Raw genomic sequence first — 56114 nt, forward strand, 5'->3', positions numbered from 1 at the left:
TCATCGACCGGCAGGGCAAGCAGGTGCCGCTCACCCAGCAGGCCTGCGAGCAGGTGGTCGAGCCCGGGCTGGCGAACACCCTGGCCAACGCCATGAGCAAGGACGACACCGAGGGCACCGCCGCCGGTTCGGCACGGGCGACCGGGTGGAACGCGCCCGCCTCCGGCAAGACCGGCACCACCGAGAGCCACCGCTCCTCCGGCTTCCTCGGCTTCACCAACTCGCTGGCCGCCGCGGTCTACGTCTACGGCGACAGCCCGACCCCCGGCGAGATCTGCTCCTTCCCGCTGCGCAACTGCGGCAGCGGCGATCTCTTCGGCGGCAACGAGCCGGCGCGCACCTGGTTCAACGCCATCAAGCCGGTGCTCGGGCAGTACCCGCCGCCCGCGCTGCCGCCGCTGGACGACAAGTACGTGCGCGGGTCGAACCAGGCGCAGGTGCCGGACGTCAGCAATATGTCCCAGGGTGATGCCACCTCGGCGCTCACCAGGGCCGGGTTCCAGGTGACCGCGGTGACGCAGGGTGGGGCCGCCCCGAAGGGGACGGTCATGGGCACGGCGCCGAACGGGTCGGCGATTCCCGGGTCGGTGATCACGATCTACGTCAGTGACGGGACGCAGCGCCAGGCGCCGAGCCCCACCCCGGGGCCCGCCCCCGTCCCGGTAGCCCCCGGATTGCCGCCCCTGCGCTTGCCCCCGATTCCAATTCCCATCCCGATCCCCCGCTGACGCGAATTCGCTCCCGGCCTTGCAGGCCGGGGGCGATTTCGTTGGTGGGCAGCGAGCGAGGCTCGGTGCCCCGAGCGCTCAGCCGAAGGCGGCGGCCGGGACCGTGCGGCTCAGAGGCGGGCTTTGACCGCGGCCGAGATGCGGGAGCCGTCGGCCTTGCCCGCGGCGAGCGCGGTCGCGATCTTCATGACCTGACCCATCTGCCGCATGCCCGGCCGCTCCCCGAGATCCTCGGCGACCTGCGCGATGGCGGTATCGGCGAGATCCGCCACCTCCGCCTCGGTGAGCTGCGTCGGCAGGTACTCATCGATGATCCTGGCCTCGGCGTGCTCGTTGGCGGCGAGCTCACCGCGCCCGTTCTGGGCGTACACCTCCGCCGCCTCGCCGCGCTTCTTCGCCTCCTTCTGCAGCACGGAGACCACTTCGGCGTCGGAGAGTTCGCGCGCCTCGGATCCGGCCGTCTCGGCGGTCTGGATCGCGGCGAGCAGCATCCGGACGGTGCCGAGACGCAGGGTGTCCTTGGCTTTCAGCGCGGTGGTGAGATCCGCCCGCAGCTGCGACTTCAGTTCCGACATACCCCCACGCTAGCCCGTCCCGCCCGTACCTCCCAGCGCATTTGCGCTCGTGGCACCCGCTGTGCGAGAACACACGGGGCAGGACCGGCCGGGCTCACCTATGCTGGGCAAATGCCCGTCATCACGACCTCCGCCGTCGGACGCGCCGCAACGGTGGCCGCGGGAGCCGCGGTCGCCGGAATCGGTTACGCCTCCCTCGTCGAGCGCAATGCCTTCGTGCTCAGGGAGACGACCATGCCGGTGCTGCAGCCCGGGTCGTCGTCGCTGCGGGTGCTGCACATCAGCGACCTGCACATGACGCCGAACCAGAAGCTCAAGCAGCAGTGGCTGCGCGACCTGGACCGGCTGGAGCCGGACCTGGTGGTGAACACCGGCGACAACCTGTCGCACCAGAAGGCGGTGCCCGCCGTCGTGCAGTCGCTCGGCAGCCTGCTCTCCCGCCCCGGGCTCTTCGTCTTCGGCAGCAACGACTACTTCGCGCCGGTGCCGAAGAACCCGCTCAAGTACTTCAAGAAGGACCACCGCCGCACCTACGGCGCCCCGCTGCCCTGGCAGGACCTGCGCGCGGCGTTCAATGAGCGCGGCTGGCTGGACCTCACGCACGTGCGCCGCGATCTCGAGGTCGGCGGCATCCGGATCGGCACCGCCGGGGTCGACGACCCGCACCTGCAGCGCGATCGCTACGACACCATCGCCGGCCCGCCGAACCCGCTGGCGGACCTGCGGATCGGGCTCACGCACTCGCCGGAGCCCCGGGTCCTCGACCGCTTCGCCGCCGACGGCTACGACCTGGTGCTGGCCGGGCACACGCACGGCGGCCAGCTCTGCGTGCCGGGTTTCGGTGCGCTGGTGACCAATTGCGGGATCGACCGGGCCAGGGTGAAGGGGCCGTCCAGCTGGGGCGAGCACACCAAGCTGCACGTCTCGGCGGGCATCGGCACCTCGCCGTGGGCGCCGTACCGCTTCTGCTGCCGCCCGGAGGCCACGCTGCTGACCCTGGTCGCCGCGCCGCCCAAGCAGCCGTCGACCGAAACCGGCCGAGGCCGTTCGGCTTCGGAGGCCATCGCCCGCTAAGGTCGCGTCCCGAGGCCGTACGTCAGGCAGGGGGACGGGACAGTGGCAGCAGGCGATGTGCAGGGAGCATCGGGGGCGCAGCCGGAATCCGGTGCGGTGAACCGGCTTTCACCGGGCGGTGGACCGACCTTTTCGGACGGATCCGGTTCCCGGTACGGCGGTACCGCCGTCCGGGAGCGTGATCCGGAGCGGCCCGCGGTGCCGCCGCCACACGATTTCGACGCCTTCCTCGCGACGTACCGGGCCCGGCCGAGCACCCCGAACCGGACCCTGCCCGCCGCGGGCGCCGCGGTGCTCGCCTTCGCGGCCGCCGCCACCGCCGTCGCCGTCGCCCGCGGCTCGGATGACCCGGAGGGCGGGGCTCCCCCGCTGGTCAGCGCGCTCACCAGCGACGCACCGGCCAGTATCGCGGTGCCGTCGCCGGTGCTCCCCGGCTACCGGGTGGTGGCCGCGCCGGACCGGGACGCCGCCTACGACGTCCCCGCGGGCTGGCACGTCGCCCCCGCCGACACCGTGGCCGGATTCGGCCGCGCCCCGGACGCGCTCACCGGCAAGGGCTACGCCACCGACGGCCGCGACTACTGCCCGGGCTCCACCCGCACCGTCGCCTTCCTCACCGCCGCCGACGAGCAGGACCCCGCCGCCGCGGCCACCGCCATCGGCGCCAAGGCGGCCCGCCTCGCCTACGCCGACCCCGGCGCCGCCGCCCCCGCCGAGCCGCTGCGCTCCCTGGACGGCGGCCAGCAGGGCATGTTCGTGGAGACCAGGGGCCGGATCGCGCGGCCCGCCCCCGGCTGCGCCGCCGAGTACTCCGTGTACACCTGGGCCGCGCCGAGCACCAACGGCAGCTTCGTCATGGTGATCGCCGCCGACACCGGCGTCCCGCAGGCGCTCGACGCCGCGGGCGCCAAGCGCGTCTTCAGCAGCATCCGACCCTACGAACCCTGACTGACCTGGCAATTTAACGTCCGGAGGTCCCCTGTTGTAAGCTACTTCAGGTTCTCCTCCCCGGGGTGTGGCGCAGCTTGGTAGCGTGCTTCGTTCGGGACGAAGAGGTCGCAGGTTCAAATCCTGTCACCCCGACTCGTGTGGTTGAGACACGAAGGGCCCTGATCTGTTTAGGCAGATCAGGGCCTTTTTTGCGTCCGGCTTGACCTTCGAGCCACTCGAAGCCCGAGGATGGCGGCATGCCGGACGAACTCATGCCGATCGGGGAATTCGCGCGCCGCAGTGGGCTCACCGCCAGCGCGCTGCGGTTCTACGCCGATACCGGGGTGCTGCTGCCCGCCGAGGTGGATGCGGTGACCGGGTACCGGTACTACGCCGCGGAGCAGGTGGAGCGGGCCGGGGTGCTGCGCAGGCTGCGGGAGATGGGGATGCCGCTGGGGCCGGTGCTGCGGGTGCTCGACGGGGCTCCGGAGCAGGCCGTGCGGCTGGTCCGGGAGCATGCGGCCGCGGTCGCCGCCGAGGCGGTGCTGGCGCAGCGCACCGCCGCCGAGCTCGAGGCGGCGCTCGGGGGTGCGCCGGAGGTGGTCGTCGGGGCGGTCAGGGGGCCCGTGCTGGCGGCCGCGATCGAGCAGGTGCTGGCCGCCACCGGTGTGGACCCGGCGCTGCCGGTGCTGGCCGGGGTGTGCCTGGAGGCGCTGCCGGATGCCGTGATCCTCACCGCCACCGACCGGTACCGGCTCTCCACCCGGACCATCGCCCCGGTCGAGGCGCCCGCCGCGGTGTGGGCGGGGACGATCGCGGGGGCCGAGCTGCGCGCGGCGGTGCCGGAGATCCGGCGCACCCCGGTGGTCGCGCTGCGCGCCACCGCGCACCGCCTGGAGCTGGGTGCGCGGAGCTGCCGCATCCTGCCGGAGGAGTTCCCGGACTACCGCGGCATGCTCGCCACGCTCTCCGCCGTCGTCACCCGGGTGACCGTGGCCAGGGACCCGCTGCTGCGCGCGCTCGAGGAGCACCCGGGCGGCGATATCGAACTGCGCGCGACCGTCGGCGGCGAAGTCCGCGTCGGCAGCGCCACCCTCCGGGCGACCGTCACCGGCACCCCCTCGACCCTGCACTTCGACCCCGCCGTCCTGCACCCGGCCATCGCCACCGCGATCGGCCCGGAGCTCCTGCTCGACCTGCGCGGCCCGGCCCAGCCGATCACCCTGCGCTCGGCCGACCGCGGCGACCTCACCACCCTCGCCATGCCCATCCACCCCCCGAACGGAACCCCATGACCGACCCCACCATGACCGCCATCCTCGACGCCGTCGGCACCGGCCGCGGGGGCGACACCGGCACCGCCCGCACCGCCCTGCTCGAGCTCTGGGCCGCGCTCGGCCCCGCGGGTGACCCGCTGCACCGCTGCACCCTCGCGCACTACCTCGCCGACCTCTACGACGACCCCGCCGAGGCCCTGGCCTGGAACATCCGCGCCCTCGATGCCGCCGACACCGTCACCGACGACCGGGTGCGGGACGTGCATAACAGCCTGACCATCGCCGGCTTCTACCCCTCCCTGCACCTGAACCTCGCCGACGACTACCGCCGCCTCGGCTCCTTCGCCCCCGCCGCCGCACACCTCGCCCTGGCCAGGCAGCACGCCCCCGCGCTCGGCCCGGACCCGTACGGCGACCTCATCCGCGGTGCCATCGACGGCGTCGGCGCGGCCATCGAGCGGCGGGACACCAGCAAGCGCTGACCGCTACGCGAAGGTGCCCCGCATAATCGTCCGGACATTCTGCGCATCGCTCTTCTCTCGATCCTGGGCAGCCGACGTGCGTAAGCGGGCCAGATAGGAATCGCGAGTCGATCGATGCGAACCCGCGCCCACCCGACCGGCCGGGTTCGCGTCGGCGAATTCGATGCGGGGCCCGCCCGCCAGGCGGGTGATCTCGGCTTCCGCGCCGGCTTTGACCGATTCCGAGTATTCGTGAATCGTCTTGGCCGCGATCATGAGATCAGCGATGAACTCGTGCTCGAGACCGTTATCGGATATTTCGTAGCGCCTGGTGACCACGTCGGCGTCGATACCCCGGATCACCGCCAGAATGGCGCCGCGATTCTTCAGCTTTCCGCGAACGGCTTCCAGCATTCCACGATCGTAGGGAGCCTCGTAAACCCTCTGCGATTCCCCGTCGGTGAGGTAGACGAAAAGATGGTAGGAGGATTCCGCATCGGGCTGGTCGAAAACCCAGTTGAGCAAGGCGCCTCGCCTCAACTTCGCCATAGCGGACAGGCCGTTCAGCGGAACCACGGTGAGCTCTTCACCGAACTCTCCGATTTCGATACTCCGCATCCAGGCGAAAGGAGCACGACGCTTCAAGCGAAACATGCTAAACCTCCGGACCGGCTGTCAACTCCGACAGTTTGACACGATCTGACCTATCCCACCAGGCTCTATGCTCGTCGACACAGTCACCGCGCACCGGTGCCGAGACCCGGCCGTGCCGCGGATTACGGCGAGTCGGCCACTCGTAGACCCAGTACCCGCTGTCCTGCAATCTGCCGACCACGAAGTACCGAACGATATCCCCCGGCAGGTACGACCGGCCGAAAGCAGCGTACACCGCTTTCTGGACATCCAGCTTTCCGCCGACCACCGAGAGGGCAAATTCGCCCCGCTGCCATCGTGGCGCGGCCGGGTATCTGTTGGGTTCCTTGCCGCAGTGCGTGACACAAGCCCCCCTTGCGTATTGTCTGGGCTGATCGGCCTCCTGCTCCCACCAACCCTTTCCCCACCTTTTCATCACCCCACAGGGTATGGCGAAATATGCAGTGCGCGAACATGTCTCATGGTGGACTGCGCTCAAATACGAACCGCTCGGTTCTAATCAGCGACGTTACGCCCTCGATTACGGCTCGCCACCGCGAGGTAGCGGCGATATCGGCGGCCGGAGGACTGCGCGGCTATGGCGTAAACCCGGCTATACACCGGTGCACCCGAACTGGGGATTGCCGTCGGAATCTTTCAGCACCGCGGTGATCAGACCGGGATCCGCGCGCTCTCCAGGAACGGGACGACGAAGGCGCGCAGCAGCTCCCGCTCCTCGTCCGGCTCGGCGGGCATGGTGAGCAGCGAGACCACGCTGCGCACCAGCCAGCGGCCGAGGCGGCGGGCGGCGGCGGGATCCAGGTCGGGGCGCAGGCTCGCGACGAAGGTGCGGGCGAGCACCTCGACGGCGTCCGAGGAGTCGGCGAGCTGGGCGACGACCCCCGCGTTCACCGGTTCGAACCAGACGGCCAGGTACTCGGTGCCGCGCACGGCGGTGAGCACCGCGATCAGGGTGTCGAGCAGCGCGGCGGCGGGGTCGGCGACGGGGCCGCGCTCGCGCCAGACCCGGGCCACCACGCGCTGCGCCTCCCGGTCGGCGAAGGCGACGAAGAGCGCCTGCCGGTTCGGGAAGTAGCGGTACAGGGTGGCGCGGGAGCAGCCCGCCGCCGCGGCCACCTCGGCCATCCCGACCCCGGAGACCCCGGTCAGGCCGCGCGCCCGGAAGAGGCTGCGCACCCCGTCCAGGATGCGGTCGGCGGCGAGCTCGGTGCGCGGGCCCGCCAGCCAGTCGCTCACGCGGCGCTCCGGAAGGGGACCCGGGTGGGGCGCCGCACGTACTGGCCGTCGGCGTACTCGACGTCGCCGAGGTCGACGGCGAAGCCGGGGTGCCGGGCGAGCAGCTCCTCCAGCGCGATCCGCGCCTGCATGCGCGCGGCGGCGGCGCCGAGGCAGTGGTGCGGGCCCTGGCTGAAGGTCATCAGCCGCTGCGGGTTGCGGTGGATGTCGAGGTCGGCGGCGTCCGGGCCGTACACCCGTTCGTCGCGATTGGCGGAGCCGTACACCAGCAGCACCTTACGGCCCGCCGGAATGGTCACGCCCGCGATCTCGACGTCCCCGGTGGTGGTGCGGGCCAGCCCCTGCACCGGCGCGGTGAGCCGGAGGAATTCCTCGACGGCGCCGCGGATCAGCTCCGGCTCCGCGACCAGCCGCGCGCGCTGCACCGGGTTGGCGTACAGCAGCTGCACGGCGCCGCCCAGCAGCCCGGTGGTGGTGTCGTTGCCGCCCGCCACCATGGTCCAGGTGTAGGCGAGCAGCTGCACCAGGCCGGTGACGTCGTCGTCGGTGGCGCCGAGCCCGGCCTGCACCAGCAGCGAGACGGTGTCGTCGCCGGGGTCGGTGCGCCTGCGCCGGATGAGTTCGGCGAAGTACCCGACCATCTCCATGGAGGCGGCGCGCGCCTGCTCGCTGCCGGAGATGCCGCCCGCGACCACGGCGTCGGTCCAGCCGTCGAAGCGGTCGCGGTCCTCCTCCGGTACGCCGAGGTAGTACGCGACCACCATGCTCGGCAGCGGCTTGAAGAGCGTGCGCACGATATCGCCGCCGTCGGCGAGCAGCTCCAGCCGCTCCCGGACGAAGGCGCGCACCATCGGCTCCAGCGCCTCCACCCGCCGCGGCGTGAACCCGCGCGCGACCAGGCTGCGGAACTCGGTGTGCTGCGGCGGATCCTGCATGACCAGCGGCGGATTCGCGGTCAGCCCGATCTGCTCCAGCTCGCCGTACTCGATGGTCAGCCCCTGGCCGGAGGAGAAGGTGGCCGTGTCCCGCGCCGCCGCGTAGACGTCGGCGTGCCGGGTGAGCACCCAGTAGTCGTGCTCCGGCCGGTCGGCCGGGACCACGTGGTGCACCGGGTCGTGCTCGCGCAGTGCCTGGTACATCGGCCAGGGCTCGGCCCAGGTGGCGCCGGTGCAGGGCTGAAACACGGCGCGAGACTCATCGAGCAACATGTTCCGACGGTAAGACAGATTCGCCGAAGTGTCTAGAGTGTGTACTCGGTGAACTGCCCGGCGGGCCGGAACCCGAGCCGCCGGTACACCGGCTCCCCGTCGGCCGAAGCCTGCAGCACGGCCGTGCGGTAACCGCTCTCGCGCGCGGCGTGCAGCACCGCCAGCGTCATGGCGCCGCCGAAGCCGCGCCGCCGGTACCCGGCGAGCGTGCCGATGTTGTAGATGCCCGCGACCCCGGCGAACCGGAAGACCTCGCCCGCGCAGACCGCCAGCTCACCCAGGTACCCGACCAGGTAGCGGGCCGGACACCCCGGCGCGAGCGCCGCCGCGGCGGCCCGCTCGTAGAAGAGCGGGACCGTGGCGGCGGGCGGGTCCCAGTTCGCCGCCAGCACCGCGGCGTAGTCGGCCAGCGCACCGCGATCCCGCACCGGCCGGATCGTGAGCCCGCCCGGAATCGGGGGCAGCTCGCCCAGCTCGGCCCACATGGCCGTCTCGGTCTCGGTCGCGGTCCAGCCCGTCGCGGCCAGCGCGGCGCCGAGCTCGGCCGACCCGGACCACCAGGAGAACGGCCGCCCGGTCGCCCGGACCAGCGCCGCCACCTCCCCGATCCGCCGGGCGTCGGTGAACCGCGCGTCCACGATCTGGTTGAAGGTGTCGTCCGCCAGGCCGCTGTCCGCGATGGTGACGTCGCCGGGCTCGAGCACCCGCGCGCCGGGCAGCCCGCGGTGCAGGTGCGCCGCGTGCTCGGCCAGGTTCGCCGCCGTGCGGGCGGGGATATCGTTTTCCGGTACAGGTGTGGGCACACGCTAACAATCGCGGGTGCGGCGCGGGAACGCGAGCGAATTCTCCGGGCCGGTGCGCAACCGCTTACCTCCCCGCCGCAGCGCCGTCACACCGGTGAAACACGGCGTCCATAGCGTATACAGCCATGTCGACACGGTTGAGCACGCTCGCGGACGCCGCCGGGCGCCCGCTGCGGGATGTGGTCTACGAGGCGCTGCGCAGCGAGCTCATGAACGGTGACATCACCTTCGGCGAGCGGCTCACCGAGCCCAAGCTCTCCGCGCGCTTCGGCATCTCCCGGACCCCGATCCGGGAGGCGCTCACGGTGCTCTGCTCGGACGGGCTGCTGCAGCGCGCGGAGTACGGCTTCAGCCCGGTGCGGCCGAGCATCCCGCTCATCCGCGACCTCTACGAGCTGCGCATCACGCTGGAGCTGGGCGGCATCCAGCGGGCCATGACCAACCCCGCGGTGCGCCACGACCGCGAGCTGCTGAGCGCCGAGCGCGAGCGCTGGCTGGAGCTGCGCGCCGACCCGCCGGAGCAGCAGCCGGGGTTCGTGGTCCGGGACGAGGAGTTCCACGTGACGCTGCTGACGGCGTCCGGCAATGCCGAGCTGGTGCGCGCGCTGGTGCAGGTCAACTCCCGGATCCGGCACGTCCGGATGTACGACTTCATGGTCAACAACCGGATCGAGACCACCATCGCCGAGCACCTCGGCATCCTCGACGCGGTGCTCGCGGAGAACCTCGGGCTGGCGTATCGCCTGCTGCACACCCACATCGGCGAATCGCTGGACGTCGTCCTCGACCGCGTGACCAAGGCCGTCGCGGCGATGTCGCTGGCCGCCGACCGCAACCCCTGATCGGAGCCGCCATGACCGCCCTGCTCGACGAGCCCGCCCTGCACCCGTCGCCGGTGGACCGGGTGCGCGCAGCCTACCGCCGGATCGCCGAGGTGGACCGCCCCGAGGTCTGGATCGCCCTGCGCCCCGAGGCCGAGGTGCGCGCCGACGCCGAAGCGGTGCAGGCCAGGCTGGCCGCCGGGGCGGCGCTGCCGCTGGCCGGGCTGCTGGTCGCGGTGAAGGACAATATCGACGTGGCCGGGGTGCCGACCACCGCCGCCTGCCCCGGTTTCGCCAGGCACCCGGCCGAGACCGCCGCCGCGATCGAGCGGCTCACCGCGGCGGGCGCGGTGCTGCTCGGCAAGACCAACCTGGACCAGTTCGCCACCGGGCTGGTCGGCACCCGCAGCCCGTACGGCGCGGTGCGCAATGCCCTGCACCCCGAGCTGATTTCCGGCGGCTCCAGCTCCGGCTCGGCGGTGGCGGTGGCGCTCGGCATCGCCGATATCGGGATCGGCACCGACACCGCGGGCTCCGGCCGGGTGCCCGCCGCGCTGAACGGCATCGTCGGGGTGAAGGCGACGCTCGGCATCGTGCCCGCGCACGGTGTGCTGCCCGCCTGCGCGGATTTCGACGCCGTCACCGTCTTCGCCGCCGGGCTCCCGCTCGCGGTCGCCGCACTCCGGGTCATGGCCGGCTCGGAGCCGCGCGACCCGCGCAGCCGGAGCTGGCCCGCCGACGTCCCGCTCGCCGCCGCCCCGCGGATCGCGGTACCGGTCGAGGCGAACCTGGCCGCGCTCGCCCCCGAGTACCGCGCCGCCTTCGAGCAGACGCTCGACCTGCTGCGCGAGCGCGGCGCCGAGTTCACCGAGGTCGATATCGCCCCGCTGCTGGACGCCGCCCGGCTGCTCTACGACGGCGCCCTGGTGGCCGAGCGGTACGCTGCCGTCGGCGAGTTCCTCGCCACCGACCCGCCCGGCGCCGACCCCATCGTGGCCGCCATCATCGGCGCCGCGGCCACCCCGGGCGCCGCCGCCTTCGCCGCCGACCTGGACACCCTGGCCCGCACGAAGGCCGAGGCGGCCGCGCTGCTCGACGGCTGCGCCGGGCTGCTGCTGCCGACCACCACCGAGCACCCGTCCATCGCCGCGATCCAGGCCGACCCGCTCACCGTGAACCGGCGCATGGGCACCTTCACCAACTTCTGCAACCTGCTCGACATGGCCTCGATCGCGGTGCCGGGCGTGCCGACCGCGGCCGGGCTCCCGTTCGGCGTCATGGCGGTGGTGCCCGCCTTCGCCGACCAGCTCGCCGTCGATATCGCGGCGCTGCTCACCGGCGACGAGCCGCCGCTGCTGATCCCGGACGCGGTGCCGGTCGCGGTCTTCGGCGCGCACCTGCGCGGGCAGCCGCTGCACCACCAGCTCACCGCGCTGCACGCGCGCTTCGCCGGGGAGATCGCCACCACCGACGCCTACCGGCTGGCCGCGCTGGACACGGTGCCGCCGAAGCCGGGGCTGGTGCGGCACGGGCCGGGGCTCGGCGCCCCGATCGCGGGCGAGCTGTTCCTGGTGTCGAAGGCCGGACTCGGCGCCTTCCTCGCGGCCCTGCCCGCGCCCATGGCGCTGACCAGCGTCGATCTCGCGGATGGGCGCAGCGTCGTCGGCTTCGGCTGCGGCTACGACGCCGCGGTGGCGGGCACGGACATCACCGAGCACGGTGGCTGGAAGGCCTACCTGGCCGCACGCTGACCCCCGTGGGCCGGTCCCCCGCGGACCGGCCCGCTGCGATCGGGACGGGCCGGGCAGTGGCGGCAACGGTTACCTTCGGCAGTGGCCGGTCGGCCGCCTCCCGCGGCGCCGGCTCCTTCAGCATCCGGAAGAGCCTGCTGCACATCAGTCCCCGACGCACCGACCGGACCGATCACCCCTCGTGCACCGGTCCGGCCGGACGTCCCCTCATTCCCGTTTCGCAACCCCTCAGAAGCGATCCGGTACGAGAACTACTGTGCGACCCGCTGCTCAAGGCCGGCTTAACAAGACCTTGCGGCCGGAAATGCCGGAATTTGCGCGAGCGGTAACGGTGGGCGCCCCGGAGGGGAATGATGGAGGACAGCGACATCGAGGAGAGTGGAGCAAGCGATGGAAACCGTGGTCGTCTGGGTGCTCGCCTGCGTTCTGTACTGGTGGGGGCTGCTCTAGACGGGCTCCCGCGGAACGCGCGAAGGGCGGGCGGTGCCATCGGCACCGCCCGCCCTTTCCGTCGATCGGGTCAGCTCGCGTCGAGCCCGGCGCGCACGCCGTCCTCCACCCGCTTGCCCAGCTCGGCGTCGACATTCCGCCAGTACTCGTAGACCCGGCTCAGCACCGGCTCCTGTACCCCGTCGAGCACGTGCCCGACGATATTGCCGACCAGCCGGTCGCGCTGCTCCTCGGAGAGCACCTCGCGGACCAGCGTCCCCGGCTGGGTGAAGTCGCCGTCCTCGGCGTGCTGGATGTACCCGGCCCGCACCATGCTCGGGTCGAAGTCCCAGCGGCCGCCGTCCGGCGCCCGCTCCGGCTCGGCGTGCGGGCCGCCGTAGGAGTTCGGCGCGTAAACCGGGGTGCTCGCGTCGTTGTAGTCGAAGCGCATAGCGCCCTCCTTGGAGTAGGAGTTCACCTCGGCCGCGCGCGCCCGGTTCGGCGGCAGCTGCGCGTAGTTGGTGCCGACCCGGTAGCGGTGCGCGTCGGCGTAGGCGAAGACCCGGCCGAGCAGCATCTTGTCCGGCGAGAAGCCGATGCCGGGGACCGTGTTCGACGGCTCGAAGGCGGCCTGCTCGATATCGACGAAGTAGTTGCCCGGGTTGCGGTTCAACGTCCACTTCCCGACCTCGATCAGCGGGTAGTCGCGCTGCGACCAGACCTTGGTCAGGTCGAACGGGTTGAACCGGTAGGTCTCGGCCTCGGCCACCGGCATCACCTGCACGTGCAGCGTCCAGCTCGGGAACTCGCCGCGCTCGATCGAGTCCCAGAGGTCGCGGCGGTGGTAGTCGGCGTCCGTTCCGGCCAGCCGGTCGGCCTCGTCCTGGGTCAGGAAGTCGATGCCCTGGTCGGTCTTGAAGTGGTACTTCACCCAGAAGCGCTCGCCCGCGGCATTGATCCACTGGTAGGTGTGCGAGCCGAAGCCGTCCATGTGCCGGTAGGTCTTCGGGATGCCGCGGTCGCCCATGAGCCAGGTCACCTGGTGCGCCGACTCCGGGCGCAGGGTCCAGAAGTCCCACTGCATGTGGTGGTCGCGCAGCCCGCTGCCCGGCAGCCGCTTCTGCGAGCGGATGAAGTCGGGGAACTTGATCGGGTCCTTGATGAAGAAGACCGGGGTGTTGTTGCCGACCAGGTCGTAGTTGCCGTCCTCGGTGTAGAACTTCACCGCGAAGCCGCGCGGGTCGCGCCAGGTGTCCGGGCTACCCTGCTCGCCGGCGACGGTGGAGAACCGCGCCAGCGACTCGGTGCGCGCACCCGGCTGGAAGAGCTTGGCCTTGGTGAAGCGGCTGACATCGGCGGTGACGACGAGCTCGCCGTAGGCGCCCGCGCCCTTGGCGTGCACCACCCGCTCCGGCACCCGCTCCCGGTTGAACTGGGCGAGCTTCTCGATCAGGTAGTGGTCGTGCAGCAGGATCGGGCCCTGGGTTCCCGCGGTCAGCGATTCGTTGTCGCTCTCGACCGGGATCCCGGAGTTGGTCGTGGTCGGCTTGGTCATAGCGGGAGCCTCCTCGGGCTTTCGGTGGAACGGGCGCATGCGGCGCAGCGACCCCAGAACACGACCTCGGCCTCGTCCAGGACGAAGCCCTGCGCGTCGTCGGGGTGCAGGCAGGGGGCCGCGCCGGCGACGCAGTCCACATCGGCGACCGCGCCGCAGCCGCGGCACACCAGGTGGTGGTGGTTGTCGCCGATCCTGGTCTCGTACAGCGCCGCCGAGCCGGCCGGCTCGATGCGCCGCAGGATGCCGGCCCGCACGCAGGCGTGCAGCACGTCGTAGACGGCCTGGGTGGAGACCGCGCCGAGCGCTTGCCGGACGGCGGCGGCGATCCGGTCGGCATCCGCGTGCGGATGCGCGGCGACCGTCTCCAGCACCGCCAGCCGCGGGGCGGTGACCCGCAGGTTCGCCCGGCGCAGCCAGTCGCGGGGTTCGGTGTCCATGGGATCGAGTATGCCGCTTTTCTGGAATTAGTCAAGAAAACTAGCAACTCCAGACAACCGGGCGGGACTGTGTCGCAGGTCACTTGCAATCGCGGAAGGTTGGCGCCCGGGTCGCGGTTGAATGGGACTGTCGGCGCTCTTGGGCAGCCCCGGGCCGCAATGAAAAATCGTCGCTGCGAGCGACCACTCGCCGAGAGGCGCTTGCCGGGCGTCGACACCCCAACTTTCGTGTTCCCGCGGTTACCCCGTGTTGGTGCTTCGACACCGCCGCCGCCGGACTAGCCTTTCCCCCATGACTCGTCGGGCGGCTTGGCTGGTTGTGCTCGCTACCTTCGCACTGCTGACGGGGCACGTGGCCGTCGGCGGCGCGACGGCGACGGCGTCCTGCGCCGAGCCCTCCGGCCGCGAATTCGTCAGGGCCGCACCGGAAGAGGCAGGCGTCGACGGCGAGCGGCTGGCTGCGGCGCTCGACTTCGCCACCAGCCGCAACCGGCTCAGCGTGCAGGTGTTCCGGCACAACTGCCTGATCGGCGAGGGGGCGGGGAACGCGCAGACCGGGCACGTGCCGTGGAATGTCTGGAGCGCCACCAAGAGTGTGGTCTCGGTGCTCACCGGCATGGCGTGGGATCGCGGGCTCATCGAGCTGGACGCCCCGATCGACCGCTACCTGCCGCCCGGCCTCGGTGATGCCGCGCACCGCGCCATCACCGTGCGCGACCTGCTCACCGAGACCTCCGGCATGCGGGTCGGGGTGATCACCGAGGGGCTGACCGGTGTCGTCCCCCTCGACCCGAACAGCGCCGTGCAGGCGCTCGGCGTTCCGCTCGAGCACGCCCCCGGCACCACCTTCAGCTACAGCCAGCGCACCGTCGACCTGCTGACCTTCACCCTCGAGCGGGCGCTCGGTGAGCCGCTGCAGCAGTTCGCGCAGCGCGAGCTCTTCGACCCGATCGGCATTCCGCGCGGCGACTACTACTGGGCGCGCGACCGCTCCGGCACCACCTACGGCTACGCGCACCTCTTCATCCCGCCGGTCGACTTCGCCCGCATCGGCATGCTGGTGCGCAACGACGGCCGCTGGGCGGGCGAGCAGCTGGTCTCCGCCGCGTACCTGGACGCGGCGCGCACCCCGTCCCCGGCGAACGAGTGCTACGGCTACCTCTTCTGGCTCGGCCCCGGCTGCGCCGAGACCCCCGACTTCCTGCCCGCCGGGGTGTACTCCATGGCCGGGTTCGGCGGGCAGAACGTCTTCGTGCTGCCCGAGCTCGACCTCATGGTGGTGTGGACCGGCGCGTACGGCAATGTCAGCCGATACGGGCCGAGCGGCGTCATCCAGAACACCAGGGAGCTGCCGCACGAGTTCTTCCGCAGGCTGCTGCCCGCGCTCGGCGAGCCCGACCCCGGCCCCTACGTGGAGCCGCCGCTCACCCAGGATCCGGGCGAGTTCATCGACGGCACGCTGCTGCTCGCGGTCTTCGGGATCGGCCCGGCCGCCTACCCGGGCTGCAATGTGCTCAGCTGCCTCGGCGCACCGCTCGCGCCGCCGTTCGCGGACGCGCCGCCCGGCTGCGCGGTGCTGGCCTGCCTCGGCACCGACCCGCGCACGCCGGGTATTCGCTGATCAGTCCAGGCGGGTGCGCCAGCCGTGCGCGTCGTCGGTGCGCAGCGCGGCGTGGTGCCGCTTGCGCAGCGCCTGCGAGATCGGGCCCGGCCTGCCGTCGCCGACGATCCGGCCGTCCACCTCGAGCACCGGCGCCGCCCCGGCCGAGGTGCCGGTGACGAAGACCTCGTCGGCGATGTACAGCTCGGTGAGGTCGACGGTGCGCTCGACCACCGGGATGCCGTCCTCGGCCGCCAGCGTGAGCACCGTGCGCCGGTTGATCCCGTCGAGGATGTCGCAGCTGACATCGGGGGTGATGAGTGTGCCGCCGCGCACGAGGAAGATATTGGCGGCGCTGAGCTCGCAGACGTGGCCGTTGCCGTCCAGGAAGACGCAGTCGTCGTACCCGGAGTCGATGGCATCCTGCTTGGCCAGCACCGAGTTCACGTAGGCGCCGTTGACCTTGGCCCTGGACGGGATGGCATTGTCCGGAATCCGCCGCCACGGGCTGGATTTCAGCCGCATGCCGTCCTGCGGGACGATCGGCACCGCGTCGTAGACGAACATGCTCACGGCGATGGCGGTCCCGCGCACCCGGGTGCCGGGCAGCGACTCCACCACGTGCACCGAGGCCCGGACGAACACCTCGTCGTGCGGCTCGTTCGCCGCGACCAGCTCACGCACCGTTGCCTCGAAGCGCGGGTAGCCCCACTCCTGCGCGAACCGGTCGATCCCGATGATCTTGCAGGACTCCTCCAGCCTGCGGAAGTGATCCGCCAGCCGGAACGCGGTGCGCACCCCGTCGGTCCGGTGCACCGGGAAGACCGTGTAGACGCTCAGGCCGTACAGCACCGCCGACGAGGCGACGCCGACGGTCGCCTCGGCGGCGGGGACGAGCCGGTCACCGAAGAACACCTGGGGATGGGGATTCGCCATCGGCGCAGGCTAGCAGCCGCCGCCCGCGCCGGGCGACCCCGTTTTCAGCGCTCGCTGAGCAGGACCTCCGCGATCTGGATGGTGTTCAGCGCGGCGCCCTTGCGCAGGTTGTCGCCGGAGACGAAGAGCGCGAGGCCGCGCCCGTCCGGCACGCCGGGATCGCGGCGAATCCGGCCGACGAGCGACTCGTCGGCCCCCGCGGCCTGCAGCGGCGTCGGCACGTCGACCAGCCTGACCCCGGCCGCCTTGCCCAGGATCTCCCTGGCGCGCTCCGGCGAGAGCGGCTCGGCGAACTCGGCATTGATCGAGAGCGAGTGCCCGGTGAAGACCGGGACGCGCACGCAGGTGCCGCTGACCAGCAGCTCGGGCAGCCCGAGGATCTTGCGGCTCTCGTTGCGCAGCTTCTGGTCCTCGTCGGTCTCGTCGCTGCCGTCGTCCACCAGCGACCCGGCCAGCGGGATGACGTCGAAGGCGATCGGCGCGACGTACTTGTTCGGTGCCGGGAACGCGACGGCGCTGCCGTCGTGCACCAGCTGCTCGGCATCGTCGATCACCGCGCGCACCTGCCCGGCCAGCTCCTCGACGCCGGCCAGCCCGGAGCCGGAGACGGCCTGGTAGCTGGAGACGATGAGGCGCTGCAGCCCGGCCGCGTCGTGCAGCGGCTTGAGCACCGGCATGGCGGCCATGGTGGTGCAGTTCGGGTTGGCGATGATGCCCTTGACCAGATTGCGGGTCTGCTCCGGGTTCACCTCGGAGACGACCAGCGGCACCTCGGGATCCTTGCGCCAGGCCGAGGAGTTGTCGATCACCGTGACGCCCGCCGCGGCGAACCGCGGCGCCTGCACCCGGGACATGGTGGCCCCGGCCGAGAACAGCGCGATATCCAGCCCGCTGGGATCGGCGACCTCGGTGTCCTCCACCTCGATCTCACCGCCGCGCCACGGCAGCTTCTTCCCCGCCGAGCGCGCGGAGGCGAAGAACCGCACCTCGTCGGCCGGAAAATTCCGCTCTTCCAGCAGTTTTCGCATGACGGCGCCGACCTGCCCGGTCGCGCCCACCACTCCTACGCGAATACCCATGGCTCTATCGCCCCGTTCCCGCGTGCACGACGGCGACCTCGTCGCCGCCGAGATCGAAGGCGCGGTGCAGCACCTGCACCGCGTGGTCCAGCTCGGAATCCTTGACCAGCACCGAGATCCGGATCTCCGAGGTGGAGATGAGGTCGATGTTCACGCCCGCCTCGGCCAGCGCCTCGCAGAAGGTCGCGGTGACGCCGGGGTGGCTCTTCATCCCCGCGCCGACCAGCGACACCTTGCCGATGTGGTCGTCGTAGAGCACCTGGGAGAAGCCGATCTCGCCCTGCCGCTTGGTGAGGAACTCGACCGCCCGCGCGCCGTCGTCCTTGGGCAGCGTGAAGGTGATGTCGGTCTTGCCGGTATCGATCTTGGAGATGTTCTGCAGCACCATGTCGATATTGATCTCGGCGTCGGCGACCGTGCGGAACACCTTCGCGGCGTACCCCGGCTCGTCCGGTAGCCCGACCACGGTCACCTTGGCCTCGCTGCGGTCGTGCGCGACGCCCGTGAGGATTGCTTGCTCCAAGGGGATGTCCTCCATCGATCCGTAGACGTAGGTGCCCTGCTTGTCGGTGTAGGACGAGCGGACGTGCACGGGCACGTTGTAGCGGCGCGCGTACTCCACGCAGCGCAGCATCAGAACCTTCGACCCGCAGGCCGCCATCTCCAGCATCTCCTCGTAGGAGACCTGGTCCAGCTTCTGCGCGTCGGCGACGATGCGCGGATCGGCGGTGAAGACGCCGTCCACGTCGGTGTAGATCTCGCAGACGTCGGCCTCCAGCGCCGCGGCGAGCGCGACGGCGGTGGTGTCGGAGCCGCCGCGGCCGAGCGTGGTGACATCGCGGCTGTCCTGGCTGACGCCCTGGAACCCGGCGACCAGCACGATGGTGCCCTCGTCCAGCGCCTCCTTGAGCCGCCCCGGCGTGACATCGATGATCTTGGCCTTGCCGTGCGCGCCGGTGGTGATCACCCCGGCCTGCGAGCCGGTGAACGACCTGGCCTCGGCGCCGAGCGAGTGGATGGCCATGGCGACCAGCGCGTTGGAGATGCGCTCGCCCGCGGTGAGCAGCATGTCCATTTCGCGCACCGGCGGCGCGGGCGAGACCTCCTGCGCCAGATCCAGCAGTTCGTCGGTGGTGTCGCCCATGGCGGAGCACACCACCACGACGTCGTGACCCTGCTTCTTGGTCTCGACGATCCGTTCAGCGACGCGCCGGATACGCTCGGCGGTGGCCACCGAGGATCCTCCGTACTTCTGAACTACGAGAGCCACAGCGGGTCCTCCAAGGTCGGCAACGTGCAGGTAACAGGCTCCAAGGGTACCGGCCGGGCCCCGCCGTTCCGGCCGCTACCTCCGGGTCCTGTGGAAAACCACACAGCTGTGGAGCATTTCGAATAGCGAATGTCCGGCGGGGTATCGCGCACCCGGAAAGGAGCGTCGCACGCATGGAGAGCACCGTCCTGGACGTGACCACCGGCCACCGGGAGGTGGTCCTCGACCTCACCCCGCGCTGCGCGGAGTTCGCGGCGGAGCACGGCGGCGACGGCCTGCTGCAGGTCTTCGTGCCGCATGCCACGGCCGGGGTCGCGATCATCGAACTCGGCGCGGGCAGCGACGACGACCTGCTCGCCGCGCTGCGCGACCTGCTGCCCGCCGACGACCGCTGGCGGCACGCGCACGGCAGCCGCGGACACGGCCGCTCGCACGTCATGCCCGCGCTCATCCCGCCGTACGCCACCGTCCCGGTCATCGGCGGCCGGTTGCAGCTCGGCACCTGGCAGTCCATCGCCCTCGTCGACCTCAATGTCGACAACCCCGAGCGCCAGGTGCGGCTCTCCCTCCTGCGCGGTTAGCCCGCGCGCCGGAAGGTGCTCACCTGGGTGCCGTTCTCGAAGGCGCGCCGCCGCACCGGCGTCCAGAGCGTCGGCCGGAACTCCCCGGCGAAGAGCGGGATGCCCGCACCGGCCAGCACCGGGTAGCGCTTGATCACCAGGGTGTCGATCTCGTCGGTCAGCGATGCGGCGAGCCGGCCGCCGCCGGCCAGCCAGATATCGCGCTCGGCCTCCGCCTTCAGCTCCCGGACCAGTGCCTCCGGGTCGGTGAGCACCCGGACGTCGGGGGCGGGCGGTGTCGTCAGCGTGGTCGAGACGACGTACTGGGCGAGGTGCGGGTACGGGCTCGGGAAGCCGGCGGCCAGCCCGGGTTCGTAGGTGGCGCGGCCCATGATCACGCTGCCGAAGTGCCGGTTCGGCGTGCCGGGCGCGATACCGAAGTGCGGGTGCGCGTGCGCGGGCAGCGTCTCCGGGTACTCGGTGCCGAGCCACTCGACGAAGTCGGGGCCGAGCGGGAAGAAGTCGGTCTCGCCGGCCGGGCCCGCGATGTAGCCGTCGAGCGAGACGCCGGCGAAGTAGACGAGTTCGGGCATGGGGTGCTCCTTACTGTTGCGGGCTCAGGCCCGGGTGAACCAGCCGACCAGCGCGCCGTTGTCGAATTCGCGGCGCCGCACCGCGCGGAAGAGCCCCGGCCGGAAGCCGCCCGCGATCATCGGCACGCCCGCGCCGGCGACCACCGGATAGGTCTCGAGGATCAGCTCGTCGATCTCGGGCAGCAGCGCCGCGGCCAGCGCGCCGCCGCCGCAGAGCCAGAGGTCGCCGCCCGGCTCGACCTTCCGCTCCCGGACGAAGGCGGCGGGATCGTCGGCGATGACCCGGACCGCGGGGTCCGGATCGGCGCCGAGCGTTGTGGAGACCACGTACTGGGTGAGGTGCGCGTAGGGGTTGATGCCGCCCACCTCGTAGGTGCGGCGGCCCATCAGTACCGTGTCGAAGCGCGCGTTCGGCTCGTCCTCGGCGATACCGGCCCGGCCGCGGTAGGCGGTCGGCACGAACTCCGGGTAGTCGGCGTTGAGCGCGGCACCCTGCTCGGCGCTGACCGGGAAGAAATCGAACTCGCCGCCCGGCCCGGCGATATAGCCGTCCAGCGTGACGGCCACGTAGTACACCAGCTTGCGCACGGGAACCACCATTCGTAGTACTCTGATTGAAGTGGTTTGACCGTAGTACTACAGATGGAGTGGTGTCAATATGCGGACCAATCCGGAGCGCCGTGGCGCCCTGCTCGACGCCGCGCTCGAGGTGCTCGCCGACGACGGCGCCCGCGGGCTCACCTTCCGCGCGGTGGACCGAAGGGCCGCGGTGCCGCCGGGCACCACCTCGAACTACTTCGCCGGCCGCGACGACCTGCTGACCCAGGCGGGCAGCCGCTTCTACGAGCGGCTCACGCCGGGCCCCGAGCTGCTCCGCCCGCTCACCGAGGACCCCAGGGACCGCGCCACCGTCACCCGCCTCATGCTGACCATCGTGGACCGGCTGGAGGCCTTCCGGAGCGGCTACCTGGCCCTGCTCGAACTCCGGCTGGAGGCCACCCGCAGGCCCGAGTTGCGGAGGCTGCTCACCGAGCGGGTGCGCGCCGATATCGACTACAACGTGCGCACCCACCTGGAAGCGGGCATGCCGGGTGACGAGACCACCGTTCTGCTGCTCTATCTCGCGCTGAACTGGTTGATCGTGGACCGCCTGACGCTCCCCGACGTCTTCTCCGAGGAGCAGGGACGCGAACTCGTGGCCGCCGCGGTGGAGCGCCTCCTGGTGATCCCGGACGGAAGCTGAACGCTTGCCAGGCAGCCGTTTTCACGACCTGACACCCCGTCCCGGCGCCAAAAACGGACCCTGAGCTGCTCCGAGGTCGCAATAGTGCGACTTCGCCCCGGTATTGACGCGGGATCACGATTTGGTGACAATCGCCCTCAGAGGTACCCCCAGGGGCGGAGGAATGGCATGCGAACGAAAACTGATGTCCGTATCGTCGTGGACGCCGACCCCGAGCAGGTGATGGCCGCGCTGGCCGCTGTCGAGCTGCTACCCGAGTGGTCGTCCACCTACAGCGATGTCCGAGTGGCGACCAGGGATCAGCGCGATCGGCCCGCCCGGGTCTTCGTCACCGCCGAACTCCCCGGCGGCTCCGATATCCAGGTGCTGGAGTACAGCTGGACGGCCGACCGCTGCTCCTGGGAGGTCGCGGACAGCACCCGCGGCGTCCGCGGCCGCGGCTGGTACGAGGTGGTCCCCGGCCCGGACGGCACCGAGGTCTGGCAGCACGTCGAGCAGCAGCTGCCGGTGCCGCTGCCCGGCTTCCTCGTGCAGCGCCAGAACAAGCGGGCGCAGGAGGAGGTGGTGCTCCGCTTCGCCGAGTTCGCGGAGCGATTTCCGGAGGTAGAGACCGCCGTCTGAGCGCGGTCGGTGCGACGATGTTCGCCATGACAGGTGCCAAGCGGCTGCGGCTGCAGCCGATGAGCGAGGGATCCTCGGTCACCCAGCTCGAACTGTTCTTCGATCTCGTGCTCGTCTTCGCCTTCACGGTGGTGACCGATCTGGCCGCCGACGACCCCAGCGCGAAGAACCTGGTCCGCGCGCTGCTGGTGCTCGCGCTCATGTGGTGGGTGTGGATCGCCTACTCGTGGCTCGGCAATGTGGTCAGGGCCGACGAGGGCATCATGCGGGTCGCCATGTTCGTCGCCATGGGCGGCGGCTTCATCGCGGCGCTCACCATTCCGGAGGCGTTCGAGGACATCGCGGGCGGCTGGTACGGCCCGCTGGTCTTCGCCATCGCCTACCTGGTGGTCCGGCTGGTGCACCTGGTCATGTTCTGGCTGTGCAGCGCCGACGACTCGCAGCTGCGCACCCAGGTGGTGCGCTGGGCGCTCGGCTCCATCACCATCGGCACCACCCTGCTGCTGATCGCGGCGACCACGCAGGGCACCGCGCAGATCGCGCTCTGGATCGCCGCCATCGCGGGCGACTACCTGTGGACGCTGATCGCGGGCAATGGCTGGCGGCTCAACTCACCGGGCCACTTCGCCGAGCGGTACGGCCTGATCATCATCGTGGCGCTGGGCGAATCCATCGTCTCGATCGGGATCGGGGTGCGGACGCTGCCGATCTCCTGGCCGATCACGCTGGCCGCGCTGCTCGGCCTCGCCATCTCCGGGCTGCTCTGGTGGGCCTACTTCGACGTGGCGGCGATCGCGGTGGAGCACGAGCTGAAGCACGCTACCGGCGAGCGGCAGATCCAGATCGCGCGCGGCTCGTACACCTTCTGGCACTTCCCGATGATCGTCGGCGTCATCGCGCTCTCGCTGGGGCTGAAGAAGGTGCTGTACTACGTCGGCGACGCCTCGCACCACACGCTGTACGACGCGCTCTACGGCATTCCGCTCTACTGCCTCTACGGCGGCGTCGTGCTCTTCCTGGCCGGGCTGATCGGCGCCAAGCACTACGCCACCCGGGAGTTCGGCGTGCAGCGGGCGGTCGCGGTGGTGCTGCTGGTGGCGCTCACCCCGGTCGCGACCGCGCTGCCCGCGCTGGTCTCGCTCGGGCTGCTCTGCGCGGTGCTGCTGGTGCTGATCGGGTACGAGACGGTGCGCTTCGCCGACCCGAGGGAGCAGCTCCGGCACGGCACCCCGGCCTGAGCGCTACAGGTGCGCGGTCTTGTGCCGCACCGAGAACTCGGCGGCGGTGGGGCCGTAGGCCGACGGCTCCACCTTCACGCCGTCGGCCAGCGCCCGGCGGATCTGGTCCACGTTCTCCCGGATCATGTCGGCCACCAGCTCGTCGGTGCGCGGGTCGGCCAGCACCTGGAAGGTGAGCCGGAAGGTGGTGTCGGCGATCAGCCGGATGATGTCGTCGTGGAACGGGAGGTACCGCACCCGGCGGGTCTGCGGGTCGTTCTTGATCAGGTCGACGATCATCTCGTCCAGCTCGGAGCGGTTCTCCTCCAGCGCCGCCGCGATATTGCGGGTGTAGTGCCCGGTGCGCAGCGCGCAGGCCACCTCGTCCAGCACCGCCATGGTGATCGGCTTCTTGATCACCTCGACGATGGTGCGCACGAAGCGGTTCAGCACCGCCGCCGTCACCCGGTCGCCGAAGGCGCGGTCGGCCACCCGGGCCAGCCGGACCAGCACCACCACGATCCGCAGCAGCCGGAAGGCGCGGAAGATCGGGCTGGTCACCGGGATCATGCCGAGCACTTCGTACCAGTAGACGAAGGGGAAGGTCCACGGCCAGCCCGCGCGGCGCCAGCGCCACAGGAACTCGACGGCGAAGACGGCGCAGATGCTCACGTCCAGGATCACGATCACCCGGTGCGTCTCCGGGCTCACCGTGAAGAAGGTGATCCACACGACGAGCACCACCGAGACGATCGCCAGCAGCAGCATGGCGAGATCGGTCCAGAGCGCGGGCGGTTTGCGCGGGTAGTCGGCCGACACGTCACTTCCCTTCGACAACGTTGTCGCCGAGGGTAATCCGCGCCTCAGCGTCCGGCGCGGATGATCTCCTCGATATTGCGTTCGGCCAGCGCGGTGATGGTGAGCGACGGGTTCACCGTTCCGGTGCTGCCCGGGATCACCGCGCCGTCCATGACATACAGCCCGGGGTGGCCCTGCACCCGGCCGTAGCCGTCGGTCGCCCTCCCGAGCACCGCGCCGCCGAGCGGGTGCGCGGTGAACAGGGCATTGGCGTCGTAGCCGAGCGCGCTGTACTCGACCATGGCACCGGCCCGCTCGGCGATCCTCCGGTCCACCGCGCGGGCCGCCGCCACCACGTCGTCCCGGTTCCGCTGCGACCAGGTGAGCCCGACCCGGCCGGTCGCGCCGTCGTAGCCGAGCCGGGTGCGCGCCGGGTCGAGCACCATGCCGAGCGAGGCCAGCGCGCCGGTCTCGAACGGGATGCCGGGGATGTACCAGCTCTCCAGGGTGAGCGGGACGGCGCTCTCGTCCAGGATGCGGCTCGCGCTCGGCACACCCTGGCCCAGCCCGGCCAGCGAGCTGGCGCCACGGGCGAGCACGACATCGCCGTTGGTGCCCCAGCCGTCGCCGACGTGCTCGTTCAGGTTCGGCAGCGCGCCGGTGGCCTGGGCGCGCACCAGCAGCTCGGTGCTGCCGATCGAGCCGGCGCCGAGGAAGAGCCGGTCCGCGGTGACGGTGCGGGTGGCGAGCACGACGCCGGTGGGGTCGAGCTTGCTGAGCGCGACGGTGTAGCGGGTGCCGTCCCTGCCGATGGCGTCGACCCGGTGGCCGGGGTAGATGCCGCAGTTGCCGGTGGCCTCGGCGTACATCAGGTAGTTCTGGTTCAGGTCGAACTTGGCGCCGTTGGAGTTGCCCAGGTTGCTCCGCGCCACCGTGGCGGAGGGCTTGGAGCTGCCGTTCAGCTCGGCGCGCAGTACATCCCAGTTGAAGATGGAGTCGTTGGCCTGCGGCTGGTAGCCGGCCTTGCGCACCTGGTCGTCCCAGGCGCGGGAGTGCGTGAACGGGGACGAGCCGTAGATGTCGGCCGGCATCGGGCTGAGCCGCAGCATCTCGCGCACCCGGGGGAAGTAGACCCGGTCCAGCTCGCCGTACTCGACGGCGCCGCGGAAGACCTCGTCGAAGAAGCGGCGCTCCGGCGCGATCATGGCGCCGGTGAAGATCACCGAGCCGCCGCCGACCGCGGCCGCCCGCCAGACATCGATGCCCGGGTACTCGGTGCAGTCGAGCACGCCGCCGAAGGAGGCGAACTGCATGGGCACCTTGGTGACCCCGGTGAAGCTGGTGCGGTGCCAGAAGCCGCGGCCGTCCGGCAGGTCGTCGCCGGTGAAGATCTCGCGCCGCGGATCGTTCGGCCAGCGCGAGCCGCGCTCCAGCACGGTGGTGGCGACGCCCGCCTCGGCCAGCCGCAGCGCGGTGACGGCGGCGCCGAAGCCGGAGCCGATCACCAGCGCCTCGGAGTGCTCGGGGGCGTCCGGGAGCGGGGCGAAGATCTCCGGCACCCACTCCTCGAAGAGGCCGTTCCAGATCGGGTTCGCGTTCACCGGGGCATGCGCGAGGGCACCGCTCGCGGCCGCGCCGAGCGCCACCGCACCCGTCGCCTTGAGAAAGGCGCGTCTGTCCACCCGGCCACCTCCTGCGTCCTCGGGCGCAGCGAACGTTACCGGCCGCGGGCATGGGCGACCAGCCCGCTGTGTCAGCTGGCGAAATGGGGCTGTCGGGGGCGCACGGTACTCAGCCGCCCGGCGGCCGCGATCACCCCAGCAGCAGCCGCGCCACCGCGACCAGCCCGACCACGACGATCACCGCGCGCAGCGCCGCGGGCGGCAGCTTCCGCCCCACCTTGGCCCCGAGCTGCCCGCCGACGATCGAGCCGACCGCGATCAGCCCCACCGCCTCCCACGACACCTCGGCGACCACCAGGAAGAACAGCGCCGCCACCGCGTTCACGATCAGCGCGAGCACGTTCTTCACCGCGTTCAGCCGCTGCAGGTCGTCGTGCACGAAGACCCCGAGCAACCCCATGAGCAGCACGCCCTGCGCCGCCCCGAAGTACCCGCCGTAGATCCCGGTCGCGCAGACCGCGGCGAAGAGCACCGGCCCGCCGTGCTCCGGCGCCGCCCCGTCGTCCGCCGCGCGCCTGCGCGCGACCCACCGGGAGAGCCGCGGCTGCACCACCACCAGGATCAACGCCAGGATGATGAGCACCGGCACGATCGCCGTGAACGCCCGCTCCGGCAGCCGCAGCAGCAGGACCGCGCCGATCAACCCGCCGATCAGCGAGGCGACCCCGAGCCGGGCCAGCCGCGCCCGCTGCCCGGCCAGCTCCCTGCGGTAGCCGATGACCCCGCTGATCGAGCCGGGCACCAGCCCGATGGTGTTCGAGACATTGGCCGTCACCGGCGGCAGCCCGAAGGCGAGCAGCACCGGGAAGGTGATCAGGGTGCCGGAGCCGACCACCGTGTTGATGGTCCCGGCGGCCATCCCCGCTACCAGCACGGCGAGCATCTCCAGCGGTGTCATGCGACGTTCCTTCCCTCCGGCTCGAACGCTAGCCTTGAGCCGGGACGACCCGGAGACGGGACCTCCTTTGGCTGCTCCACCCGGACGCGGTAAACTCGCGGTCATCATGCAGCGGGCTCTTCTTCTCGGCCGCCGCGGCGGGGTCTGAACAGACCGGCTCCCGTCGCGGGGTTCTGCCGCGCCGGTCGCCCCCTTGACTGGGATCCACCACACCCACGGAGAAAATTCCATGTCCCCCGCTGATGCATTCGTATCCGGTACGCGCACCATCACCGCGCCCGCCAAACCGGCCCCCGCCGACCAGCCCGGCTGGAACCGGCAGCAGAACTCCTCGATGCCGTCCTTCCGGTACCGGCCGTACGCCGAGGAGGTCCAGCCGATCACGCTGCCGGACCGCACCTGGCCGGACCGGGTCATCGATGTCGCGCCCGGCTGGTGCGCCGTCGACCTGCGCGACGGCAACCAGGCGCTGATCGACCCGATGAGCCCGGCCCGCAAGCGCCGCATGTTCGACCTGCTGGTGCGGATGGGTTACAAGGAGATCGAGGTCGGCTTCCCGGCCGCCAGCCAGACCGACTTCGACTTCGTGCGCGAGATCATCACCGACGGCGCGATCCCGGACGACGTCACCATCCAGGTGCTGACCCAGTGCCGCCCCGAGCTGATCGAGCGCACCTTCGAGGCCTGCGCGGGCGCGGGCAATGTGATCGTGCACTTCTACAACTCGACCTCGATCCTGCAGCGCCGGGTGGTCTTCCGGGCCGACCGCGAGGCGGTCAAGAAGATCGCCACCGACGCGGCGGCGCTGTGCCTGGAGATCGAGCAGCGCTACCCCGACACCAACTGGCGCTACGAGTACAGCCCGGAGTCCTACACCGGCACCGAGCTGGAGTACGCGCTTGACGTCTGCGACGCGGTCTCCGCGATCATCGCGCCGACGCCGGAGCGGCCGCTGATCATCAACCTGCCCGCCACCGTCGAGATGGCGACGCCGAACGTCTACGCCGACTCCATCGAGTGGATGAGCCGCAACCTGGCCCGCCGCGATGCCATCGTGCTGTCGCTGCACCCGCACAACGACCGCGGCACCGCCGTCGCCGCCGCCGAGCTGGGCTACCAGGCCGGGGCCGACCGGATCGAGGGCTGCCTGTTCGGCAATGGCGAGCGCACCGGCAATGTCTGCCTGGTGACGCTGGGGATGAACATGTTCTCCCGCGGCATCGACCCGCAGATCAACTTCTCCGATATCGACGAGATCCGGCGCACGGTGGAGTACTGCAACCAGCTGCCGGTGCACGAGCGCCACCCGTACGGCGGCGACCTGGTCTACACCGCGTTCTCCGGCAGCCACCAGGACGCCATCAACAAGGGGCTGGACGCCATGAAGGCGGCCGCGGACGCCGCCGACACCGACGTCGACGACCTGACCTGGGAGGTGCCGTACCTGCCGATCGACCCCAAGGACGTCGGCCGCACCTACGAGGCCGTGATCCGGGTGAACTCGCAGTCCGGCAAGGGCGGCGTCGCCTACATCATGAAGACCGACCACGGGCTGAAGCTGCCGCGGCGGCTGCAGATCGAGTTCTCCCAGGCGATCCAGAAGATCACCGACGGCGAGGGCGGCGAGGTCACCCCCAAGGAGATGTGGGACGTCTTCCACGAGGAGTACCTGAGCCCGATCCGGCCGCTGGAGCGGATCCGGCAGAAAGTGACCGCGGCCGAGACCGACGGCGGCACCGACGCCATCTCCGCCGTGGTCAAGGTGAACGGGGTCGAGCAGGAGATCAGCGGCGCCGGCAACGGCCCGCTGGCCGCCTTCGTCGACGCGCTGGCCGGGATCGGCTACGACGTGGAGGTGCTGGACTACTCCGAGCACGCCATGTCCGCCGGTGACGACGCGCAGGCCGCGGCCTACGTCGAGGTCGCGGTCGGCGACAAGGTGCTGTGGGGGGTCGGGATCGCCACCTCGATCACCACCGCCTCGCTGCGGGCCGTCGTCTCCGCGGTGAACCGCGCGCACTGAGGTTGTGGAAACGGGTGTGGCTCCGGTCGCCGGAGCCGCACCCGTTTCGCGTCGTCACCTGCTGTTCATCGGCGTGTCGCCGAGGCCGGGGGTGGCTCGGCACCGGGGCGCGAGGCCAACTCCCCCGTGCTAGCGTGGATTCGCAATCAGGCCGAGCTCTCTGCTCGAGAAACCGAGCAGATGGGGGAACTGTGACCACCAACGACCACAATCCGACTTCGCCGCCCTGGCTGCAGAGTGCGCCCGCGGATTCGGGCGATGCCGATTCGGACGCCGGAGCGCGCCGGGCGCAGGATGATTCGGCCGGTGCCGAGGGGTCGGGCGAAGCGGCGGGTTCCAGCGGGGAGCGGCCGGATGCGTCCGGTGGTTTCGGTGCGGAGCGTTCGGGGTTCGGTCCGGAATCGTCCGGCGGTTTCAGTGCGGAGCGTCCGGGGTCCGGCGCGGAATCGTCCGGCGGTTTCAGTGCGGAGCCGCAGAGTGGGTTCTCGGCGGAGCCGTCCGGATTCGGTGGCGAGCGTCCGGGTGGCTTCTCGCCCACCGGTTTCCCCGAAGGTCCCGGCGGGGCCGACGGTTTCGCGCCGCCGCCGCCCGGTGGTCCGTACAACTCCGGGCAGTTCGCCCAGCCGCAGCACAGCGGTGCGCACCCCATTCAGCCCGAGAACCCCGGCGCCGCACCTGGTCCCGGGCCGGAGTCGTCGAGCGGGCCGATCTACAGCTGGGCTCCGCCGCCGCCCCCGCAGCAGCCCTCCTACCAGCCGCCGCCGCAGCCCGGCCCACCGCCCGGCATGCTCGGCGGCCCGGGCCCGCAGGGGTACGGCGTGCCCCCCGGCCCGCCGCCGCAGGGCCCCGGCCCCGGTTTCGGTACCGGCTGGCAGCAGGGCAACCCGCAGCCGTTCCAGCCGCAGCACGTGAACGCCCCCGGGCAGCCCGGCCACTCGGTGAACGACCTCAACCTGCTCAAGCGGGCCCGCCGGGCGCCGCGCAGCGGGTGGCGCCGGGCGGTGCACAAGGTCTCCGGCGGCATGATCAACCCCGGCGAGTCCTCCGCCGACCTGGTCTACCGCGAACTCTTCGACCGGGTGAACCAGCCGGTCCGCGGCGACTACCGGATCGCGATCCTCTCGCTCAAGGGCGGCGTCGGCAAGACCACCACCACCGTCGGCCTCGGCTCCACCTTCGCCTCCATGCGCGGCGACCGGGTGATCGCCATCGACGCCAACCCCGACCTCGGCACGCTCGCGCACCGGGTGCCGCGGCAGACCCGCTCCACCGTGCGCAACCTGCTCGAAGACCAGCACATCACCCGCTACTCGGATGTCAGGGCGCACACCTCCCAGGCCCCCAGCCGCCTCGAAGTGCTCGCCAGCGAACAGGACCCGGCCGTCTCCGAGGCCTTCAGCGAAGCCGACTACCGCAAGGCCATCGGCATCCTGCAGTCCTTCTACAACATCATCCTCACCGACTGCGGCACCGGCCTCATGCACTCCGCCATGGCGGGCGTCCTGGACATGGCCAGCTCCCTCGTCCTCGTCACCTCCCCCGCCATCGACGGCGCCCGCAGCGCCTCCGCCACCCTCGACTGGCTGGACCACCACGGGCACAGCAAACTCGTCGAGCGCACCGTCGTCGTCGTCAACGCCTCGCGCCGCGGCGCCTCCACCGTCGACCTCGACCAGCTCCGCCGCCTCTTCCTCGACCGCACGCGCGCCGTCCAGGTCGTGCCGTTCGACGACCACCTCGCCGAGGGGGCGGAGATCGATCTGGAGCTGGTGTCCAAGCCGACTCGGCGGGCGTTGCTGGAGTTGGCCGCGATGGTGGCGGATGACTTCGGTTATGTTGCGGCGCAGCAGTATCGGCAGGGGCCGGGGTAGGGTTTTCTACGGAGGGGGATTGATGCGGGGTCGTTTCGCGCTTGCCTGCGTGCTTGCGGTGGTGCCGTTGATGGCGGGGTGTGAGTCGGGGACGGAAGGTTCCGCCACGCCGTCCTCGGTTGCGCCCGAGGCACTGTTCGATTCGTGTTCTCTGCCGGATGAGGCTATTCGGGCGGCAGGGGCGGATCCGGCGCAGAAGAACGACAATCCGTTCGGCGTACCTCGGTCCGGGTGGCGGGGCTGCCGGTGGGGAGCCGATGGATACGCCCTCCGCATCTTCGCTACGACCAAGTCCGTCGACGAGTTCCGCGCCAACAGCCAGTTCCACGATTTCCGATCGGCCGACCTGCCGGGTCGTGAAGCGACGCTGTTCATTCAGGGTGCCCCATCGGAGCCGAAGAACTGCAATGTCTTCTACGGCACCTCGCGAGGCACCATTCAGCTCTATGTCGTCGACGACCAGTTGAAGAGCAACATCCCTGAACCGTGCGGCCTGGTCACCCGCGCGGCACAAGCGGTAGATCAGTGGGTTCCACGATGAGTGATGCGTTCGAGATCCTGGCCGGTGAGGCAACTGAGGGACGACTGCGCATCACCGATGGTGTCGCAGCGGCGTGCGCGGCGGAATGCGACCGCCACGTCCAAGTCCTGGTCGATCTGCAGCGCCGCACCGCGGACCTGGTCAATGTCGAGGCCTTCGGCACCCTGAACTCCGCGACCATTCTGGGCGACAAGTTCCGGAAATTGGCGATGGGCGGCGACGGCTCCGGGTCGTTCAGGGAAGCTCTACAGCGGCACATCGAAACGGTCCAATCCATGGCTGACATGTTCCGCAAAGCAGGCGCGGCTTATGCCGCTACCGAGCAGGACAATACGGCGAATCTCGGGAGGAGCACTTAACTCAGGTGCTCCCGGAAGAAGGCGAAGATTCGGGACCAGGCGTCGGCCGAGGTATCGGGGTCGTGGGTGGTGCCCATGACTTTCATGTAGAGCCCGGGGACACCGGAGTAGTCCTGGAAGAAGGAGTGGCTGGCTCCGGGGTAGATCTTGAAATCCACCGGCACAGCGGCTGAATCGAGCGCGTCCCGGTACCGCTCGGTATCGGCGGTGCGGATGTAGGGATCGCGGTCGCCGTAGCTGGCGACCACCGGGCAGGGCGCGGTGAGCAGGTGGTCGACGGGCCGGCCGGGGTAGAGCATGCCGTAGTTGACGGAGGCGGCGTCGAACATGCCCCCTCCCCCGGTGACGATGGCGAAACGCCCACCCATGCAGAAGCCGATGACGCCGACCCGGCCGGTGCAGTCGGGGCGGGCGGCGAGGGTGTCGCGGGCGCGCTGGATCTGGTCGAAGACGGGGCCGGTATCGCGGAGCAGGCCGCGGAAGACCTGCTGGACGCAGCGGCCGCGGCGGTAGAGGCGGGGGCCGAGGGCGAGGTAGCCGTTGGCGGCCAGGTGGTCGGTGACGCGGCGGAGTTCGCCGGTGAGGCCGAAGGCGTCGTGCAGGACGACGACGCCGGGGAAGGGGCCGTCGCCGGTGGGGGTGGCCAGGTAGCCGTCGTCGGGGTCGGTCATGGGTGCTCCATCGGGTCCGGGCGATCCGCTCCGGACTGTAGTGGGTCCGGGCCGGCGACGTCGCGGGCCGCGGCGGCGAAGGCGGCGCGGACGGCGGCGACCGCGGGGATGTGCTCGGTGTGCGGGCGGAGCGCGAGTTCGTAGCGGCGGGCGGCGCGGACGCCGCTGAGGCGCAGCGCCACCAGGTCGGGGTGCGCTACCGCCCAGCGGGGCATGAGGGCGATGGCGTAGCCGGCGGCGACGAGGCTCTCGATCACGCGGAAGTCGTTCAGGCGCTGCGCGATCCGGGGCTGGACACCGGTGACGGTGGCGATCGAGCGGAGGACGTCGTCGACCGGGAAGCCGCCGCGGACGCTCACCCAGGTCTCGTCGGCGAGCTCGGCGGGGTCGACGGCGGTGCGGTGCGCGAGGCGGTGGCCGGGGGCGACGACCACGTCGGTGGGTTCGCGCATGAGCGGGAGGGCGCGCACCCGGGGGCCGGCCACCGAGGGGGCGCGCTCGTCGCGGTGCGTCAGGACGACGTCGTAGTCGGCGAGCAACCGCGGCACCTCGGTGGGCGGCAGGTCCTCGTCGCTGGCGATCAGCTCGACGGCGCTGTCGGCGAGCCCGGCCAGCACCTTCGGCAGCAGCAGCGCGGCACCGGAGGGGAAGAGCGCCACCCGGACCCGGCCGCGGGCGGTGCCGCGGTAGCGGGCCATCTCGGCGGCGGCGCGGTCGAGCGCGGCGAGCACCTCGTCGGCGCGGAGCACGAGCGCGCGGCCCGCGTCGGTGAGCCGGACGCGGCGGCCCGCCGGCTCCAGCAGCGGTACGCCCGCCTCCCTGGCCAGCACCTTGAGCTGCTGCGAGACCGCCGACGGGGTGGTGTGCAGCGCGGCGGCGACGGCGGCGATGGTGCCGCGATCGGCGAGTTCGCGCAGGACCCGGAGCCGCTCCGGCGCCATCGAAGCACCATCGATCATGAAGTGATCCTACCGACATGCTTCGGAACAATTCGATTGTTCTGATGGTTAGCCGGGCTCAGCATAAGAGGCGTGACCGCTCGTGACCGCCTGCTCGGATTGACCGTCGTCGTGCTCTGGGGGCTGAACTTCCTGGCCATCCGGGTCGGCCTCGACCACTTCCCGCCCTTCTTCTTCGTCGCGCTCCGCTTCGCGGTGATCGCGGTGCCGGTGCTGCTCTTCGTGCCGCGGCCGCGGGTGCGGACGCGGTGGCTGCTGCTCTACGGGGGCGGGTTCGGGATCGCGCAGTTCGCGTTCCTCTTCACCGCCATGCGGATCGGGATGCCGACGGGGCTGGCCGCGCTGGTGCTGCAGTCCTCGGCGCCGTTCACGGTGCTGCTCGGCGCGCTGGTCGCCCGGGAGCGGCTGCGGACGGTGCAGGCGGCGGGGATCGCGGCGGCGCTGGGCGGGATGGCGCTGATCGGCTGGGATCAGCTGCCGAACGCGGGGCTGCTTCCGGTGCTGCTCACGCTGGCGGCGGGGCTCGGCTGGGCCTTCGGCAATATCGGCACCCGGCTGGCGACCACGGACTCGCCGGGGGTGAATCCGCTGCACCTGACCATGTGGATGGCGGTGATCCCGCCGCTGCCGATGCTCGCGCTCTCGATCGTCGCCGAGGGGCCGGGTGCGGGATTGCACGCACTGGCAACCAGTTTCAGCGGCGCCGGGCTGCTCGCGCTGGCCGGGCTCGGGTACATCGTGGTGCTCGGCACGCTGGCCGGGTCGGGGCTGTGGACGTACCTGATGAGCCGCTACCCGGCGAGCGCGGTGGCGCCGTACTCGCTGCTGGTGCCGGTGGTGGGGATGAGCGCGGCGTGGGCGGCCCTCGGTGAGCGGCCGAGCGGGCTCGCGGTGCTCGGCGCGCTGGTGGTGATCGCGGGGGCGGGCGCGGCCACCTTGGCGCCCAGGCCGGTCACCCTGCCCGCCGCCACCCAGCAACCGGCCACCCCACCCACGGCCACACCACACCCGGTCGCCGCGGGTGCGGCCCGACCGACCGTCGGCACGATGCGGCGGAGACCACCCGGACCGCGCAATCACCTCGACCCCGCCCACGCCGGGTGACCACCACCATGCAACCCCCCTTACGCCGAATTCGGCGAATGACCGGCCAACTCCCTGACCACTCCAATCTGAAACACTCCCCAGTCAGGCGAAGTCCCGGCAATCGCCCCCATCGGCACACGGCCCCCTTCCTGCCCCGGTACTGTCGCAGGCGCCCGAGTCCGCCGGGGCGGCGGCCGGGGCACGGCGCGCACGGTGGGCGGCCCGCCGTGCGCAGGTTCGAACACGAGCAGGGCCGCCGATCGTGGCGGGCCCGAAATACGAGGCAGCAGAACACGTATGACAGAACAGCGGTCGACCGTGTCGCGCAGGACCCTCCTCAGGGGCACGGTCACGGCGGGGGTGGCGGGGGCCATCGCGAGTACGGCACGGCCGGTACCGGCCTTCGCGAGCCAGGGCAGACGGGTCGCGGTGCTCGGCGGCGGGGTCGCGGGGCTGACCGCGGCGCACGAGCTCGCGGAGCGCGGCTTCGAGGTCACCGTGTACGAGAAGCGGGCCTGGGGCGGCAAGGCGCGCAGCGTGCCGGTGCCGGGCAGCGCGCGGGACGGCAGGCCGGAGCTCCCCGGTGAGCACGGCTTCCGCTTCTTCCCCGGCTTCTACCGGCACATTCCGGACACCATGCGGCGCATCCCGTTCCCCGGCAATGCCAACGGCGTGCGGGACAACCTGGTCGGCATGACCGAGATGCGGCTGGCCCGCGCGGACGGCGCCGACATCCGGGTGCCGCTCGGCGCGCGGGCGCCGGTGAAGCTCACCCCGGACACCTTCCGTGAGACGGTGAGCGGCGCGATCACCGCGGCCACCAGGATGACCGGCGACGAGGCGCTGTTCTTCGCCAACCGGCTGCTGGTCTTCAACACCAGCTGCGACGCGCGCAGGCTCGGCCAGTGGGAGTACGCCTCCTGGTTCGACTACGTGGACGGGCACGCCCGCTCGCACGAGTTCCGCGCGCTGCTCTCCCGGGCGCTCACCAGCCTGCTCGTCGCGGCGAAGGAGAGCGTGGCCAGCGTGCGCACCATCGGCACCATGGGCGAGCAGTTCCTCGGCAACCCGCTGGAGATCGCCGCGGACGGCCCGCTGGACCGGGCGCTGAACGGGCCGACCAACGCCACCTGGATCGATCCGTGGCTGGCACACCTGCGGTCGCTCGGGGTCCGGCTGGAGCTCGGCAGCGAGGTGCGCGAGCTGGAGGTGCGGGACCGCAGGATCGCCGCGGCCAGGATCAACACCCCGGACGGCCCGCGCACGGTGGAGGCGGACTACGTGGTGGTCGCGCTCCCCGCCGAGCAGGCCCGCACGCTCTGGACCGCCGACATACTCGCGGTCTGGCCGCAGCTCCAGGCGATGGACCGGCTGGTCGTGGACTGGATGAACGGCATCCAGTACTACCTGCGCACCCCGGTCGACATCGTGCGCGGGCACGCCGCCTTCGTGGACGCGCCGTGGGCGCTGACCTCGATCAACCAGAACCAGGTGTGGCGGCGCAAGCTGCCGGAGTACGGCGACGGCACGGTCGGCGACTGCCTCTCGGTGGACATCTCGGACTGGCACACCCCCGGCATCCTCTACGGCAAGCCGGCCGAGCAGTGCAGCCCGGGGGAGATCGCGCGCGAGGTCTGGGCGCAGCTGCGCACCCACCTGAACGACGGCGGCGAGGTGCTGCGCGACGCCGACCTGCACTCCTGGTTCCTCGACCCCGGCATCACCTGGAACGCCGAGCGCGGCCGCAATACCAATGCCGACCCGCTGCTGATCAATACCGCCGGATCGTGGGATGCCAGGCCGGAGCCGCACGGCCCGCTGGAGAACCTCTTCCTCGCCGGTGACTACGTGCGCACCGATATCGACCTGGCGACCATGGAGGGCGCCAACGAATCGGCGCGGAGCGCGGTGAACGCGCTGCTCGACGTGGCCGGGTCGGATGCGCCGCGCTGCCCGCTCTTCACGCTCTGGCGCGCGCCGGAGCTGGAGCCCATGCGGCAGCTGGACGCCGATCGATATGCTTCGGGGCTGCCGAATATGTTCGACGTCCGCCCCTGAGCGGTGCTTCAATCGTCCCATGGGTGAAACCGCGCAGATCACGGACGAGGCGGAGCTGCGGGAGCTGCTCGGCGCGGTGAATCCGCGTGCGGCGAACAAGGATCGGCCCGCGCTGCACCCGCGCGACCGGGAGTGGATCGGGATCAGCCCGTTCGTGGTGATGTGCACCAGCGACGCGGCGGGCAACTGCGACGCCTCGCCCAAGGGCGACCCGCCCGGCTTCGTCAAGGTGCTGGACGCGCACACCGTCGCGGTGCCGGAGCGCCCGGGCAACCGGCGCGCCGACGGGTACCGCAACATCCTGGTCAACCCACACGTCGGGCTGATCTTCCTGATCCCGGGGCGGAACGAGACGCTGCGGATCAACGGTGCGGCCCGGCTGGTGCGGGACGCGCCCTACTTCGACGACATGGTGGTCCGCGGGCACCGGCCCATCCTCGCGGTCGAGGTGGCGATCGAGCAGATCTTCTTCCACTGCGCCAAGGCGTTCCTGCGCAGCGGGCTGTGGCAGCCGGAGCAGTGGCCGGACGACACCCTGCCGAGCGCCGCGCGGCTGGTGAAAGAGGTGCAGAGCGGGGTCACCGAGTCGGTCGAGGAGCTGGAGCGGTACTACTCCCCCGAGGTCTACGGGCAGAAGCTGTACCAGGGCTGAGGGTGGCCGGGCTCACTCGGCGCGAACCACTCCGGCACGGCCCCTAGACTCCACGGGATGGCGGATATTTCGGTGCGCGGGCGGCTCGCCCTGCGGGCGGCGGCGCTGGCGTCGTTCGCCTCGCAGAAGGCGGGGCGCGGCAAGGGGTCCATGATCGGCGGGCTGATCGCCCTGAAGATCGACGGCTCGCTCATGGACCAGCTCGGCCGCGGCAAGCGGACCGTGCTGATCACCGGCACCAATGGCAAGTCCACCACCACCAGGATGACCACCGCGGCGCTGAGCACGCTCGGCACCGTCGCCACCCAGGCCGACGGCGCGAACATGGACGCGGGCATCGTGGCCGCGCTCAGCACCCAGCGCGGCGCGCCGCTGGCCGCCATCGAGGTGGACGAGCTGCACCTGCCGCACGTCGCCGACGCGCTGAACCCGGAGGCGGTGGTGCTGCTCAACCTGAGCCGCGACCAGCTGGACCGGGTCGGCGAGATCAATATGATCGAGCGCAGGCTGCGCGCCGGGCTGGCGCGGCACCCGGACACCGTCGTCATCGCCAACTGTGACGACGTGCTGGTCACCTCGATCGCCTACGACCACCCGAACGTGGTCTGGGTGGCGGCGGGCAGCGGCTGGTCGATGGATGCCACCAGCTGTCCGCGCAGCGGCGAGCCGATCGTCTGGGAGGGCGCGCACTGGCGCAGCACCGGCGCCGACTTCGAGCGCCCCGAGCCGCAGTGGTGGCTGGACGGCACCGAGCTGCGCGGCCCGGACGGCCTGCGGCTGCCGCTCACCCTCGCGCTGCCCGGCCGGGCCAACCGCGGCAACGCGGCGCAGGCCGTCGCGGCGGCGGTGGCGCTCGGCGCCGACCCGGCGCAGGCGGCCGCGGCGTCGGGCACCGTGCGCGAGATCGCCGGGCGCTACCGCACCGTGCAGGTCGGCGAGCACGCCGCCCGGCTGCTGCTGGCCAAGAACCCGGCGGGCTGGCAGGAGGCGCTCTCGATGATCGACCCGGACTCGGCCGGGCTGGTCATCGCGGTGAACGGGCAGGTGCCGGACGGCGAGGATCTCTCCTGGCTCTGGGACGTGCGGTTCGAGCACTTCGAGGGGGTGCAGGTGGTGGCCGCGGGCGAGCGCGCCACCGATCTCGCGGTGCGGCTCACCTACGCCGGCGTCGAGCACACCACCGTCGCCGACCCGGTGCGGGCCATCGCCTCCTGCCCGGCTGGCAAGGTCGAGGTGCTGGCAAACTACACCGCGTTCCGCGATCTCAACCGCGATCTGGAGGACGTCTCGTGACGGTGCGGATCGGGCTGGTGCTGCCCGATGTGATGGGGACCTACGGCGACGGCGGCAATGCGCTCGTGCTGCGGCAGCGGCTGCGGATGCGCGGCCAGGACGCCGAGATCGTGGAGATCACGCTCGCCGATCCGGTGCCGAACTCGCTGGACATCTACACCCTCGGCGGCGCCGAGGACTCCGCGCAGCGGCTCGCCACCCGACACCTGCAGCGCTACCCCGGGCTGCAGGAGGCGGCCGCCAAGGGCACCCCGGTGCTGGCCATCTGCGCCGCCATCCAGGTGCTCGGGCACTGGTACGAGACCTCCACCGGCGAGCGGGTGGACGGCGTCGGGATGATCGACGTCACCACCTCGCCGCAGGAGAAGCGGGCCATCGGCGAGGTCACCACCGCGCCCACCGTGGCCGGGCTCACGGCGCCGCTCACCGGTTTCGAGAACCACAGGGGCGGAACGAAGCTCGGCGGTGACGCGGCCGGGCTGGCCCGGGTGACCCGCGGGGTCGGCAATGGCGTCGGGGACGGGCTGGAGGGGGTGGTGCAGGGCTCGGTGATCGGCACCTACATGCACGGCCCCGCGCTGGCCCGCAATCCGGAGCTGGCCGATCTGCTGCTCTGCCGGGCGCTCGGGGTCACCGAGCTGCCGCCGCTGGCGCTGCCCGAGGTGGAGCAGCTGCGCCGGGAGCGGCTGCGCGCCTGATTCCCCCTGTCGGTGTCCGGTGGTAGACCGGAGCACATGGGAGCGAACGCATGCCCGGCCTGCGCGGCCGGAACGGATCACTGCCACGGGACGCTGATCGCGCACGCCGGGCGGTTCGCCGAGTGCACCGAGGGCGGCTGCGTCGAGTTCGAGGTGGTGCGGCACGCCTTCGTGGTGGAGTGCACCGACCTGGCGGGTGGCTGCGCCTGCGCGGAGCGCGGGCTCGGTAGGCTCGCCGGGTGAGCTACGACCTGGTCCTGCTGCCCTCCGGGGTCGCGTCGACGGTGCCGGAGGCGGAGGAGTTCCTCGACGCGAACGAGGGCGCGCCGGAGTCGGCGGTGATCGCCGAGATCGCCGCCGAACTGAACCGGCGCAACGGCGCACTCCCCGAGGACGACTCGTTCCTCAGCGTCGCGCCCATCGGCGGCCACGCGACCGGCGCCACTCTGCCGGTGCCGATGCCGTACGACGCCATCGGCTTCGGCCGCGCCCTGCTCTTCGAGCTCGCCACCCCCCGCGGCTACGCCCTCTTCGACCCCCAGCTGGCCTGGCTCATCGACCCCGCCGGCCACCTCCCGCTCGCCGTCAGCCACGGCGGCGCCGGCGAGTTCCCCTACCTCACCGAACGCCTGACCAGGGACTGGGTGGCCGGCCTTACCGCGCCCAACCCCTACCTGGTGGTCGACCGCGGCCCGCACGACTACATCCAGACCTACCGCGAAGAGTCCGGCGAGTACACCCTCGAGTACCGCGACGGCGCCCCCGACCGCCACTTCGGCACCACACTCCCCGACCCCGCCACCGTGGCCGCCCTCATCTGGGACTGGGCCCGCGGCGAACGCGACAGCTTCGACCGGGTCCCCTGGACCCCGGTCGAGCTGTAGTCAACCCGGCCCCCAGGGGGCGAGTCTTACGAGCCCCGTTCGCCGCCCGTCCCGTTGTTCAGCGCTCGAAGCGCATGCGCCGAGGGCGCGAGTCTCGAGCGCTGAACAACGGGACCCCGAAGGGCGGCGAACACGCCCGGCGGAGCCGGGCCAAAGTTACAGCGCACGACGCCCTGAAAGCGCCCGGCCCAGCGTCAGCTCGTCCGCGAACTCCAGATCCCCACCCATCGGCAGCCCGGAAGCCAGCCTGGTCACCGACAACCCCGGAAAGTCCCGCAGCATCCGCACGAGGTAGGTGGCCGTAGCCTCCCCCTCGGTATTCGGATCGGTGGCGATGATGACCTCGCTGACGTCCACCCCGTCCTGCTGATTCCCGATCCGGGCGAGCAGCTGCCGGATCCGCAGCTGGTCCGGCCCGACCCCGTTGAGCGGGTCGAGCGCGCCGCCGAGCACGTGGTACCGGCCGCGGAACTCGCGGGTGCGCTCGATCGCCTGGACGTCCTTCGGCTCCTCGACCACGCAGATCATGGTGCGGTCGCGGCGCGGGTCGACGCAGATGCGGCAGAGCTCGCCGTCGGAGACGGTGCCGCATTCGGCGCAGAAGCGCACGCCGTCGCGCACCTTCTGCAGCGCCGCCTGCAACCGGTCGATCTCCGGCGCCTCGACGCCGAGCAGGTGGAAGGCGATGCGCTGCGCGCTCTTCGGACCGACGCCGGGCAGCCGCCCGAGCTCGTCGATCAGGTCCTGGACCGGGCCCTCGTACACCTACGGCCTCTACAGGCCCGGCAGCTGGCCGCCGTCGCCGAAGCCGCCGGAGAGCGGGCCGAGCCGCTCGGCCGCCAGCTGCTGCGCGTTCGCCATGGCGTCGTTGACGGCGCCGATCACCAGGTCCTGCAGCCCCTCGACGTCCTCGGGGTCGACCACCTTGGGGTCGATGGTCAGCGCGACCACCTCGCCCGAGGCCTTGATGGTGACCTGCACGAGGCCGCCGCCTGCCTGCCCCTGCACCTCGGAGGCCGCGATCTCGGCCTGCGCCTCCATCACCGCCTGCTGCATCTGCTGCGCCTGCGCGAGGAGCTGCTGCATGTCGAACTGGCCATCGGGTTGCACGAGAGAATCCTTCCAGCGGGCGGGAATGTCAGCTCCAGACTAGTCCGGGCCGGGGACCGGTACATCGCACGTTTTGCGAGGATTTATCATGGAACTCGGGTCGGGTCCGGGATTTTTGTCGCACCGGCTACAGCGCGGCGATCTTCCCGACAAGGTAATCGATGACCGGTAGCGACCCTGGAGCCGACGATGTCCCCGCTTCTCCGTAAGTCCGTTCTCACCATAGCCGCTTCGACCATGGTGCTGCTGTTCGCCGGGGGCGGTACCGCCCAGGCCGACTCGGGGGTCGCCGACTACGGGGGCGGCTGCGTCCTGGACTCCGGCAATCGGGCGGCGACCATCGACGCGCTCCGCTTCCGCTGCTCGCCGGAGCAGCAGGATCTGCTCTTCCACGAGGCCGCGCCCGGCGCCGCGCCGCAGGGCGTCACCAGCGGCTGGGTGGTGCGCCCCGGCTACATCCAGGGCATCGCCCCCGCCTTCTGGATCGGCAAGACCTTCGCCACCGGCCCGGACGGCGGCACCCTCACCAACCGGGTCACCGGGCTCGACATCGCCGCCTGGCCCGCGAACATCTACCGCGGCAGCGCGCTGCTCGACGGCCGCCAGGCCTGGGTGCTGAACTACGCGCCGTCGCCGACCCCGCAGGTGCACGACGAGATCCGCGAGGTCTCGCCCGGGGTCTGGTTCGGCTACTCGTGGTGGCTCGGCGCGCTGCAGAACACCCTGCTGCTCACCTTCGTGGTCGCCACCCCGTGATCGGTTGACTCTCCCGCCACGGGAGGGTGTTCGCTGGAGCCCATGACAGCGACCGTCCCGATCGGGGAGTTCTCCCGGTTGACCTACCTCAGCGTCAAGGCGCTGCGGTACTACCACGACATCGCGCTGCTCGAGCCCGCGGCGATCGACCCGGGCTCGGGCTACCGCCGCTACTCGGTGGATCAGGTGCCCGCCGCGCACCTGATCCGCCGCCTGCGCGCGCTGGACATGCCGGTGGGCGAGATCCGCGCGGTGCTCGACGCGGGCGATACCGCGGCGCGGGACGGGGCGCTGCGCGCGCACCTGCTCCGGATGGAGCGGGAGCTGAACCGCACCAGGGACGTGGTGGCGTCGCTGCGCGCGCTGCTCGCGCCCGGGTCGCGGGCGCTGCCGGTGGAGTACCGGACCACGGCCGCCTTCCCGGCGCTCACCGTCACCGAGGGGCTGGCCCGCGCCGAGATCGGACCGTGGTGCGGCAGCGCCTTCGCCCTGCTCTACCGCACGCTCGCCGCCGCCGGGGTCACCCCGGCCGGGCCGGGCGGCGCGACGTACTCCGCCGCCTGGTTCGAGGAGGACGCGGGCGCGGTGACGGCCTACGTCCCGGTGCCGCCCGGCACCGGCGGCCCGCTGCCCGCCGCCCCCGACACCCACCCGGCCCCGGTCCTCGCCGAACTGCCCGGCGGCCGCTTCGCCGTCGCCGTGCACGAGGGCGGCTTCGAGGACTTCGACCGCAGCTACGGCGCGCTCGGCAGCCACGTCGCCGCACACGACACCTCGCTGCCGGAGCCCATCCGCGAGATCTACCTGGCCGGGCCGGACCGGATCGACGACCCGGCCGGATACCGCACCGAAATCTGCTGGCCCATCCGCTGACCCAGGAGGAACCCCATGTCACTCGAGCTCGCGCACGTCACCATCGACAGCGAGAACGCCGCCGCGCTGGCCGGCTTCTACGCCGAACTGCTGGACCGCACGGTCGATCCGGAGGCGTCGGAGTACTTCGCCACCGTCGGCGGCGCCCCGACGCTCATGTTCATCAAGGTGCCGGACAAGACGCCGGGCAAGAACTCCGTGCACCTCGACCTGCACACGCCGGAGCGGCGGGCGCAGGTCGAGCGGGCACTTGCCCTCGGCGCGAAGCAGCTCGGCGAGTTCGACGAGTACGGCGCGCGCTGGACCACGCTGAGCGATCCCGAGGGGAACCTCTTCGATATCGGCGAGAGCCGCTAGGCCAGTTCGTTCTTCAGGTTCTCCAGCACCTCGGCCTGGATCTTCTTCAGCCCGAGCGGGGCGAAGATGCCCTCGAAGATGCCCTTGACCCCGCCCGCACCGTTCCAGGTGGTGAGCAGCGTGACCGTGGAGCCGGTGCCGTCGGGGCTCACGGTCCAGGTGTTCACCAGGGTGGAGTTCGAATCCTTCTCGGTGACGGTGGAATCCGCCGCGGTGACCACCGCGCGCACATTGCGCTGCCGCTTCTCGGTGGCCTGCAGGATCCACTCGGCGACGGTGCCGGTGCCCTTGCCGCCCTCGACCACGCGGTAGTCGCGGTAGTGCGCGCTCAGGATGCGCGGGCGGACGGTGTCGTAGTCGGCGACGGCCGCGAGCACCCGCTGCGGATCCGCGGGCACCGTGATCGAACTGCTGGCGCTGACCTGTCCCACTTCGCACTCCTTCTCCGGACGCCGGCCCCCGGCGCCCACGCTGACCGAAACGTCCGGGCTCGAACGCCCGGACGCAAGAGATCCTGCCCGATCCCGGGTTGCCGCACGAATGCGCGCCCGCCGTCGAGCCGAATACAACACCGCCGTGTTACCTGCTTGTTCCCTGTTCGCCCCCCTCCGTGACATTTCTCGGCCGACACGGTGAACGTGGTGGCCGGTGCCGGTTCGACGTACTAGCGTCGAGGGGTGGCAGTGAGTCCGATGAGGAAGGCCGGCCACGTCCCGGCCGCACGCGAATCCGGTTTCGCCGCGCATCAGGAAGGCGTCGAGCGACTACTCGCGAGCTATCGCGCCATTCCCGCCGACGCGAATGTCCGTTTGGCGAAGAAAACGTCGAATTTGTTCCGGGCCAGGGCGAGCAATTCCGCACCGGGGCTCGATGTCTCCGGGCTCGCCTCGGTGATCGCGGTGGACCCGGCGGCCCGCACCGCCGACGTCGCGGGGATGACCACCTACGAGGACCTGGTGGCGGCGACGCTGCCGTACGGGCTCGCGCCGCTGGTGGTGCCGCAGCTCAAGACGATCACGCTCGGCGGCGCGGTGACCGGGCTCGGCATCGAGTCCACCTCCTTCCGCAGCGGGCTGCCGCACGAGTCGGTGCTGGAGATGGATGTCCTCACCGGCTCCGGCGAGATCCGCACCGTGCGCCCCGACGGCGAGTACGCCGACCTGTTCCGCGGCTTCCCGAACTCCTACGGCACGCTCGGCTACACCGTCCGGCTGAAGATCGAGCTGGAGCCGGTGCTGCCCTACGTCGAGCTGCGGCACCTGCGCTTCCACGACCTGCGCGCGCTGGAGGCGGCGCTGGCCAGGATCGTGCTGGAGCGGGCGCACGACGGCGAGCGGGTGGACTACCTGGACGGCGTGGTCTTCACCGCCGACGAGAGCTACCTGATCCTCGGCAGGCAGACCGACGAACCGGGCCCGACCAGTGATTACACCGGGATGTCGATCTTCTACCAGTCGATCAGGCACGACGGCGCCGCCCCGAAGCGGGACCGGCTCACCATCGCCGACTACCTCTGGCGCTGGGACACCGACTGGTTCTGGTGCTCGCGCGCCTTCGGCACGCAGAACCCGCGCATCCGCCGGTTCTGGCCGAAGCGGTACCGGCGCAGCAGCTTCTACTGGAAGCTGGTCGCGCTGGATCGCCGGTACGGGATCGCCGACCGGCTCGGGGCCAGGAAGGGCAACCCGCCGCAGGAGCGGGTGGTGCAGGACATCGAGGTGCCGGTGGAGCGCACCGCCGACTTCGTCGAGTGGTTCCTGCGGGAGATCCCGATCGAGCCGCTCTGGCTCTGCCCGCTGCGCCTGCGCGACAGCGGGGCCGAGACCGACGCCGGTGGCCGCGCCTGGCCGCTCTACCCGCTGGCGCCGGGCCGCACGTACGTGAATGTCGGATTCTGGTCGGCGGTGCCGACCGTTCCCGGGCAGCCGGAGGGCGCGGCCAACCGCGCCATCGAGCGCACCGTCACCGAGTTCGACGGTCACAAATCGCTGTACTCGGATTCCTTCTACGACAAGGATGAATTCGCGGCGCTCTACGGCGGCAGCCATTACACCGAGCTGAAAAAACGCTACGACCCGGACCAGCGGCTGCTGGACCTGTATGCGAAGGCGGTGCAGAGACAATGACCACTTTCCGAGACCGATCCGACGTATTGGCCGAACTCGGAACCAAATTGACGATCGCGGAGATCATCGAAACGCTGGTCGACGGCCCGGTGCCGGTTCGATTCACCGCGTTCGACGGCAGCGCGACCGGCCCGGAGGACTCCGAGTTCGTTCTGGAGATCCGCAATCCGCGCGGCATCAACTACCTGGTGAACGCGCTCGGCGACCTCGGCCTCGCCCGGGCCTACATCGCCGGTGACCTGGTGGTGCACGGCGTGCACCCGGGCGACCCGTACCCGGCGCTGCACGCCATGCAGTCGCTGAAATTCCACCGGCCGTCGGCGCTCACCCTGGTGACCATCGCGCGCTCGCTCGGCTGGGAGCGGCTGCGCCCGGTCCCGCCGCCGCCGCAGGAGACGCTGCCGCGCTGGCGCCGGGTGGCCCTGGAGGGGCTGCGGCACTCCAAGACCAGGGACGCGGAGGCGATCCACCACCACTACGACGTCTCCAATGCCTTCTACGAGCACGTGCTCGGCCCCTCCATGACCTACACCTGCGCCGCCTACGGCGAGCCGGACTGGACGCTGGAGCAGGCGCAGGAGAACAAGTACCGGCTGGTCTTCGACAAGCTGCACCTGAAGGAGGGTGACCGGCTGCTCGACATCGGCTGCGGCTGGGGCGGGATGGTGCGCTACGCCGCCCGGCGGGGAGTCCGGGTGATCGGGGCGACGCTCTCCGCCGAGCAGGCGGCCTGGGCGCAGAAGAAGATCGCGGACGAGGGGCTCTCCGAGCTCGCCGAGGTGCGGCACAGCGACTACCGCGACATCGCGGAGTCCGGGTTCGACGCCGTCTCCTCGATCGGGCTCACCGAGCACATCGGGGTGCACAACTACCCGAGCTACTTCCGCTTCATCCAGGGCAAGCTGCGCGAGGGCGGGCTCTTCCTGAACCACTGCATCACCAGGCACGACAACACCAAGACCACGAAGGCGGGCGATTTCATCGACCGCTACGTGTTCCCGGACGGCGAGCTGATCGGCTCCGGCCGGATCATCAGCGACATCCAGAATGTCGGGCTCGAGGTGCTGCACGAGGAGAACCTGCGCGAGCACTACGCGCTCACGCTCGCGGAGTGGTGCGAGAACCTGGTGCGGAACTGGGATGCCTGCGTCGCCGAGGCCGGGGAGGGGACCGCCAAGGTCTGGGGGTTGTACATGGCCGGGAGCCGGCTCGGTTTCCAGCGCAATGTGGTGCAGCTGCACCAGGTGCTCGGGGTCAAGCTCGGCCCCGACGGGCTCTGGAACGTCCCCCTCCGCCCCTGGTGGAACCCGTAGGTTCCCGTGCCGCTGCCCGCCCGGAACGTCGGGCGGGCAGCGCTGTGGTCCGCTGGTCTCACCTCCGGCGGTAGCCGAAGGGGGCTCCACCCCGTAGGGGTGGAAATAGCTTCCTACTCCTCTGCTCCGAGTACGCGGAGGATCGCGGTGATACCGGGCCCGGTGTCGAGCAGGGGCCGGGCCCATCCGATCTCGGCGCAGGTGGCGGCGACGGGCCGCACGAGATGCGCCGCCTCACCGACCCACCCCGCCGCGGCGAGACACTCGGCCAGCAAGAGCGTGGTGTCGAGCTCGGCCCGCGGCCGCTGCTGCTCCACGGTCCGGCTGCGCAACGCCCGCGCCCGGCGAATCGCCCGATCCGCGAGATCACCGTCCACCCCGGCGGCGTGCCGCGCCAGCAGCGTGCGAACCGCCGCGATCTCCTCCGCCTCGGCGACCAGCGCCGCCGCCCCGCGCCGCCGCCCGGCCCCGTAGGGCGCACCGTCCGGCTCCCCCGGCTCCGGCGATACGAACCCGAGCCGCAGCTGCTCGGCCCGCACGTGCGCGGCGAGCCGCGCCAGATCGTTGCCCGCGGCCAGCCTGGCGCCCTCGTCCAGCCGGGCGAGCGCGGCCTCCGGATCGCCGCGCAGCGCCTTCACCCGCGCCCCGATCACGTAGACCGGGATCAGGAAGTCGACCGGCCCGATCCGGGTGGCGAGCCGGTGACTCTCGTCCAGCAGCTCCGCCGCCGCCTCCAGCTCACCCTGCCGGTACCGCAGCTCGCCGAGCATGGCCGCCGCCAGCCGGGCCGCGTGCGAGCGCGGCCCCGACTTCGTCAGCGCCAGCTCGTAGGCGCGCCGGTACCGGTCGTCGGCGGCGCCGATATCGAGCAGCTCGTACCCGATCGCCCCCTCCCCGCACAGCCCGAAGACCGCGCCGAGCGGGTCCTTCGACCCGGCGTGGTACTCGGCGGCCCACTGCTGCACCCGCGCCGCCTCGCCGAAGTCGAACTCCGCCCAGTGCACGAAGCTCGCCAGGTTGGCGGCGGTGGAGACGGTCCAGGCGGGCAGCTCGGCGGCGCGGGCCAGGCAGTCGGCCACCCCGTCCAGCACGCCGTCGGTGCGGTCCCGCGCGACGTCGTCCGCGGCCGCGAGCACCGCCGCCGCGCAGCGCTGCGTCACCACCTCGGCGTCGTCCGACGACCCGCGCGCCAGCAGGTTCGAGAGCTTGCCGAGCGTGCTGCGCGCCGCCCCGGACTGCTGCAGGTTCACATTGGCCCGCGCCACCGCCATGAGCAGCTTGGAGCGCGACGCCACCTGCTGCATCGGCAGCTTGGAGACGGTGCCGAGCAGCGTGGCCAGCCGCGACCCGTCGATCAGGTCCATGCCGCCGCCCTCCAGCAGGTCCAGCGCCATGGTGAGGTCGGCCGCGGCGAGCGCGTGATCCACCGACTTGCGCAGCTGCTGGTGCTCGGCGAACCAGCGCGACGCCCTGCGGTGCAGCGCGCGCGAGCGGCCGGGGCGCACCCGGTCCAGCCGGGCGCGCAGGTACTCGGCGAAGAGCGGCTGGATGCGGAACCAGCTCGGGTCCCGGTGGCTGCGGGTGACGAAGAGCTCCCTCGACTCCGCCTCGGCCAGCAGCAGCTCGGCCTCCGGGTCGCCGGTGAGCGCGGTGGCCAGCGCGCCGCTGACCCGCTCGGTCACCGCGACATCCATCAGGAACTCCAGCAGCCGCGGCTCCAGCGAGTGCAGCACGTTCTCGGTGAGGTACTCGCCGATGCCGTGCGCGCCCGGGCTCTGCACGAGGAGCTCCGGATCGGCGCCGTTGCGCAGCGAGAGCCCGGCCAGCGCCACCGCGGCGGGCCAGCCGTCGGTGGCCGCGGCGATCGCCGCCACCTGGGCCTCGGTCAGCGTCGGCGGCTCGCCGTGCGCGAGCACCTCGCCGGTCTCCTCCGGGCCGAAGCGCAGCCGCGCGGCGTCGATCTCGACCAGTTCGTCGTCGACCCGGAGCCGGCTCAGCGGCAGCGCGCCGAGTTCCCTGGTGGCGAGGACGAAGCGCAGGTGGTGGCAGCCATTGCCGAGCAGGGTGTCGAGCACGCCGCGGGCGCCCTCGTCGGTGATCCGGTGCCAGTCGTCGATCAGCACCACCACCGGCTCGCCGGAGCTGTGCAGCTCGTCGATGAGGGTGGCGACGACGTAGCCGATGCCGTCCTCCGGCCGCTCCTCCAGCACCTGGCAGAGCCCGAGCCCGATATCCGGGCGCACCTGGCGGACGGCCTCGATCAGGTGCGCGAGGAACCAGCTCGCGGCGTCGTCGTCGGCATCGATCCCGATCCAGGCGGCGGCGATCCCGCGCTCCTGCAGCTCCGCTCGCCACTGCGCGGCCAGCGTGCTCTTGCCGTACCCGGCGGGGGCGTGGATCAGCGCCAGCCTGCGCAGCCCGCCCGCGTGCAGGATGCGCAGCAGCTCGTCGCGGCGCACCGGCGCGCGCAGCGGGGTCGGCGGCCGGAACTTGGTGGCCGGGGTGGGCGGGACGGTACCCGCGGGCGGTGTGCCGCGCCGGGTCGGCTCCGGGCCGGAATCCTCGTCGTCGGCAACGGCCCCGCCGAACCCGGCCTCGGCGACCAGCGGCAGCGCCATCTCGTCCGGCGGCCTGCCGTGCGCCCGCTGCACCTCGCGCAGCAGCTCGCCGAAGGCGTACGCGCTGTCCGGGCGGTCGTCCGGGTCGGGGGCCATGGCCCGCTCGATCACCCCGGCGACATCGTCCGGGATGGCGTGCTCGCGCAGGTCGGGCACCGGCTGCGTGGTGATCCGCAGGAACTGCGCCACCACCTTCTCCCCGGCCTGCCGCTCGAAGGCGGCGTGCCCGGTGAGCACGGCGAAGAGCGTGGCACCGAGGCCGTAGACATCGGAGCGCACGCTCGGCTCCTGGCCGCCGAGCACCTCCGGCGCGGTGTACGCGGGCGAGCCGGTGATGAGATTGCCCGAGGTGCGGAAGCCACCGGGGATGCGGGCAATGCCGAAATCCGTGAGCTGCGGTTCGCCGTAGGCGCTGAGCAGCACATTCGCCGGTTTCACGTCGCGGTGCAGAATGCCGGCCCGGTGCGCGCTCTCGATCGCGCCGGCCAGCCTGACCCCGGCGCGCAGCGTATCGGCCCAGCCGAGCGGCCCCTGCTCGCGCAGCGTGTCGTCCAGCGAGCCGCGCACGCAGAACGGCATGACGATGATCGGCAGCCCGCTCGGCGTGACGTCGACCTGCAGGATGTCCAGGATGTTCGGGTGCCCGGAGAGCCGGCCCATGGCCTGCTCCTCGCGCAGGAAGCGGGCCCGGCTCTCGGCGTCCAGGTCGGAGGAGAGCACCTTCACCGCGACCACCCGGCCGAGCGTGGTCTGCACGCAGCGGAAGACGACGCCGAAGCCGCCGCGGCCGATGGTCGCCGCCTCGGCCAGCCCCATCCCGGCCAGCTCGGCGACGATCTCGGTCAGATCGTCGGCCGGACCGGGGTCGGGCAGGTGCCGTCGAGTCTCGGATCCGGCCGGCCCCCGGTCGGGGGCCGCCCGTTCCGGCGAGGGTCGGTTCACCGGACCACCTCGACCTCACTCGACGGCGCGGTACACACCCTCCAACGTAGCGCGCCGGATGCCGGAGCGGTGCGCTTCCGCCCGGCGCGGCGGCTCGCTACCGATCGAAGGTTCCGATCAGCGCAGTGCCAGCGCGATGACCTGCGTCTTCTGCTTGTCGTCGAAGTTGTTGTCGCTGACGAGGATCAGGGTGCGCTCGCCGGTGGCGAGCCGCGGCCCCCAGGTCATCCCCTCGATATTGTCCACGTGGCCGAGGCCGAGCTGGGTGAGGTCGGCCACCAGCTCCTTCGCGACCGGTTTGGCGCCGCCGATCGGCTTGTCCAGCACATTGGCGGCGGCCGCGATATCGGCGCGGTAGATCCGGATCCGGTTGCCCTGCCCGGGCACGTAGCCGCGCTCCAGCACCAGCAGCTTGGTGGGGTCGAGGGTGTTCTCGGCGAGCAGGCTCGCGACGCCGTTGCTGCCGTCGCCGGGCACGAAGACCGGCTCCACCGGGTAGGCGTACTGCGCGAGCACCGGGCCGGAGCGCGCCTGCACGGTGAGCCGGATCGGCGCGCCCGCGGCGGCGGTCGGCGCCGGGCCGTCCTGCAGCAGCGGCCCCTCCAGCGCGGTCACGAAGAGCATGCCGTCGGCGGCGAAGGTGGCGCCCTCCAGCCCGGCATTGCGGCGCGGCCCCGAACTGGCCCGCATGGCGGTGCTGCCCGCGATCGGCAGCGCGCCCGCGTAGGAGCCGTCCGGGTGCGCGATCCGGGTGGCGGGGTCGATGAGCAGGTCCTCGAACCGCTCGCCCTCCTGGGTCCAGACGAAATCGCCGGTCCGCGGATCCACCCGGATCTCCTCGGGATCCACCGAGAGCGCGCCGTATTCGGCGCCGTCCGGGGCCTGCAGCGGGTGCGTGCCGGTGAGCGTGACCGGGCCGATGCCGCGGTCGTCCACCGCGAACCGGGCGGTATAGAACCGGGCCGGGTCGCGCTCCGAGCGATCGTCGCTGATCAGGACGTATTCACCGGTGCGCGCGGCGAAGTCGATGCCGGAGAGCCCGCCCACCGTGGTGCCGTCGAACTCCAGCCCGAAGGGCAGCACCTGCTCGCCGAGCAGCCGGACCGCGGGCGGCGCCGCCCCCGCCGTCGGCACCACCCCCGGCAGCGCCAGCGCTGCACCTGCCAATACTCCCGCTACGGCCCGACCCGTCCGCCCACTCAGCACGCGATCAAAATAGCCGAACTCACGAGTAGGAGTGAAGAGCACCACAAACCGTACGGTTAACAAGACCGTGCTGTTCGCCACAGCGAAATCCGCTGCGCGGCCCGAAAATCCGTGCAGTGCTCCAGACGCGACGGGCCCGGCACCGCGCTGCGGTGCCGGGCCCGTCGGGCTACTGCCTACTTGCGCAGCGAGGCCGGGACCTCGAAGCGCTTGCCGTACTTCTCGGCCAGGTAGTCGGCACGGGCCACGAAGGCCTCCTGCCCACCCGGGTAGCCGACGATGAACTGGTGCACGCCACCGGTCCAGGCCGGGAAGCCGATGCCGAAGATCGAGCCGATATTGGCGTCGGCGGTCGAGGTGAGCACCCCTTCGTCGAAGCACTTCTGGGTCTCGATGGCCTCGGCGAACAGCATCCGGTCGACCAGGTCCTGGAACGGGACCTGCAGGTCGGTGCTGGTCTTGTAGTGATCGCGGATGCCCTGCCAGATGTGCAGGCGCTTGCCGTCCTCGTCGTACTCGAAGAAGCCGGCCTTCTCCAGCCGGCCCGGGCGGCCCTGCTCGACCATGAAGTCGATGACGTCGAGCGCCGGGTGCCGCTCGGTGCCCATGGTGATGTCGCCGCGCTCGGCCGCCTCGGTGGTCTCCTTGGCGATCTTCTGCATGAGCTTCATGTTCAGCTCATCGGTGAGCTGCAGCGGCGCGGCCGGGTAGCCCGCGTGCAGGCCCGCCTGCTCGATGGTGGCGGGCTCGATGCCCTCCGTGAGCATGGCGATCGCCTCGTTGACGAAGGTGCCGATCACCCGCGAGGTGAAGAAGCCGCGGCTGTCGTTGACCACGATCGGGGTCTTCTTGATGGCGAGGGTGTAGTCGAACACCCTGGCCAGCGCCTCGTCCGAGGTCTTCTCCCCGCGGATGATCTCCACCAGCGGCATCTTGTCGACGGGCGAGAAGAAGTGGATGCCGATGAAGTCCTCCTGGCGCTTCACACCGTTCGCGAGACCGGTGATCGGCAGGGTGGAGGTGTTCGAGCCGAGCAGCGCGTCGGGGGTGACGATGTCCTCGATCTCCTGGAACACCTTGTGCTTCAGCTCGGTGTTCTCGAAGACCGCCTCGACCACGAAGTCGACGCCGGCGAAGTCGGCCGGATCGGCGGTGGGGGTGATCCGGGCCAGCAGCGCCTTGGACTTCTCCTCGGTGGTCTTGCCCCGGGAGAGCGCCTTGGCCTCGATCTTCTCGGAGTAGTTCTTGCCGCGCTCGGCCGCCTCGATGGTGACGTCCTTGAGCACGACCTCGAACCCGGCCTTGGCGGAGACGTACGCGATGCCGGCGCCCATCATGCCCGCGCCGAGCACGCCGACCTTCTTGATCTCGCGCTTCGGCACGTCCTTCGGCCGCGAGCCACCGTTGTTGATGGTCTGCAGGTCGAAGAAGAAGGCCTGGATCATGTTCTTCGCGACCGGCCCGGTGAGCAGGTGCACGAAGTAGCGCGACTCGATCAGCGAGGCGTCGTCGAAGCCGACCTGCGAGCCCTCGACCGCGGCCGAGAGGATGGCGCGCGGGGCGGGCATGTTGGCGCCCTTGAGCTGCTTGCGCAGGTTCGCCGGGAAGGCGGGCAGGTTGGCCGCGAAGGCCGGCGAGGCCGGGGTGCCGCCGGGGATCTTGTAGCCCTTGACGTCCCAGGGCTGCACGCCCTTGTCGGGGTTGGCCTTGATCCACGCCTTGGCGGCCGGGACCAGCTCGTCCACCGAGCCGACCAGCTCGTCGACGAGGCCGATCTCCTTGGCCTTGGCCGGCTTGTTGCGCTGGCCCTGCAGCAACACCTGCATGAGCGCCACCTGCAGGCCGAGCTTGCGCACGGTGCGGATGATGCCGCCGCCGGCGGGCAGCAGGCCGAGGGTCGCCTCGGGCAGCCCGATCTGCGAGCCGGGCACGTCGGCCGCGATCCGGTGGTGGGTGGCGAGCGCGATCTCCAGGCCGCCGCCGAGCGCGGCGCCGTTGATGGCCGCCACGACCGGCTTGCCGAGGGTCTCCAGCTTGCGCAGGGCGCCCTTGATCTCGGCCAGCTCGTCGAAGAGCGCCTGCGCGTCGTCCGGGCCGACGTGCATCATGTTCTTCAGGTCGCCGCCGGCGAAGAACGTCTTCTTGGCCGAGGTCAGCACGACACCGGTGATGTCGTCCTTCTCCGCGACCAGCCGATCGACGGTCGCCGTCATCGACTTCTTGTACAGCTCGTTCATCGTGTTGGCGCCCTGGTTCGGGTCGTCCATCGTCAGTACGACGATGCCGTCCGAATCCTTTTCCCAACCGATCATGTTGGTTTCGCTCACAGCTCTGTGTCTCCTATTTCCGGCTGCCGGTTGGGGTCAGACCCGCTCGATGATGGTCGCGACGCCCATGCCGCCGCCGATGCACAGGGTGACCAGCGCGTAGCGCGCGTTCCGGCGCTCCAGCTCGTCGACCATGGTGCCGGTGATCATGGCGCCGGTGGCGCCGAGCGGGTGGCCCATCGCGATGGCGCCGCCGTTGACGTTCAGCTTCTCGTCCGGGATGTTCAGGTCCTTCTGGAACTTGAGCACCACGGAGGCGAAGGCCTCGTTGATCTCGACCAGGTCGATGTCGTCCAGCGTCAGCCCGGCCTTGGCCAGCACCTTGTGCGCGGCCGGGGTGGGGCCGGTCAGCATGATGGTGCCGTCCGCGCCGGAGGTGGCGGTGGCGACGACGCGGGCGCGCGGGGTCAGCCCGGAGGCCTTGCCCGCCTCCTCGCTGCCGACCAGGACGAGCGCGGAGCCGTCGACGATGCCCGAGCTGTTGCCGCCGTGGTGCACGTGGTTGATCTTCTCCACGTAGTGGTACTTCTGCAGCGCCACCGCGTCGAAGCCGCCCATCTCGCCGACCACCGAGAAGGAGGGGTTCAGCTTGGCCAGGTCCTCGACCGTGGTGCCGGGGCGCATGTGCTCGTCCCGGTCCAGCACGACCAGGCCGTTGATGTCCTTCACCGGCACGATGGACTTGGCGAAGTAACCGCCGGTGGTGGCCTTGGCGGCCAGGTCCTGCGAGCGCACCGCGTAGGCGTCGACATCGTCGCGGCTGAAGCCCTCGATGCTGGCGATCAGGTCGGCGGAGACGCCCTGCGGCACGAAGTAGTTGTCGTAGTTGGTGGCCGGGTCGAGCGCCCAGGCGCCGCCGTCCGAGCCCATCGGCACGCGGGACATGGACTCCACGCCACCGGCGATCACCAGGTCGTCGAAGCCGGAGCGCACCTTCTGCGCCGCCATGTTGACGGCCTCCAGGCCGGAGGCACAGAAGCGGTTGATCTGCACGCCGCCGACGGTGTCGGGCAGCTTGGCGCTGAGCACGACGGTGCGGGCGATATCGCCGCCCTGGTCACCGACCGGGGAGACGACACCGAGGATGACGTCCGAGATCCGGTCCTCGTCGAGGTTGGGGAAGCGGTTGCGCAGCTCCTGGACCAGACCAACGGTCAGATCGACCGGCTTGACCGAGGTCAGCGTGCCCTTCTTGTTACGGCCGCGCGGGGTGCGGATGGCCTCGTAAATGTAGGCCTCAGTGGTCATATCGGAGTGTTCCTTCCTAGGGGTGCGGCGGTGCGGACTCTCGCCCGTCCAACGCTGTCGTGTCCGTACCGCGAGCGGTAGGGACGCGGGGGGTTACCTCGCCGACCGGCCCTGGGACCGACCGTCCTGACGCTGTACAAAACCGGTCATGCAGCGATCGGCGCGTTTCAGCGCCCCGACCTAGCTCGGCCACCCGACCATACTACCGCGTGTGCGAACTCCGGTTAACTTAACGTGTTGAGGGCAAGGGTTGTCAACCATCCAGCCTTGTGGCGCCCAGCTCACTGCGCAGCAGCTCGAGCGCCACCTCGTCCGGGTCGCGCCGATCGCCGGGCGCCACCGGTTCCGCGGCGGCGGCCAGCATCTCCCGCTCCTCCTCCGCCGTGGTGGGCGGGATCGCGGTGCCTGCGCCGTAGGCAGAGCCGTTTCCGCTGGTGGCGGTGGGGTCGGGCGGGTAGGCGCCGTCCGGGCCGGGGTCGTCGGGGAGGTCGGGGTAGTCCGGGGGCGGGACGTCGTCGTACGGGGTGCGGGTGGCGGGCGCGGCCGTGCCGCGGCCCGCGGGGGGTGAGATGGTGCGGCCGGTGGCCGGCGCGGGGCGGGTGGGCGGCTTGGGGTCGGGGCGGGTCGCCGGGCCCCAGGCGGGTTCGCCCTCCTGGTCATCCGGGGCGGGCTCGCGCTGCGCCTCCCGATTCTGGCTCGGGCGGGAGTAGCGGGGGGCGCTCTTCTCCGGTTTCCGCTCGGCGCGGCCCTGCTGCCTGGCCGGGGGCTGCTGGCGCGGCGGCGGGGCGCCGCCCGCCTCCCAGCGCAGGTCGAACTCGCGATTCAGCACCGCGCGGATCGCGGAGCGCACCGCCTCCACATTGCGCGGGTCGGAGAGGCGCTGGGCCAGCGGCGGGCTCTGGTGCGCGAACACCACGGTGCCGCGCTCCACCCGCAGCACCGAGGCGCCGGAGAGCAGGGCCTGCAGGGTTGTGCTGAACTCCTTGACCCGGCCGCGGATCTCCTGCCAGGAGTCGGTGACGATGCGCTGGATCTCGGCGTCCGAGTCCCCCGCGCCCTGCGGTGCCGATCCGGCGTCGTCCGCCTCCGCCACCCCGTTCGATGACGCGGTGGCTGGTCCGGCGGCCGTGGGAGCCGAGCCCGTCGTCGCCGGCAGGCTGGGAGCGGGCCCCTCGGCAGGAACATCCTGCGGCTCGGGCGCGGACGGACTCTCAGTGGATGCCGCACGCGCCTCGTGACCGCCGGCGGCCGGGTCGGCCGCATCCGCGGCGGAAGTCCCGAGCGACTTCGGGCTGCTGTCCACCGCCGAATCCGCCGCGGGCGCGGCAACCGCCTCGGGCGACTCCTGACCACCCTCGGCCGCCGTCGTCGCCGGACTCGCGCCGAGCGACGCTCGGTCATCCGAGTCGTCCGCAGGCGCGACAGCATGTGCGCCGGCCCCGGCCGCGTCACCGCCATCGGCAGCAACCGTTTGCCCTTCGTTCGGAGCACTGGGCGCCTCCACCTGGCTGCCCGCGGGTCCGCTCCCGGACGCATCATCCCGGCCGCTGCCGGAATCCGCGACTTCCTGCGGCGCTCCACCGCTCCCCGCCGCAGCATCGGGCACCGCATCGGCAGCGGGCGAACCGTCCCGTTCACCCCCGCGCTCCCGGCGCAACGCCGCCATCGCCTCCGCCCCGCGCCGCCGCGGCGGCTGATCCGCGC

General features: G+C 71.4%; 53 protein-coding genes and 1 tRNA gene (2 of these 54 cut by a window edge). 29 read left to right on the forward strand and 25 right to left on the reverse strand.

From position 1 onward, the window contains the following. A protein-coding gene (locus AB0H71_RS15255; protein WP_357020175.1) for a penicillin-binding protein crosses the window boundary here: on the forward strand, positions 1–728 show its end. Its footprint begins 1636 nt before the window's first position; 728 of the gene's 2364 nt are visible here — the last part of the coding sequence; its start codon lies off the left edge, out of view; the stop codon is at positions 726–728. A 110-nt stretch (positions 729–838) separates the two neighbouring features. Here the strand turns inward: AB0H71_RS15255 and AB0H71_RS15260 are convergent, their stop codons facing one another. Next, positions 839–1303 carry a GatB/YqeY domain-containing protein gene (locus AB0H71_RS15260; protein ID WP_357020178.1) on the reverse strand — a complete coding sequence of 155 codons (465 nt, stop codon included), beginning with the start codon at positions 1301–1303 and terminating at the stop codon, positions 839–841. Positions 1304–1414: 111 nt separating this feature from the next. Here AB0H71_RS15260 and AB0H71_RS15265 point away from each other — a divergent pair, with 111 nt between their 5' ends. The 5 genes from AB0H71_RS15265 (at position 1415) to AB0H71_RS15285 (ending at position 5066) form a co-directional block, all read left to right on the forward strand. Further along, complete coding sequence (locus tag AB0H71_RS15265) at positions 1415–2377, forward strand: metallophosphoesterase (protein WP_357020181.1); 963 nt, start codon at positions 1415–1417, stop codon at positions 2375–2377. A 198-nt stretch (positions 2378–2575) separates the two neighbouring features. Next, positions 2576–3325 carry a hypothetical protein gene (locus AB0H71_RS15270; protein ID WP_357020184.1) on the forward strand — a complete coding sequence of 250 codons (750 nt, stop codon included), beginning with the start codon at positions 2576–2578 and terminating at the stop codon, positions 3323–3325. Positions 3326–3386: 61 nt separating this feature from the next. After that, positions 3387–3460: transfer RNA gene (locus AB0H71_RS15275), tRNA-Pro, on the forward strand. Between the two features lie 104 nt (positions 3461–3564). Next, positions 3565–4602: a MerR family transcriptional regulator gene (locus tag AB0H71_RS15280; RefSeq protein WP_357020187.1), complete on the forward strand. Its 1038-nt coding sequence runs from the start codon at positions 3565–3567 to the stop codon at positions 4600–4602. Continuing rightward, entirely contained in the window at positions 4599–5066 is a 468-nt protein-coding gene (locus AB0H71_RS15285) for a hypothetical protein (RefSeq protein ID WP_357020190.1), read from the forward strand. The genes AB0H71_RS15280 and AB0H71_RS15285 overlap by 4 nt, the downstream gene beginning before the upstream one ends. 3 nt (positions 5067–5069) lie before the next feature. On the opposite strand, the gene AB0H71_RS15290 is transcribed toward AB0H71_RS15285, so the two are convergent. The 4 genes from AB0H71_RS15290 to AB0H71_RS15305 form a co-directional block, all read right to left on the reverse strand. After that, the gene (locus tag AB0H71_RS15290) at positions 5070–5690 is read right to left on the reverse strand and encodes a hypothetical protein (RefSeq protein ID WP_357020193.1); all 621 of its coding nucleotides are present in this window, start codon (positions 5688–5690) and stop codon (positions 5070–5072) included. Positions 5691–6350: 660 nt separating this feature from the next. After that, on the reverse strand, positions 6351–6935 hold the full coding sequence (locus AB0H71_RS15295; RefSeq protein ID WP_357020196.1) for a TetR/AcrR family transcriptional regulator: 585 nt from the start codon (positions 6933–6935) through the stop codon (positions 6351–6353). Then, positions 6932–8143, reverse strand: a complete 1212-nt coding sequence (locus AB0H71_RS15300) for a cytochrome P450 (RefSeq protein WP_357020200.1) — start codon at positions 8141–8143, stop codon at positions 6932–6934. The genes AB0H71_RS15295 and AB0H71_RS15300 overlap by 4 nt, the downstream gene beginning before the upstream one ends. A 32-nt stretch (positions 8144–8175) precedes the next feature. Continuing rightward, positions 8176–8946: a GNAT family N-acetyltransferase gene (locus AB0H71_RS15305; RefSeq protein WP_357020202.1), complete on the reverse strand. Its 771-nt coding sequence runs from the start codon at positions 8944–8946 to the stop codon at positions 8176–8178. Positions 8947–9071: 125 nt separating this feature from the next. On the opposite strand from AB0H71_RS15305, the gene AB0H71_RS15310 reads away from it, so the two are divergent. After that, positions 9072–9788 (forward strand): GntR family transcriptional regulator, encoded by a 717-nt coding sequence (locus AB0H71_RS15310; RefSeq protein ID WP_357020205.1) that lies wholly within the window; start codon positions 9072–9074, stop codon positions 9786–9788. A gap of 11 nt (positions 9789–9799) precedes the next feature. Next, a complete protein-coding gene (gene atzF, locus AB0H71_RS15315; RefSeq protein WP_357020208.1) occupies positions 9800–11518 on the forward strand; it encodes an allophanate hydrolase in 1719 nt (572 codons plus the stop codon). Positions 11519–12038: 520 nt separating this feature from the next. On the opposite strand, the gene AB0H71_RS15320 is transcribed toward atzF, so the two are convergent. Then, positions 12039–13502 carry a catalase gene (locus AB0H71_RS15320; protein ID WP_357020211.1) on the reverse strand — a complete coding sequence of 488 codons (1464 nt, stop codon included), beginning with the start codon at positions 13500–13502 and terminating at the stop codon, positions 12039–12041. Further along, positions 13499–13942 carry a Fur family transcriptional regulator gene (locus tag AB0H71_RS15325; RefSeq protein ID WP_357020214.1) on the reverse strand — a complete coding sequence of 148 codons (444 nt, stop codon included), beginning with the start codon at positions 13940–13942 and terminating at the stop codon, positions 13499–13501. The genes AB0H71_RS15320 and AB0H71_RS15325 overlap by 4 nt, the downstream gene beginning before the upstream one ends. Before the next feature lie 292 nt (positions 13943–14234). Here AB0H71_RS15325 and AB0H71_RS15330 point away from each other — a divergent pair, with 292 nt between their 5' ends. Continuing rightward, the gene (locus tag AB0H71_RS15330; RefSeq protein WP_357020217.1) at positions 14235–15563 is read left to right on the forward strand and encodes a serine hydrolase; all 1329 of its coding nucleotides are present in this window, start codon (positions 14235–14237) and stop codon (positions 15561–15563) included. On the opposite strand, the gene AB0H71_RS15335 is transcribed toward AB0H71_RS15330, so the two are convergent. The 3 genes from AB0H71_RS15335 to AB0H71_RS15345 are packed head-to-tail and all read right to left on the reverse strand — an operon-like array spanning position 15564 to position 18827. Further along, on the reverse strand, positions 15564–16478 hold the full coding sequence (locus AB0H71_RS15335) for an aminotransferase class IV (protein ID WP_357020220.1): 915 nt from the start codon (positions 16476–16478) through the stop codon (positions 15564–15566). It abuts the gene before it with no gap. Positions 16479–16522: 44 nt separating this feature from the next. Continuing rightward, complete coding sequence (locus tag AB0H71_RS15340) at positions 16523–17557, reverse strand: aspartate-semialdehyde dehydrogenase (protein ID WP_357020223.1); 1035 nt, start codon at positions 17555–17557, stop codon at positions 16523–16525. Positions 17558–17561: 4 nt separating this feature from the next. Further along, positions 17562–18827, reverse strand: a complete 1266-nt coding sequence (locus AB0H71_RS15345) for an aspartate kinase (RefSeq protein ID WP_357020225.1) — start codon at positions 18825–18827, stop codon at positions 17562–17564. A gap of 173 nt (positions 18828–19000) precedes the next feature. Here AB0H71_RS15345 and AB0H71_RS15350 point away from each other — a divergent pair, with 173 nt between their 5' ends. Beyond that, positions 19001–19408 carry a YjbQ family protein gene (locus AB0H71_RS15350; RefSeq protein ID WP_357020228.1) on the forward strand — a complete coding sequence of 136 codons (408 nt, stop codon included), beginning with the start codon at positions 19001–19003 and terminating at the stop codon, positions 19406–19408. On the opposite strand, the gene AB0H71_RS15355 is transcribed toward AB0H71_RS15350, so the two are convergent. Beyond that, entirely contained in the window at positions 19405–19980 is a 576-nt protein-coding gene (locus AB0H71_RS15355) for a dihydrofolate reductase family protein (protein ID WP_357020231.1), read from the reverse strand. The two genes, AB0H71_RS15350 and AB0H71_RS15355, sit on opposite strands and share 4 nt — an antisense overlap. 24 nt (positions 19981–20004) lie before the next feature. After that, complete coding sequence (locus tag AB0H71_RS15360; protein WP_357020430.1) at positions 20005–20568, reverse strand: dihydrofolate reductase family protein; 564 nt, start codon at positions 20566–20568, stop codon at positions 20005–20007. 70 nt (positions 20569–20638) lie between these two features. Between AB0H71_RS15360 and AB0H71_RS15365 the strand changes: the two genes are divergently transcribed. The 3 genes from AB0H71_RS15365 (at position 20639) to AB0H71_RS15375 (ending at position 23082) form a co-directional block, all read left to right on the forward strand. After that, complete coding sequence (locus AB0H71_RS15365; RefSeq protein ID WP_357020234.1) at positions 20639–21223, forward strand: TetR family transcriptional regulator; 585 nt, start codon at positions 20639–20641, stop codon at positions 21221–21223. A 168-nt stretch (positions 21224–21391) separates the two neighbouring features. Continuing rightward, positions 21392–21844 carry an SRPBCC family protein gene (locus AB0H71_RS15370; RefSeq protein WP_357020237.1) on the forward strand — a complete coding sequence of 151 codons (453 nt, stop codon included), beginning with the start codon at positions 21392–21394 and terminating at the stop codon, positions 21842–21844. A gap of 26 nt (positions 21845–21870) precedes the next feature. After that, positions 21871–23082: a low temperature requirement protein A gene (locus AB0H71_RS15375; protein ID WP_357020240.1), complete on the forward strand. Its 1212-nt coding sequence runs from the start codon at positions 21871–21873 to the stop codon at positions 23080–23082. A gap of 3 nt (positions 23083–23085) precedes the next feature. Here the strand turns inward: AB0H71_RS15375 and AB0H71_RS15380 are convergent, their stop codons facing one another. From AB0H71_RS15380 to AB0H71_RS15390, 3 genes are all read right to left on the reverse strand, one after another. Continuing rightward, entirely contained in the window at positions 23086–23880 is a 795-nt protein-coding gene (locus AB0H71_RS15380) for an ion transporter (RefSeq protein WP_357020243.1), read from the reverse strand. A 44-nt stretch (positions 23881–23924) separates the two neighbouring features. Next, on the reverse strand, positions 23925–25541 hold the full coding sequence (locus AB0H71_RS15385; protein WP_357020246.1) for a GMC oxidoreductase: 1617 nt from the start codon (positions 25539–25541) through the stop codon (positions 23925–23927). 130 nt (positions 25542–25671) lie between these two features. Further along, positions 25672–26439, reverse strand: coding sequence for a sulfite exporter TauE/SafE family protein (locus AB0H71_RS15390; protein ID WP_357020248.1), 768 nt, complete (start codon positions 26437–26439; stop codon positions 25672–25674). A 229-nt stretch (positions 26440–26668) separates the two neighbouring features. Between AB0H71_RS15390 and leuA the strand changes: the two genes are divergently transcribed. From leuA to AB0H71_RS15410, 4 genes are all read left to right on the forward strand, one after another. After that, positions 26669–28462, forward strand: coding sequence for a 2-isopropylmalate synthase (leuA, locus tag AB0H71_RS15395; RefSeq protein ID WP_357020251.1), 1794 nt, complete (start codon positions 26669–26671; stop codon positions 28460–28462). A 191-nt stretch (positions 28463–28653) separates the two neighbouring features. After that, on the forward strand, positions 28654–30333 hold the full coding sequence (locus AB0H71_RS15400) for an AAA family ATPase (RefSeq protein ID WP_357020254.1): 1680 nt from the start codon (positions 28654–28656) through the stop codon (positions 30331–30333). 22 nt (positions 30334–30355) lie between these two features. Next, positions 30356–30874: a DUF3558 domain-containing protein gene (locus AB0H71_RS15405; protein ID WP_357020257.1), complete on the forward strand. Its 519-nt coding sequence runs from the start codon at positions 30356–30358 to the stop codon at positions 30872–30874. Then, positions 30871–31233 (forward strand): hypothetical protein, encoded by a 363-nt coding sequence (locus AB0H71_RS15410; RefSeq protein WP_357020260.1) that lies wholly within the window; start codon positions 30871–30873, stop codon positions 31231–31233. Before AB0H71_RS15405 ends, AB0H71_RS15410 begins: the two co-directional genes overlap by 4 nt. Here the strand turns inward: AB0H71_RS15410 and AB0H71_RS15415 are convergent. Beyond that, positions 31230–31904: a dienelactone hydrolase family protein gene (locus AB0H71_RS15415; RefSeq protein WP_357020263.1), complete on the reverse strand. Its 675-nt coding sequence runs from the start codon at positions 31902–31904 to the stop codon at positions 31230–31232. The genes AB0H71_RS15410 and AB0H71_RS15415 overlap by 4 nt on opposite strands. Next, positions 31901–32845: a LysR family transcriptional regulator gene (locus AB0H71_RS15420; RefSeq protein ID WP_357020433.1), complete on the reverse strand. Its 945-nt coding sequence runs from the start codon at positions 32843–32845 to the stop codon at positions 31901–31903. Before AB0H71_RS15420 ends, AB0H71_RS15415 begins: the two co-directional genes overlap by 4 nt. Before the next feature lie 90 nt (positions 32846–32935). On the opposite strand from AB0H71_RS15420, the gene AB0H71_RS15425 reads away from it, so the two are divergent. From AB0H71_RS15425 to AB0H71_RS15455, 7 genes are all read left to right on the forward strand, one after another. After that, positions 32936–33967 (forward strand): EamA family transporter, encoded by a 1032-nt coding sequence (locus AB0H71_RS15425; protein WP_357020266.1) that lies wholly within the window; start codon positions 32936–32938, stop codon positions 33965–33967. 279 nt (positions 33968–34246) lie between these two features. Next, entirely contained in the window at positions 34247–36007 is a 1761-nt protein-coding gene (locus AB0H71_RS15430; RefSeq protein ID WP_357020269.1) for an FAD-dependent oxidoreductase, read from the forward strand. Between the two features lie 19 nt (positions 36008–36026). Then, complete coding sequence (locus AB0H71_RS15435; protein WP_357020271.1) at positions 36027–36659, forward strand: pyridoxamine 5'-phosphate oxidase family protein; 633 nt, start codon at positions 36027–36029, stop codon at positions 36657–36659. 57 nt (positions 36660–36716) lie between these two features. Next, positions 36717–37952: a MurT ligase domain-containing protein gene (locus AB0H71_RS15440; RefSeq protein ID WP_357020273.1), complete on the forward strand. Its 1236-nt coding sequence runs from the start codon at positions 36717–36719 to the stop codon at positions 37950–37952. Then, entirely contained in the window at positions 37949–38650 is a 702-nt protein-coding gene (locus AB0H71_RS15445) for a glutamine amidotransferase (protein ID WP_357020276.1), read from the forward strand. The genes AB0H71_RS15440 and AB0H71_RS15445 overlap by 4 nt, the downstream gene beginning before the upstream one ends. Positions 38651–38686: 36 nt before the next feature. Continuing rightward, complete coding sequence (locus AB0H71_RS15450) at positions 38687–38893, forward strand: hypothetical protein (RefSeq protein ID WP_357020278.1); 207 nt, start codon at positions 38687–38689, stop codon at positions 38891–38893. Beyond that, positions 38890–39534 carry a hypothetical protein gene (locus AB0H71_RS15455; RefSeq protein WP_357020281.1) on the forward strand — a complete coding sequence of 215 codons (645 nt, stop codon included), beginning with the start codon at positions 38890–38892 and terminating at the stop codon, positions 39532–39534. Before AB0H71_RS15450 ends, AB0H71_RS15455 begins: the two co-directional genes overlap by 4 nt. 156 nt (positions 39535–39690) lie before the next feature. Here AB0H71_RS15455 and recR read toward each other — a convergent pair whose 3' ends face one another. Together recR and AB0H71_RS15465 are read right to left on the reverse strand one after the other, a co-directional pair. Beyond that, positions 39691–40299, reverse strand: a complete 609-nt coding sequence (gene recR, locus AB0H71_RS15460) for a recombination mediator RecR (protein WP_233015562.1) — start codon at positions 40297–40299, stop codon at positions 39691–39693. A 9-nt stretch (positions 40300–40308) separates the two neighbouring features. Next, positions 40309–40644, reverse strand: coding sequence for a YbaB/EbfC family nucleoid-associated protein (locus AB0H71_RS15465; protein WP_357020285.1), 336 nt, complete (start codon positions 40642–40644; stop codon positions 40309–40311). A 237-nt stretch (positions 40645–40881) separates the two neighbouring features. On the opposite strand from AB0H71_RS15465, the gene AB0H71_RS15470 reads away from it, so the two are divergent. Genes AB0H71_RS15470 through AB0H71_RS15480 form a run of 3 tightly spaced genes read left to right on the forward strand, consistent with a single transcriptional unit; the run spans position 40882 to position 42630 of the window. Next, positions 40882–41400, forward strand: a complete 519-nt coding sequence (locus AB0H71_RS15470; protein WP_357020288.1) for a hypothetical protein — start codon at positions 40882–40884, stop codon at positions 41398–41400. Between the two features lie 42 nt (positions 41401–41442). Next, complete coding sequence (locus tag AB0H71_RS15475) at positions 41443–42273, forward strand: MerR family transcriptional regulator (protein ID WP_357020290.1); 831 nt, start codon at positions 41443–41445, stop codon at positions 42271–42273. Between the two features lie 15 nt (positions 42274–42288). Continuing rightward, positions 42289–42630, forward strand: coding sequence for a VOC family protein (locus AB0H71_RS15480; RefSeq protein WP_357020293.1), 342 nt, complete (start codon positions 42289–42291; stop codon positions 42628–42630). Here the strand turns inward: AB0H71_RS15480 and AB0H71_RS15485 are convergent. Next, positions 42627–43061, reverse strand: a complete 435-nt coding sequence (locus tag AB0H71_RS15485; RefSeq protein ID WP_357020296.1) for an SRPBCC family protein — start codon at positions 43059–43061, stop codon at positions 42627–42629. The genes AB0H71_RS15480 and AB0H71_RS15485 overlap by 4 nt on opposite strands. Before the next feature lie 261 nt (positions 43062–43322). Between AB0H71_RS15485 and AB0H71_RS15490 the strand changes: the two genes are divergently transcribed. Beyond that, a complete protein-coding gene (locus AB0H71_RS15490) occupies positions 43323–44756 on the forward strand; it encodes an FAD-binding oxidoreductase (protein WP_357020436.1) in 1434 nt (477 codons plus the stop codon). Beyond that, entirely contained in the window at positions 44753–46069 is a 1317-nt protein-coding gene (locus AB0H71_RS15495) for a class I SAM-dependent methyltransferase (protein ID WP_357020298.1), read from the forward strand. Before AB0H71_RS15490 ends, AB0H71_RS15495 begins: the two co-directional genes overlap by 4 nt. 113 nt (positions 46070–46182) lie before the next feature. Here AB0H71_RS15495 and AB0H71_RS15500 read toward each other — a convergent pair whose 3' ends face one another. From AB0H71_RS15500 to AB0H71_RS15520, 5 genes are all read right to left on the reverse strand, one after another. Next, positions 46183–49629, reverse strand: a complete 3447-nt coding sequence (locus tag AB0H71_RS15500; RefSeq protein WP_357020301.1) for a protein kinase — start codon at positions 49627–49629, stop codon at positions 46183–46185. Between the two features lie 117 nt (positions 49630–49746). Next, entirely contained in the window at positions 49747–50796 is a 1050-nt protein-coding gene (locus AB0H71_RS15505; RefSeq protein ID WP_357020304.1) for an esterase-like activity of phytase family protein, read from the reverse strand. 215 nt (positions 50797–51011) lie between these two features. Further along, on the reverse strand, positions 51012–53162 hold the full coding sequence (locus AB0H71_RS15510) for a 3-hydroxyacyl-CoA dehydrogenase NAD-binding domain-containing protein (protein WP_357020307.1): 2151 nt from the start codon (positions 53160–53162) through the stop codon (positions 51012–51014). A gap of 36 nt (positions 53163–53198) precedes the next feature. Next, the gene (locus tag AB0H71_RS15515) at positions 53199–54410 is read right to left on the reverse strand and encodes an acetyl-CoA C-acetyltransferase (protein WP_357020310.1); all 1212 of its coding nucleotides are present in this window, start codon (positions 54408–54410) and stop codon (positions 53199–53201) included. 253 nt (positions 54411–54663) lie between these two features. Next, positions 54664–56114 carry the 3' portion of a DNA polymerase III subunit gamma and tau gene (locus AB0H71_RS15520; RefSeq protein WP_357020313.1) on the reverse strand. 1231 nt of this gene lie beyond the right edge of the window, so 1451 of the gene's 2682 nt are visible here — the last part of the coding sequence; its start codon lies beyond the right edge, outside the window — the gene reads right to left on this strand; it ends in the stop codon at positions 54664–54666.

Source organism: Nocardia sp. NPDC050697, assembly GCF_040654395.1.
Taxonomy (GTDB): Bacteria; Actinomycetota; Actinomycetes; order Mycobacteriales; family Mycobacteriaceae; genus Nocardia.

Excerpts from the sequence above, each read along its gene's own strand:
- AB0H71_RS15440 (WP_357020273.1), top strand. The coding sequence starts at position 36,717 with ATGGCGGATATTTCGGTGCGCGGGCGGCTCGCCCTGCGGGCGGCGGCG.
- AB0H71_RS15415 (WP_357020263.1), bottom strand. The coding sequence starts at position 31,904 with ATGACCGACCCCGACGACGGCTACCTGGCCACCCCCACCGGCGACGGC.
- AB0H71_RS15350 (WP_357020228.1), top strand. The coding sequence starts at position 19,001 with ATGGAGAGCACCGTCCTGGACGTGACCACCGGCCACCGGGAGGTGGTC.
- leuA (WP_357020251.1), top strand. The coding sequence starts at position 26,669 with ATGTCCCCCGCTGATGCATTCGTATCCGGTACGCGCACCATCACCGCG.
- AB0H71_RS15410 (WP_357020260.1), top strand. The coding sequence starts at position 30,871 with ATGAGTGATGCGTTCGAGATCCTGGCCGGTGAGGCAACTGAGGGACGA.
- AB0H71_RS15335 (WP_357020220.1), bottom strand. The coding sequence starts at position 16,478 with ATGGCGAATCCCCATCCCCAGGTGTTCTTCGGTGACCGGCTCGTCCCC.
- AB0H71_RS15490 (WP_357020436.1), top strand. The coding sequence starts at position 43,323 with ATGAGGAAGGCCGGCCACGTCCCGGCCGCACGCGAATCCGGTTTCGCC.
- AB0H71_RS15300 (WP_357020200.1), bottom strand. The coding sequence starts at position 8,143 with ATGTTGCTCGATGAGTCTCGCGCCGTGTTTCAGCCCTGCACCGGCGCC.
- AB0H71_RS15260 (WP_357020178.1), bottom strand. The coding sequence starts at position 1,303 with ATGTCGGAACTGAAGTCGCAGCTGCGGGCGGATCTCACCACCGCGCTG.
- AB0H71_RS15480 (WP_357020293.1), top strand. The coding sequence starts at position 42,289 with ATGTCACTCGAGCTCGCGCACGTCACCATCGACAGCGAGAACGCCGCC.
- AB0H71_RS15405 (WP_357020257.1), top strand. The coding sequence starts at position 30,356 with ATGCGGGGTCGTTTCGCGCTTGCCTGCGTGCTTGCGGTGGTGCCGTTG.
- AB0H71_RS15390 (WP_357020248.1), bottom strand. The coding sequence starts at position 26,439 with ATGACACCGCTGGAGATGCTCGCCGTGCTGGTAGCGGGGATGGCCGCC.
- AB0H71_RS15450 (WP_357020278.1), top strand. The coding sequence starts at position 38,687 with ATGGGAGCGAACGCATGCCCGGCCTGCGCGGCCGGAACGGATCACTGC.
- AB0H71_RS15435 (WP_357020271.1), top strand. The coding sequence starts at position 36,027 with ATGGGTGAAACCGCGCAGATCACGGACGAGGCGGAGCTGCGGGAGCTG.
- AB0H71_RS15285 (WP_357020190.1), top strand. The coding sequence starts at position 4,599 with ATGACCGACCCCACCATGACCGCCATCCTCGACGCCGTCGGCACCGGC.
- AB0H71_RS15515 (WP_357020310.1), bottom strand. The coding sequence starts at position 54,410 with ATGACCACTGAGGCCTACATTTACGAGGCCATCCGCACCCCGCGCGGC.
- AB0H71_RS15430 (WP_357020269.1), top strand. The coding sequence starts at position 34,247 with ATGACAGAACAGCGGTCGACCGTGTCGCGCAGGACCCTCCTCAGGGGC.
- AB0H71_RS15330 (WP_357020217.1), top strand. The coding sequence starts at position 14,235 with ATGACTCGTCGGGCGGCTTGGCTGGTTGTGCTCGCTACCTTCGCACTG.
- AB0H71_RS15470 (WP_357020288.1), top strand. The coding sequence starts at position 40,882 with ATGGTGCTGCTGTTCGCCGGGGGCGGTACCGCCCAGGCCGACTCGGGG.
- AB0H71_RS15320 (WP_357020211.1), bottom strand. The coding sequence starts at position 13,502 with ATGACCAAGCCGACCACGACCAACTCCGGGATCCCGGTCGAGAGCGAC.
- AB0H71_RS15265 (WP_357020181.1), top strand. The coding sequence starts at position 1,415 with ATGCCCGTCATCACGACCTCCGCCGTCGGACGCGCCGCAACGGTGGCC.
- AB0H71_RS15475 (WP_357020290.1), top strand. The coding sequence starts at position 41,443 with ATGACAGCGACCGTCCCGATCGGGGAGTTCTCCCGGTTGACCTACCTC.
- AB0H71_RS15325 (WP_357020214.1), bottom strand. The coding sequence starts at position 13,942 with ATGGACACCGAACCCCGCGACTGGCTGCGCCGGGCGAACCTGCGGGTC.
- AB0H71_RS15355 (WP_357020231.1), bottom strand. The coding sequence starts at position 19,980 with ATGCCCGAACTCGTCTACTTCGCCGGCGTCTCGCTCGACGGCTACATC.
- AB0H71_RS15420 (WP_357020433.1), bottom strand. The coding sequence starts at position 32,845 with ATGGCGCCGGAGCGGCTCCGGGTCCTGCGCGAACTCGCCGATCGCGGC.
- AB0H71_RS15340 (WP_357020223.1), bottom strand. The coding sequence starts at position 17,557 with ATGGGTATTCGCGTAGGAGTGGTGGGCGCGACCGGGCAGGTCGGCGCC.
- AB0H71_RS15375 (WP_357020240.1), top strand. The coding sequence starts at position 21,871 with ATGACAGGTGCCAAGCGGCTGCGGCTGCAGCCGATGAGCGAGGGATCC.
- AB0H71_RS15310 (WP_357020205.1), top strand. The coding sequence starts at position 9,072 with ATGTCGACACGGTTGAGCACGCTCGCGGACGCCGCCGGGCGCCCGCTG.
- AB0H71_RS15280 (WP_357020187.1), top strand. The coding sequence starts at position 3,565 with ATGCCGGACGAACTCATGCCGATCGGGGAATTCGCGCGCCGCAGTGGG.
- AB0H71_RS15365 (WP_357020234.1), top strand. The coding sequence starts at position 20,639 with ATGCGGACCAATCCGGAGCGCCGTGGCGCCCTGCTCGACGCCGCGCTC.
- AB0H71_RS15370 (WP_357020237.1), top strand. The coding sequence starts at position 21,392 with ATGCGAACGAAAACTGATGTCCGTATCGTCGTGGACGCCGACCCCGAG.
- AB0H71_RS15495 (WP_357020298.1), top strand. The coding sequence starts at position 44,753 with ATGACCACTTTCCGAGACCGATCCGACGTATTGGCCGAACTCGGAACC.
- atzF (WP_357020208.1), top strand. The coding sequence starts at position 9,800 with ATGACCGCCCTGCTCGACGAGCCCGCCCTGCACCCGTCGCCGGTGGAC.